47 protein-coding genes (2 of these 47 only partly in view) are annotated in these 57,671 nt (G+C 65.9%); 18 read left to right on the top strand and 29 right to left on the bottom strand.

The window, feature by feature from the left end:
- The 11 genes from ACNSTU_RS11175 to ACNSTU_RS11125 form a co-directional block, all read right to left on the bottom strand.
- Positions 1 to 268 carry the beginning of an XrtA/PEP-CTERM system amidotransferase gene (locus tag ACNSTU_RS11175; RefSeq protein ID WP_418212350.1) on the bottom strand. The gene continues 1,676 nt to the left of window position 1, outside the view, so only the first 268 of its 1,944 coding nucleotides appear in the window; it begins with the start codon at positions 266 to 268; its stop codon lies off the left edge, out of view.
- 6 nt (positions 269 to 274) lie between these two features.
- On the bottom strand, positions 275 to 1,456 hold the full coding sequence (locus tag ACNSTU_RS11170; protein ID WP_418212381.1) for a TIGR03088 family PEP-CTERM/XrtA system glycosyltransferase: 1,182 nt from the start codon (positions 1,454 to 1,456) through the stop codon (positions 275 to 277).
- A gap of 5 nt (positions 1,457 to 1,461) precedes the next feature.
- Positions 1,462 to 2,997, bottom strand: coding sequence for an exosortase A (gene xrtA / locus ACNSTU_RS11165; RefSeq protein ID WP_418212349.1), 1,536 nt, complete (start codon positions 2,995 to 2,997; stop codon positions 1,462 to 1,464).
- Complete coding sequence (locus ACNSTU_RS11160) at positions 2,987 to 4,240, bottom strand: TIGR03087 family PEP-CTERM/XrtA system glycosyltransferase (RefSeq protein WP_290637898.1); 1,254 nt, start codon at positions 4,238 to 4,240, stop codon at positions 2,987 to 2,989. Before ACNSTU_RS11160 ends, xrtA begins: the two co-directional genes overlap by 11 nt.
- 4 nt (positions 4,241 to 4,244) lie before the next feature.
- Complete coding sequence (locus tag ACNSTU_RS11155) at positions 4,245 to 5,282, bottom strand: FemAB family XrtA/PEP-CTERM system-associated protein (RefSeq protein WP_418212348.1); 1,038 nt, start codon at positions 5,280 to 5,282, stop codon at positions 4,245 to 4,247.
- Positions 5,279 to 6,163, bottom strand: a complete 885-nt coding sequence (locus tag ACNSTU_RS11150; RefSeq protein WP_418212380.1) for an XrtA system polysaccharide deacetylase — start codon at positions 6,161 to 6,163, stop codon at positions 5,279 to 5,281. Before ACNSTU_RS11150 ends, ACNSTU_RS11155 begins: the two co-directional genes overlap by 4 nt.
- A gap of 23 nt (positions 6,164 to 6,186) precedes the next feature.
- On the bottom strand, positions 6,187 to 7,200 hold the full coding sequence (locus ACNSTU_RS11145; protein ID WP_418212347.1) for an XrtA/PEP-CTERM system-associated ATPase: 1,014 nt from the start codon (positions 7,198 to 7,200) through the stop codon (positions 6,187 to 6,189).
- 36 nt (positions 7,201 to 7,236) lie between these two features.
- Complete coding sequence (locus ACNSTU_RS11140) at positions 7,237 to 8,682, bottom strand: TIGR03016 family PEP-CTERM system-associated outer membrane protein (RefSeq protein ID WP_418212379.1); 1,446 nt, start codon at positions 8,680 to 8,682, stop codon at positions 7,237 to 7,239.
- Positions 8,683 to 8,760: 78 nt separating this feature from the next.
- Entirely contained in the window at positions 8,761 to 9,702 is a 942-nt protein-coding gene (locus ACNSTU_RS11135; protein WP_418212346.1) for an XrtA-associated tyrosine autokinase, read from the bottom strand.
- Between the two features lie 14 nt (positions 9,703 to 9,716).
- Positions 9,717 to 11,258 carry an XrtA system polysaccharide chain length determinant gene (locus tag ACNSTU_RS11130; RefSeq protein ID WP_290634755.1) on the bottom strand — a complete coding sequence of 514 codons (1,542 nt, stop codon included), beginning with the start codon at positions 11,256 to 11,258 and terminating at the stop codon, positions 9,717 to 9,719.
- A 59-nt stretch (positions 11,259 to 11,317) separates the two neighbouring features.
- A complete protein-coding gene (locus ACNSTU_RS11125; protein WP_290634753.1) occupies positions 11,318 to 11,959 on the bottom strand; it encodes an XrtA/PEP-CTERM system exopolysaccharide export protein in 642 nt (213 codons plus the stop codon).
- A gap of 338 nt (positions 11,960 to 12,297) precedes the next feature.
- Between ACNSTU_RS11125 and ACNSTU_RS11120 the strand changes: the two genes are divergently transcribed.
- Entirely contained in the window at positions 12,298 to 13,068 is a 771-nt protein-coding gene (locus ACNSTU_RS11120; RefSeq protein ID WP_290634751.1) for a PEP-CTERM/exosortase system-associated acyltransferase, read from the top strand.
- A 22-nt stretch (positions 13,069 to 13,090) separates the two neighbouring features.
- Entirely contained in the window at positions 13,091 to 14,728 is a 1,638-nt protein-coding gene (locus tag ACNSTU_RS11115; protein ID WP_418212345.1) for an FAD-binding oxidoreductase, read from the top strand.
- Positions 14,729 to 14,789: 61 nt separating this feature from the next.
- Here the strand turns inward: ACNSTU_RS11115 and ACNSTU_RS11110 are convergent, their stop codons facing one another.
- The 5 genes from ACNSTU_RS11110 to ACNSTU_RS11090 all read right to left on the bottom strand — a co-directional run bounded on the left by ACNSTU_RS11110 (position 14,790) and on the right by ACNSTU_RS11090 (position 23,696).
- Positions 14,790 to 15,797, bottom strand: a complete 1,008-nt coding sequence (locus ACNSTU_RS11110; RefSeq protein WP_418212344.1) for an EDSAP-1 family PEP-CTERM protein — start codon at positions 15,795 to 15,797, stop codon at positions 14,790 to 14,792.
- Between the two features lie 180 nt (positions 15,798 to 15,977).
- Positions 15,978 to 18,758 (bottom strand): tetratricopeptide repeat protein, encoded by a 2,781-nt coding sequence (locus ACNSTU_RS11105; protein WP_418212343.1) that lies wholly within the window; start codon positions 18,756 to 18,758, stop codon positions 15,978 to 15,980.
- A gap of 47 nt (positions 18,759 to 18,805) precedes the next feature.
- On the bottom strand, positions 18,806 to 20,185 hold the full coding sequence (prsR, locus tag ACNSTU_RS11100) for a PEP-CTERM-box response regulator transcription factor (RefSeq protein WP_290632981.1): 1,380 nt from the start codon (positions 20,183 to 20,185) through the stop codon (positions 18,806 to 18,808).
- Positions 20,124 to 22,262: an XrtA/PEP-CTERM system histidine kinase PrsK gene (prsK, locus tag ACNSTU_RS11095; RefSeq protein ID WP_418212342.1), complete on the bottom strand. Its 2,139-nt coding sequence runs from the start codon at positions 22,260 to 22,262 to the stop codon at positions 20,124 to 20,126. Before prsK ends, prsR begins: the two co-directional genes overlap by 62 nt.
- 39 nt (positions 22,263 to 22,301) lie before the next feature.
- Complete coding sequence (locus ACNSTU_RS11090; RefSeq protein ID WP_418212378.1) at positions 22,302 to 23,696, bottom strand: TIGR03013 family XrtA/PEP-CTERM system glycosyltransferase; 1,395 nt, start codon at positions 23,694 to 23,696, stop codon at positions 22,302 to 22,304.
- A 338-nt stretch (positions 23,697 to 24,034) separates the two neighbouring features.
- Here ACNSTU_RS11090 and ACNSTU_RS11085 point away from each other — a divergent pair, with 338 nt between their 5' ends.
- Both ACNSTU_RS11085 and ACNSTU_RS11080 read left to right on the top strand, forming a co-directional pair.
- Complete coding sequence (locus ACNSTU_RS11085; protein WP_290633315.1) at positions 24,035 to 24,793, top strand: S1 family peptidase; 759 nt, start codon at positions 24,035 to 24,037, stop codon at positions 24,791 to 24,793.
- A 7-nt stretch (positions 24,794 to 24,800) separates the two neighbouring features.
- The gene (locus ACNSTU_RS11080; RefSeq protein ID WP_290633292.1) at positions 24,801 to 25,595 is read left to right on the top strand and encodes a metallophosphoesterase; all 795 of its coding nucleotides are present in this window, start codon (positions 24,801 to 24,803) and stop codon (positions 25,593 to 25,595) included.
- A gap of 13 nt (positions 25,596 to 25,608) precedes the next feature.
- Here the strand turns inward: ACNSTU_RS11080 and aspS are convergent, their stop codons facing one another.
- Both aspS and ACNSTU_RS11070 read right to left on the bottom strand, forming a co-directional pair.
- Entirely contained in the window at positions 25,609 to 27,393 is a 1,785-nt protein-coding gene (gene aspS / locus ACNSTU_RS11075; protein ID WP_290633294.1) for an aspartate--tRNA ligase, read from the bottom strand.
- 110 nt (positions 27,394 to 27,503) lie between these two features.
- Positions 27,504 to 27,824 (bottom strand): FmdB family zinc ribbon protein, encoded by a 321-nt coding sequence (locus ACNSTU_RS11070; RefSeq protein WP_290633296.1) that lies wholly within the window; start codon positions 27,822 to 27,824, stop codon positions 27,504 to 27,506.
- Positions 27,825 to 28,079: 255 nt separating this feature from the next.
- On the opposite strand from ACNSTU_RS11070, the gene ACNSTU_RS11065 reads away from it, so the two are divergent.
- The 4 genes from ACNSTU_RS11065 (at position 28,080) to ACNSTU_RS11050 (ending at position 31,976) form a co-directional block, all read left to right on the top strand.
- Positions 28,080 to 28,619, top strand: a complete 540-nt coding sequence (locus tag ACNSTU_RS11065) for a DUF1614 domain-containing protein (protein ID WP_290633298.1) — start codon at positions 28,080 to 28,082, stop codon at positions 28,617 to 28,619.
- Between the two features lie 78 nt (positions 28,620 to 28,697).
- Complete coding sequence (locus ACNSTU_RS11060) at positions 28,698 to 29,576, top strand: SDR family NAD(P)-dependent oxidoreductase (RefSeq protein WP_290633300.1); 879 nt, start codon at positions 28,698 to 28,700, stop codon at positions 29,574 to 29,576.
- Positions 29,577 to 29,581: 5 nt separating this feature from the next.
- A complete protein-coding gene (locus ACNSTU_RS11055; RefSeq protein ID WP_418212377.1) occupies positions 29,582 to 30,562 on the top strand; it encodes a lipid A deacylase LpxR family protein in 981 nt (326 codons plus the stop codon).
- Between the two features lie 67 nt (positions 30,563 to 30,629).
- Positions 30,630 to 31,976, top strand: a complete 1,347-nt coding sequence (locus ACNSTU_RS11050; protein ID WP_290637505.1) for a nicotinate phosphoribosyltransferase — start codon at positions 30,630 to 30,632, stop codon at positions 31,974 to 31,976.
- Here the strand turns inward: ACNSTU_RS11050 and ACNSTU_RS11045 are convergent.
- The 4 genes from ACNSTU_RS11045 to ACNSTU_RS11030 form a co-directional block, all read right to left on the bottom strand.
- On the bottom strand, positions 31,970 to 33,112 hold the full coding sequence (locus ACNSTU_RS11045) for an NAD(P)/FAD-dependent oxidoreductase (protein ID WP_290637511.1): 1,143 nt from the start codon (positions 33,110 to 33,112) through the stop codon (positions 31,970 to 31,972). The two genes, ACNSTU_RS11050 and ACNSTU_RS11045, sit on opposite strands and share 7 nt — an antisense overlap.
- Positions 33,113 to 33,117: 5 nt before the next feature.
- A complete protein-coding gene (locus ACNSTU_RS11040; RefSeq protein ID WP_290633307.1) occupies positions 33,118 to 33,654 on the bottom strand; it encodes a flavin reductase family protein in 537 nt (178 codons plus the stop codon).
- A 143-nt stretch (positions 33,655 to 33,797) separates the two neighbouring features.
- Positions 33,798 to 35,378: an OmpP1/FadL family transporter gene (locus ACNSTU_RS11035; RefSeq protein ID WP_290637503.1), complete on the bottom strand. Its 1,581-nt coding sequence runs from the start codon at positions 35,376 to 35,378 to the stop codon at positions 33,798 to 33,800.
- Positions 35,379 to 35,597: 219 nt separating this feature from the next.
- Positions 35,598 to 39,215, bottom strand: coding sequence for a hydantoinase B/oxoprolinase family protein (locus ACNSTU_RS11030; protein WP_418212341.1), 3,618 nt, complete (start codon positions 39,213 to 39,215; stop codon positions 35,598 to 35,600).
- Between the two features lie 278 nt (positions 39,216 to 39,493).
- Here ACNSTU_RS11030 and folE point away from each other — a divergent pair, with 278 nt between their 5' ends.
- Genes folE through ACNSTU_RS11015 form a run of 3 tightly spaced genes read left to right on the top strand, consistent with a single transcriptional unit; the run spans position 39,494 to position 40,941 of the window.
- Positions 39,494 to 40,051 (top strand): GTP cyclohydrolase I FolE, encoded by a 558-nt coding sequence (gene folE / locus ACNSTU_RS11025; protein ID WP_290633927.1) that lies wholly within the window; start codon positions 39,494 to 39,496, stop codon positions 40,049 to 40,051.
- Positions 40,052 to 40,088: 37 nt separating this feature from the next.
- Positions 40,089 to 40,493, top strand: a complete 405-nt coding sequence (folX, locus tag ACNSTU_RS11020; RefSeq protein ID WP_290633929.1) for a dihydroneopterin triphosphate 2'-epimerase — start codon at positions 40,089 to 40,091, stop codon at positions 40,491 to 40,493.
- Entirely contained in the window at positions 40,486 to 40,941 is a 456-nt protein-coding gene (locus ACNSTU_RS11015) for a DUF3429 domain-containing protein (protein ID WP_290633931.1), read from the top strand. Before folX ends, ACNSTU_RS11015 begins: the two co-directional genes overlap by 8 nt.
- A gap of 12 nt (positions 40,942 to 40,953) precedes the next feature.
- Here ACNSTU_RS11015 and ACNSTU_RS11010 read toward each other — a convergent pair whose 3' ends face one another.
- Together ACNSTU_RS11010 and ACNSTU_RS11005 are read right to left on the bottom strand one after the other, a co-directional pair.
- Entirely contained in the window at positions 40,954 to 41,469 is a 516-nt protein-coding gene (locus ACNSTU_RS11010) for a hypothetical protein (RefSeq protein WP_290633933.1), read from the bottom strand.
- Positions 41,466 to 42,032, bottom strand: a complete 567-nt coding sequence (locus ACNSTU_RS11005; RefSeq protein WP_290633935.1) for a GNAT family N-acetyltransferase — start codon at positions 42,030 to 42,032, stop codon at positions 41,466 to 41,468. Before ACNSTU_RS11005 ends, ACNSTU_RS11010 begins: the two co-directional genes overlap by 4 nt.
- Before the next feature lie 236 nt (positions 42,033 to 42,268).
- On the opposite strand from ACNSTU_RS11005, the gene phaP reads away from it, so the two are divergent.
- From phaP to ACNSTU_RS10985, 4 genes are all read left to right on the top strand, one after another.
- Positions 42,269 to 42,730 (top strand): TIGR01841 family phasin, encoded by a 462-nt coding sequence (phaP, locus tag ACNSTU_RS11000; RefSeq protein WP_290633937.1) that lies wholly within the window; start codon positions 42,269 to 42,271, stop codon positions 42,728 to 42,730.
- A gap of 173 nt (positions 42,731 to 42,903) precedes the next feature.
- A complete protein-coding gene (locus ACNSTU_RS10995; protein ID WP_290633939.1) occupies positions 42,904 to 44,652 on the top strand; it encodes a potassium/proton antiporter in 1,749 nt (582 codons plus the stop codon).
- A 104-nt stretch (positions 44,653 to 44,756) separates the two neighbouring features.
- Positions 44,757 to 45,314 carry a DUF2058 domain-containing protein gene (locus tag ACNSTU_RS10990; RefSeq protein WP_290633941.1) on the top strand — a complete coding sequence of 186 codons (558 nt, stop codon included), beginning with the start codon at positions 44,757 to 44,759 and terminating at the stop codon, positions 45,312 to 45,314.
- 8 nt (positions 45,315 to 45,322) lie between these two features.
- Positions 45,323 to 46,189 (top strand): ATP-binding protein, encoded by an 867-nt coding sequence (locus ACNSTU_RS10985; RefSeq protein ID WP_290637499.1) that lies wholly within the window; start codon positions 45,323 to 45,325, stop codon positions 46,187 to 46,189.
- Positions 46,190 to 46,253: 64 nt separating this feature from the next.
- On the opposite strand, the gene ACNSTU_RS10980 is transcribed toward ACNSTU_RS10985, so the two are convergent.
- The 4 genes from ACNSTU_RS10980 to dapA all read right to left on the bottom strand — a co-directional run bounded on the left by ACNSTU_RS10980 (position 46,254) and on the right by dapA (position 53,761).
- A complete protein-coding gene (locus tag ACNSTU_RS10980) occupies positions 46,254 to 47,798 on the bottom strand; it encodes an acyl-CoA synthetase (RefSeq protein WP_290633944.1) in 1,545 nt (514 codons plus the stop codon).
- Positions 47,799 to 47,841: 43 nt separating this feature from the next.
- Positions 47,842 to 51,741 (bottom strand): phosphoribosylformylglycinamidine synthase, encoded by a 3,900-nt coding sequence (gene purL, locus ACNSTU_RS10975; protein WP_290637495.1) that lies wholly within the window; start codon positions 51,739 to 51,741, stop codon positions 47,842 to 47,844.
- A gap of 70 nt (positions 51,742 to 51,811) precedes the next feature.
- Positions 51,812 to 52,882, bottom strand: coding sequence for an outer membrane protein assembly factor BamC (gene bamC / locus ACNSTU_RS10970; protein ID WP_290633948.1), 1,071 nt, complete (start codon positions 52,880 to 52,882; stop codon positions 51,812 to 51,814).
- 3 nt (positions 52,883 to 52,885) lie between these two features.
- Entirely contained in the window at positions 52,886 to 53,761 is an 876-nt protein-coding gene (dapA, locus tag ACNSTU_RS10965) for a 4-hydroxy-tetrahydrodipicolinate synthase (RefSeq protein ID WP_290633950.1), read from the bottom strand.
- A 258-nt stretch (positions 53,762 to 54,019) separates the two neighbouring features.
- Between dapA and ACNSTU_RS10960 the strand changes: the two genes are divergently transcribed.
- Positions 54,020 to 54,550, top strand: coding sequence for a glycine cleavage system protein R (locus ACNSTU_RS10960; protein WP_290633952.1), 531 nt, complete (start codon positions 54,020 to 54,022; stop codon positions 54,548 to 54,550).
- Positions 54,551 to 54,564: 14 nt separating this feature from the next.
- Positions 54,565 to 55,041: a peroxiredoxin gene (locus tag ACNSTU_RS10955; protein WP_290633954.1), complete on the top strand. Its 477-nt coding sequence runs from the start codon at positions 54,565 to 54,567 to the stop codon at positions 55,039 to 55,041.
- Positions 55,042 to 55,044: 3 nt separating this feature from the next.
- Here the strand turns inward: ACNSTU_RS10955 and ACNSTU_RS10950 are convergent, their stop codons facing one another.
- Positions 55,045 to 56,133, bottom strand: coding sequence for an AI-2E family transporter (locus ACNSTU_RS10950; protein ID WP_290633956.1), 1,089 nt, complete (start codon positions 56,131 to 56,133; stop codon positions 55,045 to 55,047).
- 248 nt (positions 56,134 to 56,381) lie between these two features.
- On the opposite strand from ACNSTU_RS10950, the gene ACNSTU_RS10945 reads away from it, so the two are divergent.
- Positions 56,382 to 57,671, top strand: the 5' portion of a protein-coding gene (locus tag ACNSTU_RS10945) for a M48 family metalloprotease (protein ID WP_290633958.1). 162 nt of this gene lie beyond the right edge of the window; 1,290 of the gene's 1,452 nt are visible here — the first part of the coding sequence; its start codon is at positions 56,382 to 56,384; its stop codon lies beyond the right edge, outside the window.

The following is a 57,671-nucleotide window of genomic DNA, read 5'->3' as shown; positions in this document are numbered from 1 at the left end:
CCGCAAGTTCGGCGGCCAGTTCCTGGAAGTTGTAGATCTCGCCGTTGTAGACCACCACGACGGTGTGATCTTCGTTGTACAGCGGCTGCTGCCCGGACGAGAGATCGATGATCGACAACCTGCGGTGCCCCAGCCCGATCCCGCGGCCCAGGTGCAATCCCCCTTCGTCGGGGCCGCGGTGGTGCTGGGTCTCGTTCATGCCGTGCAACACCGCCCGGCTGACCTCTGCACGGCCCCGCATGTCCATGATCCCCACAAGTCCGCACATTCCTGCCTATTCCTCTGCCAGGCCCGCACCGCGCTCGCGCAGGAGCCGTTCGTAGACATCGCCGTAGCGCCCGACCATGGCGTCCAGGCTGAATTCCCGCTGTACCCGCTGTCGTCCCTGCTCGCCCCAGGCCCGCATGCGTCCCTGGTCGGCAATCACCGAGGCGATACCGTCTGCCAGGGCGGTGGAGTCGGCCGCCGGCACCAGCACGCCGGTCTCGCCGTCAATCACCAGCTCTGGATTGCCACCCACGTCGGTTGCCACCACCGGCAGGCCGCTGGCCATGGCCTCCAGCACCGTGTTGCAGATGCCCTCGGCCAATGACGGCAGCACGAACACGTCCATGCTGCGCAGCAGCTCGGGCACATCGTCGCGATCCCCTGGCAACCAGGCCGTTTCCGCCAGCCCGGCCGCATCCAGTAACTGCTGTGCCTCCGACCGCAGGGGGCCATCGCCAACGATGATCAGGCGCAGGCGTTCGCGGCCGTCCGCATGGCGCTGCACCAGTTCGATGAAGGCGTGCACGAGGTTGAGGGGGTCCTTGACCGGCTGCATGCGGCCGACCGTGCCGATGACCAGCTGCTGCCCGCCCTGGAACGCGGGCACGGGCCGGCGCTCCTCCGCCGGCCGGAACCGCTGGGTGTCGACGCCGTTGTAGAGTTGCGTCACCCGACGCTGACCGATGCCAACAGGCCCGGTGAGGTAGCGTTCCAGATCGCGGGAGAGCGCAATGTAATGGTGCACCCAGGGGCTGAAGACGCGCCGGATCCACTGGTACTTCACGCTGCGTCCGTCGAGATCGGAGACGTCACGACCGTGCTCGCCATGGATGCGCACCGGCACGCCGGAGAGCCCCGCCACCACCTGACACTCCAGCGCCGCCAGGTTCCGGCTGTGGACGATGTCCGGGCGCAGTCGGCGGAGCAGTCGCCAGAGACGGACCTGCGTGCCAAGCCCCAGGCCCGGCGGCTTGCGCAGGGCGTACAGGGAAACATCCCCTCGGCGAATCCGGTGAGCGAACGCCGTGTAGTCATCCAGGCAGATCACCACGTGGCGGTAGTGATCGGTGGACAGGGTGTTGACCAGGTTCACCAGGCCGTTCTCCAGCCCGCCGGTACCGAGACGATAGACAATGTGGGCCACCAGCGGCCGCGGATCACGGCCGTCCCGTGCGCTGACCATGGGCATGGTGCTCACTGCCCCTCCAGCCGGGTCAGCCGCGCCTGCACTTCAGGCAGCATGGCCTCGGCAAACGACGCCATGGCGGTGTTAACGGCCTCGGGCGAATCGTCGTAAGGCGCGAAGATGACAATATTGGCGGCGAGGTCGCGCCCGCCCATGAGCCGGGAGAGCGCCTCCCTTCCCTTGACCACGTGCCGGCTGGTGGTGAGATGGCCGTCCACCCAATACCACTGCCAGACCAGCAGGCGCTGATCCGGTCCCGACAGAAGGGCCTGCCGGGAGCTGGCGTATCCGCGCCCACCACTGCGCTGGCGCCAGTCGTCACTGTTGCGCTCGATCAACGTGTTGGCCCAGGTCACCATCTTGCCGTGACGGTTCTGTTCCGCATACACGCCGACGTACACGCCGACAGCATCGCTCCCTGCAGCGTAGCTGCCCTGCCATTCATCCCGGGCGTGATGGTACAGGGGCACCCAGTCCGGCTCAGCGTCGGTCAAATGCCACTGGCCGACGCGCTCGGGCAGGGTGCCAAGGTCCGGCGCGCTCCAGCGGTCCTCACGATCCATCCAGGCCGCATAGGCCGGCGCCGCGACCAGCACCCCCATGGCCAGCGCCGTGGTGGCGGCGAGATGATTGCTGCCCCGGAAGCGGGGAGCGGGCTCCGGGCCGACGGCGTTGTGCTGCAGAGGGCGGGGGGTATCCTCGCGCCAGAATGACCCGACCCAGAACATCAGGAAGATGACGATGCCGAAGAACACCCAGCCATAGAGCAGGTGATCCACCCCCACTGCCAACTGCATGTCGCTGAGATGGCCGATCATCACGATCATGTAGGCACGCAGCCCGTTCGCCAGGATCGGCAGTGTGATGGCGAATGCGAGAAACAGCAGGCGGCGCCGCCATGAGCGATACATGAGGTAGGCGTACAGCGTCCCCAGCGCCACCGAAGCAATGAGGTAGCGGATGCCGCTGCATGCCTCGACGACCGACCAGTTACCCGTGGGCAGGGTGAAGTACATGCCATCGCGATACACCGGGATGCCGGTCAAACGCACCATGGCGACGGTGAAATCGGCCGTGTAGACCATCAGCGGCTGCACCAGGAACTCGCCGAAGGGCACGGCGAAGAGCAGATACCCCAGCGGGAACTTCATCTGCCAGGCAATCCTGGCGCCGAGGATCAGCCATACCAGCACGGGGATCATCAGCACGACGCTGAACTGCCGCACGGACCAGACATCCACCAGTTCACCGAGCATCCACAGGAACGCCAGGCCACCGAGGGCAACGGCCGCCACGGGCGCCGGCTGCGGTGTCAGCCGCGCAAGGGCGTGACGCTGTCGCCACAGAACGAACAGCACGATGGGGACGATCAGAAACCCATGGGTGTACGTTTCGGTATTGGACCAGGTGGTGACCATGCTTCGGAAGGTCGGATAGAACACCCCCAGCAACAGCACCACTGCACTGCCCAGTGCCAGCAAGGCACCCGGCCAGGGATCCCGCAGGGCCTGTGCCGCCGAGTACGCGTGGCGATCAACGGCCATGCCCGGCCTCCAGCGCGTCCGGGACAGCCCCGAGCTGCGGTGTGTCACTGCGACGGGGCGAAAGCATCGACTCCAGCCGACCGAGGCAGGCGTTCCAGGCGTAATCCTGCTCAACGCGGGCGCGGGCCCGCTGCCCGAGCGCCGCATCCGGACAATGCAGCTGCTCCTGCACACACCGGGCGAAAGTCTCGGCATCGTCGGCGCACAGCACCTCCTGCCCTTCCACGGCGTGAATGCCGGACAGGGCCGGGCCGGTGGCCACCACCGGCCGGGCCATGGCCATGGCTTCCAGCACCTTGTTCTGCACCCCGCGGGCAACCCGGAGCGGTGCAACCGCCACGGCGGCATGCCCGAGCCATGGACGCATGTCGGGCACGCCGCCCGTGACCGTCACGCCGGGCTCCTGCGCCAGCGCCCGAACCGCCCGTCCGGGCCCGCGACCCACAATGAAGAAACGCGCCGCCGGCTCGGCGGCACGAATCAGGGGAAACACGGAACGGGTGAACCAGATCACCGCGTCCTCGTTGGGCCAGTAATCCATGGCACCGGTGAACACCAGCACCTTGCCGTTCTCAGGATAGGGCGAGTGCCCGCTAAGCGCCGGATCGAAGTAGCCCGTATCGACACCGTTGTGCACGGCATGCACCCGCGCGGCGCTCTCCGGTGCCAGGGCCCGGAACAGGTCGGCCTCGGTGTCGGAGACAAACACGGCGGCACTGGCCTCGTGGGCGATGCGCCGCTCGAAGTCGAGCAGGCGACGCCCCTCCCGGGAATAGACCCAGCGCATCGGCAGGCGGCGGCTGCTCGCATACTGCCGCCACTTTTCGGAATCCACATCGACCAGGTCGACTACACGGGGCAGATCCGGATAGGACGCCACGTACTGCGCCATGGTGGATGAGAACACCACGGCCTGATCGATACCGTGGGTGTCGATGGTGGCGTCGACCCACTGGGCAAGGCCGCGGTCGCTATAGTAAGGCAACCCCAGCGGTGCCCCGGTGAGCAGCCCGGTAAGGGCACGCAGTTTTGCCCGGCGCGGTTGCAGCGGGGCGATGAAGGCACTGGCACAGACAGCCTCAACGTCGGACACGTAGCGCAGGTCTTCCGGATCATCCACGAACGTGCCCAGGTGCACGCGGTAGCGCTCGGCGAGATAGCGCAGCAGGTGGAAAGAGCGGATCTTGTCGCCCTTGTTCGGGGGCCAAGGTATGCGATGTGTCAGCAGCAGCAGGTCTTTCATCACGCTACCCCAGGTTCCTGACAATGCGGGGGCCCAGCACGTTCGCCACGGCCAGAGGCAACCGCTGCCACATGCGAATGGCCCGCTGGTACTTCGGGTTCAGAGGATTGTTGTCGGGCACCTTGTCGCCCTGATGGAGCTGGAACTCGTAGTACAGGGGCTGCGGCTCGAACCCCCAGTTCTTCTTGAAGCTGTACGAGCCGGTTCCCTTTTTGCTGCGGCCATAGTCGAACACGCGGTAGCCCGCCTCGCAGCCACGGCGCATGAGTTCCCAATAGAGGAAATCGTAGCCGGCCACGTCACGGGCCAGCGGCATGCCGGCGCCGTAGTACGGCATGACTTCGTCTCGGAAATAGAAGGTCATGACACTGGCCACGGGCTCGTCGTCCTGATGCACGGTCAGGATGCGGCAATCCTCGCCGAAGACATCCCGCAGCACCTGAAAATAGTGCTTGCTGAACACCGGGGTTCCCATGCGGTGGACGTTCTGCGCGTAGACACGGAAGAACCGGTCGACATCATCATCGAAACGGCTGGCGAGTCCCGCTTTCATGCCCTGCCGGACCATACGCCGCTGCTTGCGCGGAATGGCCTGCATGTTGGCCTCCACATCCGGCTCAATGGACTTGCGGAAGGTCACGTAGAGCGCCTTCGTGGGCCAGTCCGTGTGCCGCGGGGCGAGATTGCGGTACTCCAGATGATCCACTCCGAGTTCGGCGGCCCGTGCCTGGGCGGCCCGGTCCAGGGCCGATGCGGCCGCGTCCGTATCCGCAGCGATTCCGCCGTATACGCAGAACGGCAGCGAGACGAGCTGGTCACCGAAGAGCATGCTGCGCATCCGCGCCAGGGGAAGAACACCTTCTATACGGTCGCCGCGGGTGGCCATCATGAAATAGGTGCGATGGCCGAAGGCACGCTCGATGACCGTCTGCCAGCCGGCACGGTGGCAGAAGGTGGCCCCGGGGCAGGCATCCACGAAGGCATCCCAGCGCTGGTGGTCGGCGGGCTTGAGCTCGCTGATCTCGACGCCTGCAGAACTCATGACTGAACCGGCACCCCCGCTGTCTGTAAGTCGCTGGCCGCGGCACCGTCAGCGGTGCGGCCCAGGGCATGGCCGTAGACGACGCTCACCGGCCCCCAGCGGAAATCCCGCAGCAGGCGGCGCAGCCGCTCCTCGGTGCGGGCAAGGTTGACGTAATGGCGAAACCGCGTTTTCAGGCTGACGCCGGGGATGCGTGGCTGACCGGGATCGATCTCCCACGGGTGCAGGTAGAAGATTCCGGGGCGTCGGTCATGTCCGTTCATACGGCGCAACGCGCCCCGCGAGACGCTGTAAGGCAGCAACCGGAAGTAGCCGCCACCGGCCGCGGGCAGGTTACGGCCTGCCAGGCGCACAGTCGCCAGGGGTAGCTCCACCACGCCATCGTCGCCCAGGGGGCGGAACGGCTCACGCGGGGCGTCCGGCATACCGTAGTGGTCATGCTGCACCGGATACACGCTGGAGCTGTAGCGATGTCCGGTCTCCCGCAGGGTGTTCAGAGCATGGAGGTTACCGGAGCCGATGGAGAAGCTCGGCGCCCGGTAACCCTGAACGGACACGCCGCCCACGTCTTCAAGCACGCCCTTGGCGCGGGTGACGTCATCACGGAACTCGGCCGTGGTAAGTTCCGTGACGCGCTGATGCCAGTAGCCGTGACTGGCCAGTTCGTGCCCGCCGGCAACGATCCTGCGTACCAGCGCCGGATAGCGCTCGGCAACCCAGCCCAGCGTGAAGAACGTGGCACGGACATCGGCAGCATCAAGCATGGCCAGGAGCCGATCCGTATTGGCCTCGACGCGGCACGGCATGGTTCGCCACTGCCCACGCGACACATGGGGCTCCATGGCCGAGACCTGGAAGTAGTCTTCCACGTCGAAAGTCATCGCGTTGATGGGGGTCTCCCGTCTCACGCGGGTTTCCGGCGGTTGACCATGGTCAGGATCTGCCTGGAGAGCTTCGACGTGTACACCACATAGCGCTCCAGACGCGAGACGCGGGCGTCCAGCCGTTCCAGCCCCGCCGTCAGGCCCGGGTCTCCGGCGCCATTGATCGCATCGCCGCTGAAGCCCTCGGTGGCCGACTCCCCCACGTCCGCGAACGTCCGGGGCGCGTTGAAGTCCTGCTCCATCTCGCGCACGACTTCCGCCACTGCATCCTCGTCGAACTCCCGAAGCTCCTCGAGAAAGCCCATGAGCATCAATCGATCGCACAGCGTGTTGATCCGCCGCGGAATGCCGCGGGTCGCTTCGTGCAGCGCGTGGAATGCGTCAGCCGTAAACGCCGGGAAGTCCTTCCAGTCAACCCGCCGCAGCCGGTGCTCGATATACGCCCGGGTCTCTTCGGCGTCCATGGGCCCAAGATGATAGGTGGCCGTCACCCGCTGGCGCAGCTGGCGCATGCTGGGGCTCTGAAGGGTCTCCCGGAATTCCGGCTGCCCCAGCAGGAAGCTCTGCAGCAACGCCCCCCAGCGGGTCTGGAAGTTGGAGAGCATGCGCAGTTCCTCCACTGCCGACGGCGCCAGGTTCTGCGCCTCGTCGACTACCAGAAGGGCCCGTTTGCCCTCCCGCTGGCAGTCCAGCAGGTGTGCTTCCAGGTTGCGCAGCAGGGATGCCTTTGTGCCCTCATCCGGTAAACCGAACGCCGCACAGACGGCGCGCAGCATGTCGTCGGCATTCAGCTGGGTACTCACCAGCTGCACTGCGCGGAGCTTGTCACGGTCCAGGTGCTCGAACAGATTGCGCACCAGCGTGGTTTTGCCGGCACCCACCTCCCCCGTGATGACGATGAATCCCTCGCCCTGGTGAACGCCGTATTCCAGATAGGCCATGGCCCGAGAGTGACCACGGCTGCCGTAGAAGAACGCCGGGTCGGGGTTGAGCTGGAACGGTTTGCCGGTGAGGTTGTAGTAATGTTCGTACATCTCGGCTCCGGTCGGAGCGAGCAGCAGCGCTCGCGGCTAGAAGGTCATGTTCAGAGTGGCGATGATGGCGTTCTCGCGGTACCCGAAAACCTGCTCCGTGGACGACCGCTGTTGGTGGCGATAGGTCAATGAGCCGCGCATGTCGGACCGGAGCTGTCGGGTAACGCCCGTGCGGAAACTCCAGAGCCGCTCCCGGCGGGTTTCATCATCGATATCGTCGGCCTCCAGCCACGTGCGCGTCAGACTAGTGGTGGAGGTGGTCCTCGGGCCCAGGTCCCAGTCCATCCTGCCGGTGACGCCGGTGCGTCGCTCGTCGCGGCGCAGATCATCGATCTGTTCGCGCTCGGAGAGGTAATCCCGTTCGGAGCGGAACCCGAGCAGGCTCCAGGAACTCCGGCGCATGTCGTACCGCACGGAGACCTGCGCCCGCTCCGAGACAAACACATCCTCCGTCAGCGCGAGCGAGGCGTCTCCGAACTGCGCACACAGGAGAATGGCTTCTTCTTCGGTGAATCCGTCATCCACCAGGGCATCGACACAGAACGGGTCAGGAACCAGAATCTCGCCGCGGGTGGTTGAGATGCCTTCAGAGTAGGATGCCCGCCAAAGCGAGTTCCGACGGCGGTGCTGGAAATCCAGGGTGGCGGTGCTGCCGAAGAAGCGCTCGCCATACGTGGCTTCCATCGACGTCCGCTGGCTGGGGCTCCAGCGGCCGCCGGCGCTCCAGAAGGACCCGTCGACCTCCTCGCGCGCCGAGACGAAGTCGTTGCGCTCCTCACCCACCGTACCGAAGACACTGAGCCGGGGCGTGAGCTGGACTCCGGCGGTTCCGGAAACGGACGCCAGCACAACTTCATCATCTCCGGCGAAAGCGAGCTCCGTGTCATAACGAATCTCCTGGCGACTGAAGTTGCCGCTCCAGAAATACCGCCCGAACATGGGGCCACTGCTCACGTCCAGTGCATACGTATCCGACGAGCTATCCCGCAGATTGCCCTGGCCGTAACGGACCTGGTCGTAGGTGTAGCGGGCATCAACCAGGGCAAAGCGGCCGAGCCGCTGCCGCACGTACGGGCTGATCTGCCAGGTGGTGACATCCGTGCCATCCGGCCCTACTCCCTCATCAAAACCCAGGGGGTCCACCAGCGTCTGGGCACGCTGCCGACGGCTGGCGCGGGCGTCGAGAAACAGGAAGTCCTCCACCAGCTCGGCGTTGCCGCTCGTATTCAGCCGATGACTGGCCCGGTCACGCTGGTCTTCGTTGACATAGAAGCGGTTGTCCCAGGAGTAGTCCAGACGTCCCGTCACCCGGTTGCCGTCCGCCTCCACAAGCACACCCGGTGCGACGCTGTAGATGAGATCGTTGCTCTCCTGCCCCCTGGGCGACAGGCCAACGTTGTCCGTGACGGTCACGCGCTGGTCAAGCCGGGGGGTGATGGAGAACGGGCTCTCTTGCGTTTGCGCCGGGCACACTACCGTCATCAGCGCCACGAAACAGGCTCCTGGCACAAGGGGTCGAGCAGTCAAATTGTCTGTACGCCTTGTCGAGGTCCGCACCAATCAGGACCCGTAGTAGGCCCCGTAGTAGCCGTGGGCATACTTCATGCCCGGCAACGGGCGTGTTTTATTGAGCAATGGAACCACCACCTCGCAGCCGTCCAGTTGCTCGGCACCCCGGGCAACGGCATCCTGCGGCGTCTTGTCAGCTTCCACCACGTACACGATCTGCCCCATGTGGCGGGCAAGCGCACTCGCTTCGCTGGTGGCAAGCAGCGGCGGCGAATCGAACAGGATGATGCGGTCCGGGTACCTGCGCCCCATCTCGCCAATCAGCCGCGCCATGCCCTCGCTGGCAAGCATTTCCGTTGCCTTGGGATAGGTCTTGCCCGCGGGCATGATGGTCAGGTTCTCGATATCGGTGCGGATCAACGCATCCGGGAAATCGGTCTGGTCATCGGCCAGCAGGTCCAGCAGCCCCGGCCCCTGGCCGTCGACGCCGAGATAGTTCGGAATCATCGGGCGTGCCACATCCGCATCCACCAGCAGCACCGTGCGGCCGAGTTCCATGGCGATGCTCATGGCCAGGTTGATGGTGCAGAAGCTCTTGCCTTCCCGCGGCAGAGCGCTGGTAATCATGACCAGGTTGCGGTTATCCCCTGCTACCTCACTCTCGCCGAATGCGTTGGCCAGCAAGGGGCGCTTGATCAGGCGAAACTCCTCGGCCAGCTGGCTGCGGGTGGTTCCCTCGGGGCTGATCAGGCCCATTTCCGCCAGATGGGCGCGGGAAATCTTGACATGGCGTCGCGTGCCCTCTCGCACGGGCGGGCTCTCAGGGGTGGCACACTCCGCGACCTGATCCCGGTCAACCTCGTCCACGGCCCGCTCGATGTGGGAGCGCCTGCCCCCCCGCTCCGGTTCCACCGGATCGTACGCAGCGTCTGCTTTCGGCCTGGCCCCGGACTGGTTCCGGGACTTGCTGATCGCTTTCTCGATGATGCTCATGGGCCGTCCTTCCCTTAACGGAGGAAATACGATGCAAGTACGGCGGCATAGACGAGCACCAGTACGGCTCCGACCACCGAGAACCCAGCCATGGACAACCGCCCGCGCCTGAGGGTCTGGCGCGTATCGACGTAGGAGATCATGCCAAGCACCGGGCGGCCGGTGAGTTCTGCCAGCGCGGTGCGCGACGTTACCGTGCTGCGCAGCTGACCCAGCAGGAACGCGAGGCCGGTGCCAGCCCCCACACCCAGCAGCAGCACGGCGCTTGCCAGCAGCGGGCGGTTCGGGTCCGAAGGCCTGGACGGCTGCCTGGGCGGCTCGACCACGCGGAAGTCCACGGCCTCCGTCTGGGATTCCACGTCCCCGGACATGGAAGCCCGCTCACGGGTATTGAGCAGTTGCTCGTAGTTGTTGCGCACCACGTTCTTCTCGCGCTGCAGCGAGGCGTATTCGGACTCGATGCGGGGAATACGGTCCACCTGATCCTTCAGCTCCTGATACCGCTCCTCGAAGTCCTCGACCCGCACACGCAGCGACGCGACGCGGCTTTCCGCCTCGGACAGGCTGAAGGTCAGGTGCTGCTGAAACGGATTGAGGCTCTCCTGGAACGAGGCCGGGCTCTGTGCCGGCCGGGCGGCCGCCCGCGCCTCCTTCTCCTGCTCCAGTTCATTGATGATGCGCCGCACGGAGATGACGTCGGGATGCTGGTCGGTGTAGCGGCGGCGCAGCTCGTCGAGATTGTTGCGCAGATTGCTCAGGCGGTGATCCAGCTCCGGGTCTTCGAAATCCGTGTTCTGATCCTGCTCACCGAGCAGCACCGGCTCTTCACCCTCAAGCTGCCGCGCGAAGGTTTCCTTCCGGTTTTCCGCTTCACGCAGCTCCAGGCGGGCCTGCCTTAGCTGCCCCTCGATGGCCTCCAGCCGGCTGTAGTAATCGCGGCCACCCTGACCGGGCAACAGCTGGGCGTACTCGCGCTTGAAGTCCTCGACCTTGCGTTCGTGCTCAGCCAGCTTCTCGCGATAGCTTTCGACTTGGGCCTCGATAAACCGTTGAGACCCCAGAAGATCCTGACGCCCGACGCCAATACCGCCTTCCATGAACAGATTGACAACGGCCTGAACCACATCCTTGGCTTCTTCGGGGTCGGCGCTGGTGTAACGGATGGTATAGAGGTTGTCACCGCCGCCGCGGCTTACCAGTCGAATGTTGCGCCGCAGCTCTTCGACAACGTCATCCTGGTCCCGATCACTGCCAGAGCGCAGATCCAGCTCCACGTCCCGTGCCACCTGCTCCAGGTTCGAGGTGGTGAGCAGCGTCTGCGTCATCATGCGCACGCGCTGCTCGGTATTGGGCGTAACAGTGAGATTCCGCAGCAGGGGCTGGAGTATCGAGTCGGTATTGACGTGGATCTGCGCCGAGGCCTCGTAACGGTCAGGCAGCGTGTTGATCCACGCCCACCCGGCCACGGACACCACCCAGGCGACCAGTACGATGTACCAGCGCCGCCGCCAGATGCCGCGCAGCTGCTGGAGGACTTCCTGGAAGATCTTGTCCATGACGCACTACCTTTGAAATACCCAAACGCCCTGTCACACCTGCCGGCGGCCCGGACCGATCAGAAGAAACTCTCGGGAATGATCAGCACGTCGCCCGGCAGCATTTCCACGTTGGCGGAGATGTCACCGCCATTGACCAGGTCATCCAGACGCACCCGGTACTGCTCCTTTTCCCCGTCCACCGTGCGCACCAGCGTGGCGCGGTTCCCGGCAGCGAACTCCGTGAGTCCGCCCACCTGAATCATCACGTCCATGACGGTCATGTGTTCGCGGTACTGGAGTGCCTGGGGTTCCGCCGCCTGCCCGATAACCCGGATCTGTTGTTCGAACGGCCCCACGAAGCCGGTCACGACCACGGTGACGACCGGGTCGCGGATGTACGTGCCAAGCTCATTTTCGATGGCCCTGGCCAGGTCAGTCGGCGTCCTGTCGCTCGCCGGAAGGTCTTCGACCAGGGGCGTGGTGAGCTTGCCGTCCGGGCGTACGGGAACGGACATCGAGAGTTCGGGGTTCCCCCAGACGATCACGTTGACGGTATCGCCGGGGCCGACCAGGTAATCCCGGTCGACGGGGGCGTCGACCGTGGCGGGCGCATCCTGGAACTCCGGCGTGGCACACCCTGCGAGGACGATGACACCGGTCAGAAGAAGCGCTCCCGCGGAAGCGAAGCGCGCAGAGACCACATTCGAGAACAGCCGCATCCCTTGCCACCCCTTTTACTTATTGCTTATTCCGGAGTTCCGGCGACAACACCGCTCGATTAGCCCGGCACCATGGAACTCGGCCGCCTCACCACTCGACGTTTGACGCTGTTTCATGCCAGTCACTGCCGTTGGCTCTAGCGCTCCCCACCCCCTGAATACTATCACGGCATACGGATCGGTAAAGTAAAATTGTGACGTACGTCGCATAATCTAAAATGTTAGGGCGCCATGTCCTATTGACATATAGAATACGAAAAGATCAACACAAGGCGACCAGGCATCAGCGGGCGGCAACGCCGGCCGGGCATGGGAACAACGGAGTCCGCGGGCGCAGAATGAACGAAAACGACCTGGCACAGCGGTTCAATCGGTTCTTCCGGATCATTCCGGTCCAGTCGGAGGCGGTTCTTCACCGCATCTTCCGGCTGCGCTACCTGGTCTACTGCCGTGAGTACGGTTTCGAGCGCGAAGAGGACTGCCCGGGCGGCATGGAACGGGACGAGTATGACGACCGGGCTCTGCACGCCGCCGTCATACACCGGCACACCGGGGCCATTGCCGGCTGTGTCCGCCTGATTACGCCGCCGTCCACCGCAACCGAGCCGTTACCCATGGAGCGATACTGCGGTCACAGCCTTGAGCACGCGGCGATCCATCCCGACCGCTTCGGCAGCGAGACGATCTGCGAGACGTCACGACTCGCAGTCCGCGCCGTTTTCCGCAGGCGTCCCGGTGAAACCCAGAGCCCCGCCGGCCTCGGCCCCGAGTCCGGGCATGCCAGAGAAGAGAGCCGTAACTACCCGCTCATTTCCGTGGCGCTGTTTCTCTCCGCCGTCGCACTCTCGGCCGTGTCCGACCGGCCACACATGTTCGCGATGATGGAACCTCGCCTGGCGCGGTTGCTGGCCCGGTCCGGCCTGTATTTCACCCGGATCGGCGCGATGATCGATTATCATGGCCAGAGGGCCGCGTTCTACATGCACCACGAAACCGCCATGAAGGGCATGAAACCCGAATTCCATGCGCTCTATGACAGCGCCTTGGCACAACTGCAAGGCGGAGACGAAGGCACCACACCACCGCCCTCCCGACGCACCCGAGTCTGAGCCCCCGAATCACGGAGCCCACATGGATGATCAATCCAGCGGTTCAGCCGCGCCCCCGGAGTCTCTTGCCTGCGCGCTTCCGGCCTGGCGTAACAGCCTTGGCGAGGCGCACGTGCTCACGGAGCCCCACCAGCTCGCGCCATACCTGCACAGCACGTCAGACTGCGGCACCGTGCCACTGGCTGTGCTCCGCCCCGGGACCACCCCGGAGGTGCAGGAGGTGGCTCGCATCGCCGCCGCTCACGGCCTGCCCCTTTACCCGATCAGCCGCGGCCGCAACTGGGGCTATGGCGATGCCTGCGCGGTTCATGACGGTCAGGTGATCGTCGATCTCTCGCGCATGGACCGCATCCTGCACGTGGACGAGACCCTGGCGTATGCGGTCATCGAACCCGGCGTCACACAGGGGCAGCTCTCCAGCTATCTGCGCGATCACGGTATCCCGCTGATCATGGACTGCACCGGCGCGGGCCCGGACACCAGCCTGGTGGGCAACATCATGGAGCGGGGCTACGGGCACTCCGCCTACGGCAACCGCATGCAGACGATCTCCGGACTGGAGATCGTGCTGCCGAACGGCGAACTGCTGAAAACCGGCTTCGGGCACTACGACAACGCCCAGGCCACCCACCTGTTCCCCTACGGCGTCGGCCCCTATCTGGACGGGCTGTTCACGCAGTCGGGGCTGGGCATAACCACCCGCATGGGCCTGTGGCTCATGCCGGAGCCGGAACACACAGTGCACTTCATCTGCATGATCGACGCGGACGACGACCTTGCCGCAGCCGTGGACACCCTGCGCAAGCTCCGGCTGGACGGGACGCTGCGCAGCATCGTGCACGTAGGCAACGATCTGCGCCTGCTCTCGAGCGGCGGACCGTTTCCGCGCGACCGGACGGGCGGCGCCGGGCGGCTTCCCGCCGATCTGCGGCGGCAGATGCGCCGGGAGGCGGGGCTGGGCGCCTGGACCATCTCGGGTGCACTGACGGGATCGCGGCCGCAGGTGAATGCGGCCCGGCAAGCGCTACGCCGCGCGCTCCGGCGACCGGGCTGGCGGCTGCGCTTTCTCTCCGAAGGCAAACTGGACATGGGCTACAAGGTCGCGCGCGCCTTCAGGGGAACCGGCTGGGGTCAGCGCCTGCAGGCCACGGTGGAGACGGCCAGGGCACTGTTCGACATGAACAAGGGCATCCCCAGCCGGCGCTTTCTCGCCGGGGCGTACTGGAAGCGCCGTGGCGGGCTGCCGGAACACTTCCCGCAGCAGGCCAATCCGGCTGCCGACAACTGCGGCATGTACTGGGTCTCGCCGGTCATCCCCATGCGCGGCGAGGACGCTGTAAAGCTGCATGACACCATCGAACCGATCATGACGGAATACGACTTCGATCTGCTGCTCACACTGAACACCGTGACAGACCGCGCCCTCGGCGGCGTCATCACTGTCTCGTACGACAAGGAAGACCCGGGCGAGGTCCGTCGCGCCCGGGCCTGTCACGATGCGTTACTGGAAGCGGTCATGCGCGCCGGCTATCCGCCCTACCGGGTCGGCCCGCAGGCCATGACGTCCCTGAACCCGGGGGACGACAGCTACTGGGCGACCGTGCGGCGGATCAAGCAGGCGCTGGACCCCAAGGGGGTCATGGCCCCCGGCCGTTACTAGAACAAACGAAAAAATCGCCGGAGAAACACTCCGGCGATTCCTGGTCCGTTAGTCGTCCCTATCAGCTGCGACGGCGACGCAGACCGGCTGCCCCAACACCCAGCAGGCCAAGGCCAAACAGCGCCAGTGTACCCGGCTCCGGCACCTGGACACTCGCACTCGTAAAGGCGTTGTGCGAGATGTTCAAGCTGTAGTTCGTGCCGGACATGAGCTCGTTCGTCACAGCCCGGAAGTTGCCGGAGCATGTGGCGTCAGACGTACCCGGGTTGTTGGTGCGACCGAACTCGTCGTTCAGGTTGCATTCGTCTGTCAGGGCTTGACCGCCAGTGATCCCCCGAGCGCCACTACCATCCGGTGAGAAGGCGAAGATCGTCTGACCGGCATCCTCGTCCCGAATCGAGATCCGGAAGGTCTGATCCACGAACACAGAGCCTTCGGGCTCACCGAGCATGGCTTCCATCAGCTTCACGGCGGAGAACTGGAAGTCGAGAGCTTCACCACTGTTCTCCTCGTTCAGCATGAAGCGGAATTCGGTGTTCGTCCCGAGGTTCGCACTGGCCGTACCACCATCACTCCGCGACAGCTGGATTTCACTCACCGTATCCGCGGTCACTTCCGACGGGCCTTCCAGCCCGGTGATTAGCGCACCCTCCAGGCGGGCGTCACCTCGTGAAAAGTGTTGCCCGGAAGGCTGTTGTTCGAACGTATTCTGGGGAATACCTCCACAATCGGCTCCCTGGCAGGCCTGGGCCGGGTCAACCGGACCTGAGGTCGGCGAGATGGAATCACCATCCGACCCCGGAATACTGTTCAGGGAGGCACTCGTGCTGCCCGAGTTACCAACCGCCAGGTTATCGAAGTCGCTGACGTCCCACTGGGTGGTGCCATCCGACTTGAACACCTGGAAACCGAAAATCGACAGCTGGGAATAGGTCATCGCACTGGCGTGGGCGGCGCCGATACCGCCAACCCCCAGAGCCAGGGCGGTCACCATTGAAATACCGAGTCTTTTTGAGGCAAGCATATCCGTGATCTCCATTACCCATCGTGGTTGCGCGACGTCCTCCAAGGTGTGATGTCAGTCTGCGCTAGCAAGGAGAATGCATACACGATGCCAACCCTTAATTAACCGAATATATCAAGGTTTTACGATTACCCCACCGCACCTCGGTGACAATCATGTAAAGCCGGTCAACACCCGGGCCTTCTGATCCGTCGGCCACCGACACACTACTAGTCGTGCAGCTGTTCACTGGGCCAGCGACTCCAACAGCGTGTTCGCCCTGTCCACCCCATCGAAATCGGCATCAGCCAGGCCCCGAAGCAGTGGCTCCGCCTTCGCATCGTCACCCGCTTGCAGATAGAACTCGGCCAGCTCCAGCCGGTAGGTCGGCCGATCGTCGCGACCGACCACCTCCTCCATGAGTTCGAGCGCCCGCCGGTGATCGCCCGCCTGGTGCAGCGCAACCGCCAACGTGTGGTCGATATCCGCCATGCCCGGGGCGATACCGGCAGCCCGCTCCGCCAGCGTGACGGCTCGCTTCGGGTCGCTCTCGCGCAGCGCCCAGGCGAGATTGTTGAGCATCACGGGGTCGTCCGGGTCCTCCGCGAGCATGTCCTCGTACAGCTCGATTGCTCCGGGCGTGTCATCGACTTCCAGCCTTAGCGCGGCCAGGAGGTGACGCCCGGTCATGCTCATGCCGCCGTCAACCTCCCGGTACCAGTCCTCGAGCACCTCGTGCGCGTCATCCTGACGGCCTGCCTGCTGATAGCCCTGGGCAAGCGTCAGGGCGCCCTGCTCGGAGGGGTTGGTCTCCTGCGCTCGCTGCAGCCGTTGCAGGGCGTCGTCGGGGCGATCGTCGGCGAACGCGACCGTCGCGCCGTGCTGAAGCCGCTCGCTGCTCTCGCCGACTGTGCTGATGAGGTCCTGGTAGGCGGCCTCCGCGGCTGCTGCATCGTCAGCGTTCAACAGCACATGAATCAGCAGCACGCGGGGCTCGGCCTTGTCGGGCGCCCCCTCGATGGCAGCATGAAGACTGTCGATAGCGGCATCCGTATCGCCCATGCGGGCCTGGCTCCGGGCCAGGCCCGTCCGCAGCTCAGCATTGTCCGGGTGACGCTCCACCAGCCGGCTCCATGCCTCAATGGCCGCCTCGTGCTCCCCGAGAGCCTCGTGAGCATCAGCCTGCACGAGCAGGATCTGCTCATCGTCGCCGTGTTCCTCGAGAAGCGGCTCGATTGCCTCCAGCGCCGCCCGGGCATCACCATCCGCAACCAGCCGACGTGCGTGAATCATGCGCGGCTCGACGGCGTCCGGGTGCCGCTCCACAGCGTCGGCAACCAGTTCGTTCGACCGCTCGGTGTTGCCCGCCTCATGTTCCAGCCGGGCAAGCGTCAGGTGCATTTCCAGGTGATCCGGGTTGGCCTCATGCGCCTGGCGATACAGCCTGAGTGCATCGTCGCGGCGATCCGCCCGCAACAGCAACTGCCCCAGATTGCTGACCGCAGAGTAGTTGCCCGGCTCCACCTCCAGCGCCTGCGCCAGGGCGTCCACCCCTGACTGAAGTTCTCCCATCGCCAGATACGCCCCGGCCTTGAGATTGTAGAGCTGGGCGACGTCAGGATAGGACTCGATGAGGGTCTCCGCCTGGTCCCGCGCCTGCTCGTAGTCGCCACGCGAGAGCAAGTCCCTTATCGCTCTCACGTCCTCTTCGGACGGGCCGTTGCTGCCGGCTTCGTCCAGCCCGGCGACCAGACCTTCTCCGTTCACCACATCGTCCGTTGAGCCCGCGATGTCGTCTGCGGCACCCATGGCCGAGAACACCATCGCCACCATGGAGGGGTTGGTATCCCCTTCGGCGCTGAGCAACGTCCGCAGCGCCTGTGCATTGGCATCGTCGGGATAGCGCTGCAGATGGCCGTTGAGCGTCTGCCGGGCGGCGTCGGTATTGCCCTTGCGCCCTTCCAGCGCCGCCAGAGCGACACTGCCGATGCGGGCGTCCGGCATGAGCACCTGATACCGCTCGAGCTGGTACCGGGCCTGATCATAACGGCCGGCGTCACCATGAATGACACCAAGCATCAGTCGCGCCGGCGCCAGGCGCGAGTTTCGCGAAAGCGCGGCTTCCATCTCCGTCTGAGCGCTGCTGGTGTTCCCCTTGCGCAGTTCAACCAGACCGACCATGTAGCGCCCGTCGGCCAGGTCCGGGGCCAGCTCCACCAGTTGCCTGGCGTCCTTGGCGGCGGCGTCCAGGTCGCCGCGCTGGAGACGCATCATGGCGCGGCGGTAGAGATCCTGAGGCACGGGTGGGCTGGCCGACTCCACAGCCCGGTCGAGGGCGTAATCGGCGTCGCCGTCACGCCCCTCGGTGATGTCCAGCAGGGCGCGCGTGCGCCACGCGTCCACATGGTGTTCGTCAGCCGACAGCGTCCGCTCCACCCAGCGCCGCATGCGCTCCGGGTCGTTGTCAATCCGCGCCATCAGCACCTGGCCGAATCGGGCGCTGGCGGCGCCGGGATCGGCGGACAGCGCCTGCCGGAATTCCTTCCGGGCGCCCTCCGCATCTTCCATCATCAGGTAGGCGCGCCCGCGCACGGCATGGAGTTCCGCCCTGTCCGCCTGACTGAGGTCATCTCCCGGCTCAACGTCCAGGACTTCCGTATACGCGCTGCTGGCAAGCCGCGCCTGTGCCAGCGGAAGCGCCAGCTCCGCCCCGTCGTAACCAAGCTCCCGGGCTCGCTCCAGGTCACGTCTCGCGGCGGAGTAGTCCCCGAGGGTCAACTGCACCACTCCCAGGTAGAACCGCGCCTGTTCGTTCTCCGAGTTCTGCTGCAGGGCATTGCGCAGCTCGATCATGCTCTCGTTGTAACGCCCGTCCTGGTAGTAACTCACCCCGCGCGACACATATTCCTGCTCGTCGACACCGAACAGGCTGTCGCAACCGGCGAGCGCAACACCAAGCGCACTGGCCAGAATCAGACCACTAACCTGCGGGATACCCCGATGGCTTCTTTCCTTGGCGCGATTCATCTTCCACCTCTCTGTGAGCCGGGCACGATGCCAGGCCCCTCTCGCTGTCACTTGAGACCGAACTTGTTCAACAGGCTGTACAACGTGGGCCGGGACACGCCCAGCACATCCGCCGCCTGAGCGATGTTCCCGTTGGTGCGACTGAGGGCGCGCCTAACCGCCCGCGACTCGGCCGCGTCGCGAACGTCCCGGATCTTCAGGGAGTCATGTTCGGCCACCGGCGCGACGAGCCCGAGATCATCGGCGGTGACCTCGGGACCCTCAGCCATGATCACCGACTTGCGCACCACGTTCTCCAGCTCGCGGACGTTGCCCGGCCAGCTATGCGCCTCGATGGCGGCCAGCGCGTCGGCGCTGAAGCCACTGCGCCGTCTGCCGTGCTGGCGGCCGAAGTGATCAAGGAAGTGATGGGCAAGCAGCACCGCATCCCCGCTCCGCTGGCCCAGGGGCGGAATACGTATCGTCAGTTCACTGATGCGGTAGTAGAGGTCTTCCCGGAAGCGCTCTTCCCGCATCAGGGTGTCCAGGTCCTGGTGCGTTGCGCACACCACCCGGACGTCCACGGGCACCTCCCCGCGTGCCCCCAGACGCTCGATGACCCGTTCCTGCAGAAAACGGAGCAGCTTGGCCTGCAGCGACAGCGGCAGATCGCCGATCTCGTCGAGAAACAGCGTCCCGCCATCGGCGTACTCGATCTGGCCGATGGTCTGCTTTGCGGCACCGGTGAACGCACCCTTTTCGTACCCGAACAGCTCACTCTCCAGCAAATTCTCGGGGATCGCGGCGCAATTGATTGCGACGAAACGCCCCTTGTGGCGCGGGCTGAGCTGATGCACCGCGCGGGCCAGCACCTCTTTGCCGGTGCCGCTATCACCCAGCAACAGCACGGTGGCGTCCACCGGCGCCACCTTCTCCACGGTCTTGCACGCCTGCAGCATCTCCGGGTCAGCGGTGATGACGCCCTCGAGAGGCGTCCCGGCGCCCTGGCGCATCAAGCGCCGGTTCTCCTGCTCGAGTTCGTAGACGCGATGGGCACGTTCGGCGATTAGCTGCAACACGTCGCCATCCACCGGCTTCTGATAGAAGTCGTAGGCACCACGCGCAATGGCCTTGAGCGCATTGGTGCGATCATCACTGCCGGTGACGACGATCACCTTCGTCTCCGGACGCAGGCTTAGAATGTCCTCCAGCGCCTGGAGCCCTTCACTGGCGTTGGCCGGATCCGGGGGCAGGCCCAGATCCAGCGTGACAATCGCGGGGGAATGGCGATGCACCTGGGCGAGTGCCTGCTCCCGATCGTCGGCAGTGAGCACCTCGAACCCCTGAAAACACCAGCGCAGCTGGCTCTTCAGGCCCGGGTCATCCTCAATGATGAGCAACTTGCGAACGGCTTCTTCCAAGACCCTCTCCAGTCGTTTCGGATCCATCAGTCAGAACATTGGCCCGCGGCTCGGCGCCGGGAAGCTGCATCGAGAAGCAGGTGCCCCGTGCAGGCTGGCTCACCACGGTGAGATCACCACCCATGCGCCGCGCCACCTCGCGCGCCTCGAACACGCCGATGCCCATGCCGGCGTTTCCCTTGGTGGTCTGAAAGGGGCGGAAGAGGCGCTCCCGAACAAAGGCGCCATCCATGCCCGAGCCAGTATCCTCGATCGTGAGCACGGTCTCCCCCGGGCCACCCCGCACGTCCAGGGTGACAACCCCGTCATCAGGGGTAGCCTCCTGGGCGTTCTGCACCAGGTGCTCCACCGCGGTGACAAACGATTCGCGAGACCCGGTCAGAACCAGACCGTCGGGTTGCCCGGCGAGCACCGGGACGGGGTGAGCGCGACGGCAGCGATCAACCACTTCGTCCAGTGCATCGCGCAGGGGAAAGCGCTCAAGCTGACGAGATGCCTCGTCACCGCCGCGGCGCAGGTGGCCCAGGATGCGGTCCATGCGGGCCTTGGCGTTGGCCACTGTGCGCATGGCGTCCGCCACGAACTCGGGATTGTCCGCGTGGCGCTCCGCATTCCCCACCACCAGCCCCAGCTGCGCGGACACGTTCTTGAGATCATGAACCACGTAGGCCGATAACCGGTTGTAGGCCTCGAACTGGCGACTCTCCGTCAGCGCGTCAGTGGCATCCAGCAGGCCGATGTAGCTCGCCAACTGGCGCCCCGCCGTCTTCAGCAGGTCATGGTCTTCCCAGTTCAGCTGCCGGGGCGCGCGCGGCTCGCCCAGAATGACGAACCCCTGGAGGCGCTCGAGCTGCATCATCGGAACGATCAGCCAGGCACGCTGGACGTTGTGCAACCAGTGGGGAATGTCCAGGCCATGATAGAGCTCCGGGTTCGCACGGTACTCCTTGAGGTCTACCACCCATTCCGTGCGTTGAAGAAAATCGGCCAGCGGGCCGTCTTCAGGCTCCACAAGGGTGTCGGGCTCACCGAAGTTCCACGATTCGGTCAGCCGCAGACGCCCGTCCTCTCCCCGGCTGAACAGCAGCCCCTGGGGCGAATCCATGATCTCGGCCAGCGCGATGATGGCCCGTTGGCGCAGGGACTGCTCCACATCGTTGGTGGACAGCGTATCGATGAACCGCAGCCACTCGCTGCGGTAGTCGTAGCGATACCGCAGCAGGTGCTTGCTCAGCACGACCTTCAACCGCGCCCTGGCGGCGCCGGACAGCAGGAAGGCGATCAGCAGCAACAGCGCGCCGAACAGAAACGCAGCCTGGAGAACACTGCCCCAGGTGCCGCCGACATAGCGGATGTAGTAGCCGGCGCCGGCCATGAGCAGGAGATAGACGCCGGACCCCACCAGCACGACCGAGTGGAACAGCAGTTGGCGCGACACCGAGATGGGCTGCGAGACCGAGCGGCTGCGCACTGTCGACAGCGCCAGCAGCGGAACCACGAGCAGGTTGATGAAGCCGCGCGCGTCCCAGAGCGGAACCTGGAGGCCTCGGAACAGCGTGCCGTCGGCGTACAGATAAATGTCGTAGACGAACACCGCGGCAAGCCCGATGCACAGCGGTTTGATGGCCCAGCGCCGATCCGGATGGGTGTTGCGATAGAGCTGTTCCACTAACATTGCCGCCAGTACGGCCATGACCAGATAGGGCAACGGGTGGCGCAGCACGACCAGCCCCGCGAACACCTCCGGCAACGGCAGCACGTGGATCAGCGCGGCCAGGACCATCACCACCAGGGCGACGCCGAGCCCGACTCCCACGGCCTTGAGCAACGGCCGTGCGGCCGGCGCATTGACCAGGTAGGGCTGCCCGAGCATCACCAGCATCACCCCGATCCAGCCGGCGTAGCGAACCAGTTCGGCAAGGTACTGCAGCGCCGGCGGCGCGGCTCCGCCCTGAGCGTGTACCAGAGCCCAGATGCCGGACGCCAGCGCACCCAGGGCGACCCAGAGGCAAAGCGCCCGACTGCGCCACAGGACAACGGCTACCGCCGCCAACGCCAGAAAGGCGGCGGCCGCAAGCCAGTACCCGATGCTCCCTGCGTCCAACACAGACTCCTTTATCCCGCCAGCGAACCAGGCACAGCGTTACCGCGCGCCCTTTCCGAAGAGCACCACCTGCACCGTGTCCAGGAGAATCATGATGTCCAGAAACAGCGTGTGGTTCTTCACGTAGTAAAGGTCGTACTGAAGTTTCTGCCGGGCGTCCTCCACGGACGCACCGTAGGCGTAACGCACCTGCGCCCAGCCCGTGATCCCGGGTTTGATGCTGTGCCGGGCGTCGTAGTAGGGGATCTCCCTGGCGAGCCCTTCCACGAACTCCGGCCGCTCGGGCCGGGGACCGACAAAGCTCATGTCGCCACGCAGCACGTTGATGATCTGCGGCAACTCGTCGATGCGCAGCAGCCGGATAACGCGACCTACCGGGGTGATCCGGTCATCCGCCGCTGTGGCCCACCGGGCCTGGCCGTCCGACTCCGCGTCGTTGCGCATGCTGCGGAACTTGCAGATCCTGAACACCCGACCTCCCTCGCCTACGCGCTGCTGGTAGTAGAACACCGGCAGCCCCATGGTCAGCACAATGGCCATGGCCGTCAGCAGCATGACCGGCGCCGCCACAACGAGCAGGGCACTGCTGGCGACGATATCGAATGTCCGCTTGACCACGCGGCGCAGGGTATTGCGCCGAAAGCCCTCGCTGAAAATCAGCCAGCTACTGTTGAGCGAGTCCACCCGGATCTGGCCGGTTTCGCGCTCGAAGAAATCGGTCAGAGTGGTGACCCGCACCCCCCGAAGACGACACTCCAGCAGCTCGCCCACGGGTAATCCGCCATTGCGCCGGTCGCGCACGCCCACCACAATCTCGTTCACCCCCAGCCGCCGCACCAGGTCCCACAGGCGCTCGTCGCCTTCGCGCTCGATCCGCCGCGCCTCCCCGACCGCGGGCTGCCCTTCGTTGGCGGGCACAAAGCCAACGACATCCATACGCCTGGCGGTGGAGTGAGACCGAACCAGTTCATCCACACGTCCCGCGCGGCTTCCGGCCCCCAGAACCAGCACTCGCGGCCGCAGGGCGTTCGCACCACTCCAGCGGAATACGATCAGCCGCTCCACCGAGATCAGAACGAACGCGGCGGCGATACCTGCAAGTCCGGGAGCTCCCAGGATGGCAAGAGTGTCGTCGAAGTTGCTGGAAGCGAGGCTGACCACACCAAAACCCATGGCGGCTGCCACCAGCAGCCGCAGCAGGGTGGAGCCCCACCCTTCAATGGACGCCCGGCCGTAGACACCCAGCAGGACCATTGCCGTCAGCATGGCCGAGGCGAGCATCAGTGATTCGACCGCCAGGCGTTCCGTGTCCGCCGCCTGCCCGGGCCCTTTCCAGATCAACGCCACGCCATACACACAGACCGCAAGGATCAACGCCTCCAGAAGCACGACGAATAACGTGTTTCTGGGCACGTAATGGCTGAACAACCTGATCATGCCCGCGTCCTTCTTATTCTCGAATCGCCCGCCAGACCCGTATCCCCCTCGCCCCGACAGATGCAACCCACTGCCCCGCACAGGCAGATCCTCTCCGGGTTCCATCTCGTCCTGAACGAAAGGATAGTCGCAGTTAAAAAAAAGATCGACACTTTTGTGAACTAGTTCACAGCATAGCTCACGAATGACATGATGGCTCTATCAGACCGGCCCATGAGGGCGTCCATGGACCATGGCCTGCGCAGCCCCGGCAGCGCGGCAGTCACGGGAGAAACCGGGTGCGCACAACGACTACCGAACGGCAACCGCGCTTGAGCATCCTTGCGCTGTGCTCCATGATCGGCACGCTGGCTCTGGCATGGTCGCTCACCGTCACAGGCAACCCCATCACCGCACTGCCGGATACCATCGAGTCCGTGCGGCCATCTGTCGTGGGCATTGGCACGTATCAGCGGACACGAACCCCGTCGGTACACCTGGAGGCGACCGGGTTCGTCATCGCCGACGGCCGGCATGTGGTCACCAACGCCCACGCCATTCCGCAATCCGTGGACAACGACAGAGGCGAGCGTCTGAGCGTGTTCGTGGGCAGTGGCAGGGATGGCGAAGCCCGCCGGGCCGAGACCGTTGCGGTGGATGAATCCGTGGACCTTGCCATCCTGCGCTTCGACGGTGCCCCCCTACCGGCACTGACGCTGGGGGATTCAGAGGCGGTCCGGGAAGGCCAGCTGCTCGCCTTCACCGGGTATCCGATCGGCATGGTCCTGGGGCTCTATCCGGCAACCCACCGGGGTATCGTCGCGGCCATTACGCCACTGGCCGCCCCTGCGGCACGCAGCGGCGACCTGGACCCGGCAACGCTGCGCCAGTTGCGCAACCAGCCCCCAGGGGTGTTCCAGCTGGACGCGACCGCTTACCCGGGCAACAGTGGCAGTCCGCTTTACGAACCCGACTCGGGCAACGTCGTCGGGGTCATCAACCGCGTCTTTGTGCAGCAGTCGCGCGAGCGCGTGATCTCCGAGCCAAGCGGCATCACCTACGCGGTGCCCGTGGGCTTGCTGGACACGCTCCTGGAGGAGGCTGGCCTGAAGTGATACCAAGATGCTCCTGAAGGCTCTGGGGTGGCCACGGCGGCGAACCAGCGACGCACGCGTTCACCGCCTGCCCGCAAACGAGCATGGCCGCGACCTGGTGATCGGCGATCTGCACGGCCATCGCGCGACGCTGGAAGCGGCCCTTGAGGCGCTGCGGTTCGACCCGTCCCGGGACCGGGTCATCTCCGTGGGGGACCTGGTGGACCGGGGCCCGGACTCGCGCGGCTGCCTGCGCCTGCTGGAGACACCATGGTTTCACGCTGTCATGGGTAATCATGAGGATCTGCTGATCGGCGCAGTCAGACAATTGAGCACGGAGGGCGGGACCGACGCGCGCTTTGCCGTCCACCAGAATAATGGCGGCGAATGGCTGCTGGCGAACTGGCCAGCCGACGCGTCTCTGACCGCCCTGATCGAACGGGTCAGGCAGCTCCCCCACGTACTGGTCGTGGGGAATCAGGAGTACCGATATCACGTTGTCCATGCGGGGTTTTCGAAGGATGTCACAGACGCCGACATCGATGTCGGCGCCCCGGGCTGCTCCCGGACCCTGATATGGCAACGGGACCTGGGGCTCGCACTGCAGCGACTGCAAGCCGAGTGGGGCGGCCAGACGGCACCGACCGGCCTGTCGACCACTTACTGCGGCCACATGCCGGCGGCGGACTGCCACGGCCTACCGTTACGTGGCTTCGGCCACGTCAATCTCGATACCGGGGTGAGCCGGGGCCAGCCCCTGACAATCGCGGTTCGGAGCGCGGACGGTGGTGAGACCATCCACCAGCAACCCCTCCGTACCTAGAACCGGATGGTCGTCACCCCTGCGCGGCCACGGTCTTGCGCAAACGCAAGCCAAGCTCCTTCAGCTGCGCCTCGCCCACAGGCGCCGGCGCCTCGGTGAGCAGGCAGCTCGCCGTCTGCGTCTTCGGGAAGGCCATGACATCGCGAATGGAACCGGAGTCGGTCATGAGCATCACCAGGCGATCCAGCCCGAAGGCGATACCGCCGTGGGGCGGCGCGCCATACTCGAGGGCATCCAGCAGAAAGCCGAACTTCTCCCGGGCCTCTTCTTCGCCGATGCCCAGCAGGCCCAGCACGGCGCGCTGCATGTCGGGGCGGTGAATACGGATGGAGCCGCCACCGACCTCGGTTCCGTTGAGCACCATGTCGTAGGCGCGGGACTGGAGCTGCTCGGCGTCGGCGCTCTTGAGTTCGTCCACGCTCTCGACGGTGGGCGCGGTAAACGGATGATGCAGGGCGTAGAGGCGCTTGTCCTGTTCGTCGTACTCGAACATGGGGAAATCCACCACCCACATGGGCCGCCAGCCCGTCTCCACCAGACCGCGGTCATGGCCGAGTTTGACGCGCAGCGCCCCCAGAGCGTCGTTGACCACCTTGGCCTTGTCGGCGCCGAAGAAGATGAGATCGCCCGCCTGGGCGCCGGTGCGCTCCAGAATGCCGGCCACCGCCTCATCCGGCATGAACTTGATGATCGGCGACTGGAGGCCGTCCTTGCCCTGGCTCGGGTCGTTGACCTTGATGTAGGCAAGCCCCTTGGCGCCGTAACGGCCCACATAGTCGGTGTAGCCGTCGATCTCCTTGCGGGTGAGATCGCCGCCACCCGGCAGGCGCAGGGCGGCGACCCGGCCCTTGGGGTCGTTCGCCGGCGCGGAGAACACCTTGAACTCCACGTCGGTGAGCAGGTCCGCCACCTCCACCAGCTCCAGCGGGATACGCAGGTCCGGGCGGTCGATGCCGAAGCGATGCACGGCCTCGGCGTAAGTCATCCGCGGGAACGGCCGCGGCAACTCCTGCCCCAGTACGGAGCTGAACAACCCGGCAATCATGCCCTCCATCATGTCCATGATGGCGTCCTCATCCATGAACGAGGTCTCGATGTCGAGTTGGGTGAACTCCGGCTGGCGGTCCGCGCGCAGGTCCTCGTCGCGAAAGCAGCGGGTAATCTGGTAGTAGCGGTCCATGCCGGACATCATCAGCAGCTGCTTGAACAGCTGCGGCGACTGGGGCAGCGCATAGAACTCACCCGGGTGCACACGGCTCGGCACCAGGTAATCGCGCGCGCCCTCCGGGGTCGCCCGGGTCAGCATGGGGGTTTCGATATCGAGAAAGCCGTTGTCGTCCAGGTAACGGCGCAGCTCACTGGTGATCCGGGCACGGGTCCGCAGCTTCTCCAGCATCTCGGGCCGGCGCAGGTCCACGTAGCGGTGGCGCAGGCGGACATCCTCGCCCACGTCCTCGTCATCCAGCTGAAACGGTGGCGTTTTCGCGGTGTTGAGCACCTCCAGCTCGTGGCCGAGCACCTCCACCTGCCCACTGTTCAGGCTGCTGTTCTCGGTGCCTTCCGGGCGCCGCCGCACACGGCCGCGCACGCGCAGCACGTATTCGCCGCGGACACTCTCGGCCGTGGCGAAAGACGCCGCACGATCCGGATCAAACACCACCTGGACGAGACCGTCACGGTCCCGCAGGTCGATGAAAATCACACCGCCGTGGTCGCGGCGCCTGTGCACCCAGCCGCAGAGTTCCACGTCCGTGTCGAGAAGGTCTTCGGTTACCTGGCCGCAATAATGGCTGCGCATGACAACTATGCCCTGGATGTTCGTGGTGAGACGCGGGCCCTGAACCCGCCTGAGCAGGGCGGCAATGTTACGGTCTCACCCGGGGCGGCGCAAGCGACTGACCCGCGGTTTCAGGAGTTTGCGGCCGCCTTGGAGTCGGTGCTCCCGCTCTTGCTGCCTTCGGATCCGCCGGAGGACGAGCCACCACTGTCGCCACCGCCTCCGGAGCTGCCCCCCGACGTACTGTCACCGGCCACGTTGCGCTGGTTCGACGACTTGAAGTCCGTTTCGTACCAGCCCCCCCCCTTCAGGCGGAACCCCGCCGCGGAGATCTTCTTGCGCAGGCGCGGCTCGCCGCATTCGTCGCAGTCGGTGAGCGGCGCGTCGCTGAATTTCTGGATCGCTTCCTGCTCGTGCCCGCATCCATCACACAGGTACTCGTAAATCGGCATGGGTTGTGTCCTCCGGAAATCGACGCAATCTATATAAGGCCAGGCGCTTGTCAACACAAGTGTTGCGTCACGCCGCGGGGCTGGGCACGGCCCCGCGGGTGCGCGACAATCACCACGAGCCTGCAGCGGCAACCTCGGAGCATTGTCATCCCTCTGTTCATCGGCATCATTGCGCTGGTTTTCCTGTTCGCCCTGATCCAGATCGGTGCGGTCAGTATCGCCTTCGACAAGCTCGGGCTCACCGCCGGATCGGGGATGCTGCTGCTGTTCAGCTGTGTGGCCGGCAGCCTGATCAACATGCCGCTGTTCCAGATGCAGGCGGACACCGACGTGCGCCCGGACCGGCCGCCCGCCGCCATGCCCTGGCTGCAGCGCATGCAGCATCCGTTCAACGGCCGCACGGTGGTTGCCATCAACCTCGGCGGGGCGATCATCCCGGTGGCGTTCAGTCTTTATCTGCTGGCCACACAGCCGCTGCCTCTGGCACCGGTGGTCCTGGCCGTGGCGGGCCAGAGCGCCGTGTGCTACCTGTTCAGCCGCCCCATCCCCGGCTTGGGTATCGCCATGCCGGTACTGGTGGCACCGATCACCGCGGCCGTACTGGCAGTGATGCTGGGTGGTGACCTGTCTGCCCCGCTGGCCTATATCGCCGGGACGCTCGGCGTGCTGATCGGCGCCGACCTTCTGCGCGTGAACAACATCCGCGAGTTGGGCGTACCGGTGGCCTCCATTGGCGGTGCAGGCACCTTCGATGGCGTTTTCATCACCGGTATCGTCGCCGTGCTGCTGGCCTAGTGTCCTGCACCCCAAGTTGCGATAGGGTAGCCCTGCCGTGGCACGGTGCGGCCCCCATCTATTGTCAGGGACGAAATCATGCACCTCAGTCGTTCGGTTCTGATCTCCGGATGCTCCTCAGGAATCGGCTACGCCACTGCCGTCGCACTGCGTCAACGCGGTTGGCGGGTGTTCGCCGGCGCCCGCCGGGAGGACGACCTCCGCCGCCTGCGGGACGATGGGCTTGAAGCGGTGCAGCTCGATGTGGATGAGCCGGCGAGCATCACCGCCGCCGTGGAAACCACGCTCGCCAGCACCGGTGGCCACCTGGATGCCCTGTTCAACAACGCCGGATTCGGCCAGCCCGGGGCGGTCGAGGATCTGACTCGCGATGCCCTGCGGGCGCAGTTCGAGACCAATCTCTTCGGTGCCCAGGAGCTCACCAATCAGGTGCTTCCGGTCATGCGGCGCCAGGGCCACGGGCGCATTGTCTACAACAGCTCCGTGCTCGGGTTCGCGGCCCTGCCCTACCGGGGCGCCTACGTCGCCTCGAAGTTCGCCATGGAGGGACTGGTGGACACGCTGCGCATGGAACTCCGCGGCACCGGCATCCACGTGGCGCTGGTGGAGCCGGGCCCGATCATGAGCCGGTTCCGTGCCAATGCCTATGCGCGCTATCTCGCCAACATCGACGCCGAGCGCAGCGCACACGCCCGCGCCTATCGCGCCATGGAGCACCGGCTGACGGCGCCCGACCGCGTGGGCGGCTTCACCCTGGATGCCGACGCCGTGACGCGGAAAGTCCGGCATGCCCTGGAGAGCCGCCGGCCACGCCCGCGCTACTACGTCACCGTGCCCACCTGGCTGTTCGGCATCCTGCGCCGCGGGTTGTCCACGCGCCTCATGGACACGGTGCTGCTCACGTCCACCCGCGGTGAGCGGCAACCGCCCGACGAAGCCGACGGCGCCGCGCGATGAAGCGCATGTTCACGCGTTGCGTAACCGGCCTCCTTCTGGTGTGGCCGCTCCTCGCCAGCGGCGATCTGCCCGAGCGGGGTACGCTGACCCTGGAATATGAAAACGACCTGTTCGCCGGCGAGGACCGCTACTACACCAGTGGCGTAAGGGCCACCTGGCTGTCGCCGGACAGCCGTATCCCGGGCTGGGTCCGCACCGGTGCCGACCTGGTGCCGTTCTTCTCGCCCCGGGGCGAGCTGAAGCTCAGTTACTCCCTGGGCCAGAACATGTACACGCCGGAAGACATCGAGGATCCTGACCCCCCGCCTGGTGACCGCCCTTACGCCGGCTGGCTCAATGTCGGCGTGGGCCTCGCCAGCGAGACCCCGCGACGGGTGGACCGTCTGCAACTCAACGCAGGTGTCATCGGGCCGGCATCGCTGGCGGACAAGGTGCAGAGGGAGATCCACCGGTTCACCGGATCACCGCAACCGGAGGGCTGGGACACCCAGCTCGACAACGAGCCCACGCTGATGCTCAGCTACGAGCGGCAGTGGCGCTCCTGGGCCGTCTTCGGGGTCGACGGCTGGCAGGCTGACCTGACGCCCCATGTGGGTGGCGCCGTTGGCAACGTATTCACCCAGGTGAACATTGGAGCCACCGCGCGCATCGGCCGCAATCTGCCCATGGACTGGGGGCCGCCGCGGATCCAACCGAGCCTCCCCGGATCAAAAGTGTTTCGCCCCCAGGCGGACTTCGGCTGGTACCTGTTCGCCGGCGTCGACGGCCGCGCCGTCGCCCGGGACGTCTTTCTCGACGGCAACACCTTCCGCGACTCCCGCAGGGCGGATAAACGGCCTTTCGTGGGCGAGGCCCAGGTCGGTGGCGCCATGAACATCTCGCGTCGCTGGCGGATCACCTACACTCACGTTTTCCCCACACGGGAGTTCCGGGGCCAGGAAGGCACCCAGGACTTCGGCGCTATCGCCGTATCCGGTCATTTCTAGCAGAATGGGGAGAGGTAACGCCGCCGTTCCCGGACGGACGCGCCGCGCGACGATAACGGAGGCGCAGTTGACCGACCTGACCCTGAGCGACGACGAGCTGGGGCTGTTCACCGACCTGTACGAACTCACCATGCTGCAGGCCTACTGGGCCGAGGGCATGCACGGATCGGCCGTGTTCAGCCTGTTCTTCCGCAACCCCCCCGCATACCGCAACTTCGTGCTGGCCTGCGGCCAGGAACACGCCGCCCGGCTGGCAACGCGAGTGCATTTCCCGCGCCGACAGCTCGACCGGCTCGAGACGGTCGGCCTGTTCCGAGAACCGTTCCTGAGGTGGCTGGAAGGATTTCGCTTCAGCGGCGAAATCCTCGCCATGCCGGAAGGCACCCCGGTGTTCCCGCACGAACCGATACTGGAGGTGCACGCGCCGGTGGCCGAGGCACAGGTGCTGGAGACGGTGCTCATGAACCTGATCACCACCGAGACCGTGCTCGCCTCCAAGGCCGCACGGATCACCCTGGCGGCCGATGGCCGCCCGGTGATGGACTTCGGCATGCGCCGCATGCATGGCACCGACGCCGCGTTGCGCGGGGTCCGCGCCTACAGCGTTGGCGGCATCCGCGCCACCAGCAACGTACTCGGCAGCCTCCGCTACGGCCTTCCCCCCAGCGGCACCATGGCGCACTCGTTCATCCAGGCCCATCACGATGAACTGGAGGCATTCCGCACCTATGGCCAGCTCTATCCCGGGACGACGCTGCTGGTGGACACCTACGACACTCTGGCGGCGGTCAGGAAGGTCATTCGCCTGGTCCGCGAGGAAGGGCTGCAGATCGGCGCGATCCGGCTGGATTCCGGCGACCTGGGCGCACTGGCGCGCCACGCCCGCGACCTGCTCGACGCCGCCGGGCTGGAGCACATCCAGATCGTCGCCAGTGGCGGGCTCGACGAATGGACGATCCGTGATCTGCTGGTCGGCGGCGCCCCCATCGACCGGTTCGGCGTCGGTACGGAAATGGGCACATCCGTGGATGCCCCATCCCTGGATCTGGCCTACAAGCTCACGGAGTACGATGGCGAGCCCCGCCTGAAGAACGCGCCCGGCAAACAACTGCACCCCGGCCCCAAACAGGTATGGCGGTTCAGTGACGGAAACGGGCGCTACAGTCACGACGAGATCACCTGCCGCGGCGAGCACCGGGATGGCACCCCCCTGCTCACGCCCATTATTCGTGACGGGGCCCCATTGGCAGAACCACCAGGCATCACGTCGGGCCGGGATCGGGCCTGGGCGGCTATTGCCCGCTTTCCGGAGCTCATGCGCGAGCTGGAGCCTGCCCCCACGCCGTATCCGGTGCAGTTCAGCGAGGCCCTGCAACGGTTACGCAGGGACACGATTGCGAAACTCGGTTACTGACCATCCAGCAGCGGTGCCATCTCGCGGGTGACCGCCATGCGCTCCTTGATACGGCTGCCGGTAAGATAGAAACCGCGCAGCGTACCGTCGGCGTCGCGGAACTCACCGCGCAGGTCCCGCCCGTCACCATCGGCGTGCCACTCCCCGGTGGCGTCTTCCGGTGGCGGCCACGCAACGACCTGGCAGCAGCTCGTCTTCACCATCACGGGCATGACCGGATAGTTCACGGCGGTGGCGTCACCGGCGAGCGTGGCACCGATGGCCTTCGCCGCGTTGTTGAGCGGTGCCACGTAAGGCAGCACGTACCCTTCCACCTCTGCACAGTCACCAAGGGCGTGGATGGCGGGGTCGGACGTGGTCAGGTAGCGATCCACGCTGATGCCCTGCCCGACACGGAGACCGGCCTCCTCTGCCAGCGCCGTGCGCGGCTTCAGGCCGATGGCCGCCAGGACCACGTCGGCAGCGAGCTCACGATCGCCGGAGAGCCGCGCCACGACGCCGCCGTCGGCGCCATTGACCGCATCCAGGGTGACGCCGGTGTGGACCCGCACGCCCAGCCCTTCCAGGGCCGCCTGCAGAGCCCGCGCCGGGCGCTCCGGCAGCAGCCGGGGCAGCGGCGCGTCCTCCGGGAACACCAGATCCACGCCGTAACCGGCTTCGGCCAGATCGTTGGCGAACTCGCAGCCGATCAGACCGCCGCCCATGATCAGCACCCGACTGGCACCGGCCACGGCCTCACGGAACACCTCGTACTGGTCGAGATCGTTGACCTGCAGGACGCGGTTGGCGGCATCGCCATCGAGGCGTGGCGCGATCGGGTCGGCACCGGTGGCGAGCACCAGCCGGTCGTAGCCAATGGTTTCGCCGCCGGCCAGCTGCACGCTCTGCCCACGGCGATCGACGGCCACCACCCGGGTGCCCGCAATCACCCGCGCATCCAGTTCCGCGGCCATGTCCTCCGGGCTCGCCTGGACCAGATCGGCCGGCGTCTGCTCCTTGCGCAGACCGGTGGACAGCATCGGTTTGGAGTAGGAGCGGCCGGAATCCGCCGACACGATTGTCAGCGGCGTTTGCGTATCGAGCTTCCGGAACGCCTTCGCGGTGTTGTAGCCGGCCAGGCCCGTGCCCACGATCACGATACTCAAGAGCCGTGCTCCTCGGGGGGTTGGGCCACGTGGTAGTCACCGCCCAGGTAGACCAGGGGCTCTCCGCCGGTGTTGTCGAAACGCGCCACCCGCCCGAGCAGGATCACGTGGTCACCACCGGGGTGGTGACTGTAACGGCGACAATGCAGGTGGGCGACGCTGCCGCGCAGCAAAGGAACGCCACCCTCGCCCTCGAACCACTCGATGCCGGAGAATTTCTCCTCCGCGGGGGAGGCGAAGCGGTTGGAAATCCATTGCTGGTCGGCCGCCAGCACGCTGACACCGAAATGCCCGGCATCCCGGAATACCGGCAGATTGGGTGATTCATTGGCCAGGCACCAGAGAATCAGCGGCGGGTCCAGTGAAACGGATGTAAAGGAATTCACGGTCAGACCCACCGGCGCACCGTCGCTCCGGCGCGCCGTGACGACGGCCACACCGGTGGGGTAGCGCCCCAGGGTCCGTTTGAGTGCCCGCTGATCAGCGTTTTCCTGCATGACGTCGCTGCTCCGGGCGATTGCTTCCGCAGCCATAAGATGCGCCTCGGGAACCCTGCCGCCGCCCCCTGCTTGGGGGAACGGCAGCAGAATTTATACATGAGTGATACATCGAATGGTATCGGGACAGCGTCGGCGGAGCAAACGGGCCGCTGCGTCGGCCCGGTGACGCATGCAGCTCAGAAGGCGTAGTTCACCTGCACGGCGGTGCTGTGCAGATGCCCGTCGTAATCGCCTTCGATGCGGTGCTCGGAGCCTGCGGGGTTCTCGCGGTTGTTGGTCTCCGCCTCTTCCATGTGGGTATAGGTGTAGGCCAGATCGATCCCCAGATTGCGGGTGGGCTGCCAGCTCATGCCCACGGCACCGATGATGCGATCGCTGTCCGGGCCGCGGGGGGTGCGCCGTTCCACACCCGGCACCGGACTCTCGTCGTAGGCCACCCCGGCTCGGAAAGCCCACGCCTCCGTCGGGGTGAAGATGACCCCCAGCCCGTAGCGCCAGGTGTCTTCCCAGTCGAACGGCTGCACCAGGTCACGGCGGCGGACGTCGTCGCCACTGCCAGTGTAGTCCTCGCCGCCGCGGTCGCTCTCGTCTTCGTAGGTGAAGCGCAGCTCCTCGACATTGCTCCAACGCGTGAAGGTCGCGCCACCGGTGACTGCCCAGCGCTCGGTCAGTTCGTGGTAGAAGCTCAGGGTGGCGATTTCGGGCATGTCGACGATCAGCTGGATGTCGCCACCGGCCGCGCCCAGGGGGCCCACCGCGCGGGCGGCACCCTCGGGGGCGGCATCGGAGTCGCAGTCGCCCAGCGTCGGGTTCGATATCGAACAGCCGATGAGCGATGCCAAGCTACTGTCAATGGGAATCCCGGCGATATCATCCTCCAGACCCTGCTGATAATCCGAATCCCGGGTCTCCGGACGATCAGCTTCCCCCTCAGCAACCTGACGGGTGCGGCTGTGATAACTCAACCCGATCCGGGTGTGATCGGTGGGCTCCCAGAGCAAGCCGAAGTTGAAGCCATAGGCGATGCCGTCCACCTGCATGTCATTGCTCACGTCGTGCTGGTGCGCCAGGGCATCCACCACGGTTTGGTCACCGCCATCGGCGTCCACCGGCTCGTCTTCGAGCTGTTCGATGACCTGCTCGGCCACCAGGTACCCGACATCGATGTCGTTCCGGAAGGTGCCCTCGAAGTACTGCACGATGGCGCCGAAGCCCACGGACAGCGTGTCGGTGGCGCGCCACGAGAAGGCGGGATTCAGGTTGACGGCCATGATGTCCGTCTCGGTGGCGTTGTAACGGCCGGCCCAGTCTTCGGGGTAGTCGGTGTTGGAGCCGAACGGAGCGTATACCCCGAGCCCCCAGGCGGCGTCATCACTGATGCGCTGGCTGTAGTAGACGTGCGGGACGACGGACTCCCCGTCGATGGTGCCGGTGCCCTCCCCGGGGACCTGGCCGCCGACGTCCTCGATGAGCTCACGGTGCACGTCGGTGTCGTAGTCGAATTCCGACTGGATCCGTGTCAGGCCGGCGGAGACGTTCTGCCCCTCCAGCCGGACCAGGCCGGCGGGGTTGTTGGCCACGGCCGAGGGATCCTGCAGCAGGGCGGCCGAACCGCCGAAGGCGACGCCCATCTCCTTGATTCCCTTCTGCGGGACTTCAAACCCCGCCGCCCAGGCCCCGGACGAACTGGCGCCCAGCAGCACCAGGCCCATCCCGGCGCGACCGAGCCGGGCACGAGCGCATTTGTCCCTATTCATGAGACGTTCTCCTCCATGTGTCGTTATTCGGGTTCGGCTTCAGCCGCCCCTCCGGCTCTCTGGCCGGCGTTCTCTTGATGTGACGGGGTTCACACTAATAAAGGGAAGGCGGGGTCGCTTGAACAAAACGGAAGAGACCAGAACGATTGTCCAACCCGGATACGCGGACTGGCAACCCTCACGCAGAGGCGCATCGCGTGCCCGGGCCGGAATCAGGAGTCAGTCGGTGGCGCCGTAACCACCGCCGCCGGGCGTGCGGATCACGAATACATCGCCGGGGTTCATGTCGGCGCGGTCCGTGCCGGTCAGCGGGAGGCGCTCGCCGGTGTAGCGCTCCACGAACTGCTCACCCACCCCGGCATCGCCACCACCACGGATGCCTGCCGGCGCCACCAGGCGGCTGTTGGCCAGCACGGCCACGGTCATGGGCTCCAGAAAGCGCAGCCGGCGCTCCACGCCCTCGCCGCCGTGCCACTGCCCGGCGCCCGCGGAACCGTTGCGCACCGAGAAGCCATCCAGGCGGACGGGGAAGCGGGTCTCCAGCACCTCGGGGTCGGTGAGGCGGCTGTTGGTCATGTGGACGTGCACGGCGCTGGCACCGTGGTAGCCGTCGCCGGCCCCGGCGCCGCCGCACAGGGTTTCGTAGTGCTGATGCTCGGCGTTGCCGAAGGTGACGTTGTTCATGGTGCCCTGGCTGTTGGCGAGCACACCCAGGGCAGCGTAGAGGGCGTCCGTGACCACCTGGCTCACTTCCACATTGCCCGCCACCACGGCGGCCGGATGCTTCGGATTGAGCATGGTGCCCTCAGGGACCACCAGCTCGATGGGCTCCAGGCAGCCGTCGTTCAGCGGAATGCTGTCCTGCACCAGCGTCCGCAGCACGTACAGCACCGCCGCCCGAGTCACGGCCCTGGGCGCGTTGAAGTTGCTGTCCTGCTGCGCACTGGAGCCAGCGAAATCCACGGTGGCGCAGCGCTGTTCCCGGTTCACGCGGATGGCGACGCGAACGGTCGCGCCGTTGTCCATCGGTTTCTCCCACTCACCGTCGGCGAGCACGTCCAGTACGCGGCGGACCTGTTCGGCGGCATTGTCCTGCACGTGCCCCATGTACGCCTGGACCACATCTAGCCCGTACTGCTCCACCATGCGCCGCAGCTCGCCCACGCCGCGGTTGTTGGCGGCGATCTGGGCGCGCAGGTCGCTGAGGTTCTGGTCCACGTTGCGTGACGGCCAGGGCCCGCTGCCGAACAGCGCCCGCAGTGCGGCCTCCCGGAACGTGCCCCCAGACACCACCTGGACATTGCTGATCAGCACACCCTCTTCATCGATGTGTCGGCTGTGGGGCGGCATGGACCCCGGCGTCAGCCCGCCCACATCCGCATGGTGGGCGCGGCTTGCGACGTAGAAGATGATTGCCTCGCCGGCCTCATCGAATACCGGGGTGATCACCGTGATGTCCGGGAGGTGAGTGCCGCCCTGATAGGGGTCGTTGAGCATGTAGACATCGCCGGGCTGCATGGTGCCCGCCCGGGCGGCGATGATGGCGCGCACGCTCTCGCCCATGGAGCCGAGATGCACGGGCACGTGCGGCGCATTGGCCACCAGCCCGCCGATGGCGTCGAACACGGCGCAGGAGAAGTCGAGTCGTTCCTTGATGTTGGCGGACTGGGCGGTGTTCTCCAGGGTCACGCCCATCTGCTCGGCCACGTTCATGAACAGATTGTTGAACACCTCCAGCATGACGGGATCCACGCCGGTGCCCACCGCGGCACCCCCGGCCCCGCGGGCGCGTTCCAGCAGCAGGTGGCCGTGGGCGTTCACGGTGAGGGTCCACCCCGGCTCCACCACCACGGTGGACACCGGGTCGCGGATGATGGCCGGCCCCGACACGGCGTCGTCCGGGTCCAGGGCCTCGCGGTCATGGACGGGGACGGTCTCGGCGCGACCCTCCACCCACATGGCGACGTGATCCAGCGGTTCAGGCGACGTGCCGTCGGCGCGCGGGGGCAGCACCGGCTCCTCGCTCAAGGCACCGCTGGCGCCAATGACTTCCACCACGGCAGCGGCCACGATGACGGCCTTCTCCGGCATGGTGAAGCCGAACTGGGTCAGGTGCGCCGCCTCGAAGGCCCTGCGCACCTCCGCGGCATCGCCGTGATCCACCAGCAGCGCGGTGTCGGTGCCGGCGTAGCGGAGCTGCAGCTTGTAGACCGTGGTGATGACATCGACCGGGGCGCCCTGGGCGACGAGCTCGTCCCGCCCCTCGCTGTCGGCGGCGCTCAGCCGCGGACCCAGCGCTTCAAGGGTATCGGCGCCCAACGGCGCATCCACGGACAGCTCCCGCATGGTGGTGAGGTCGGCCAGCCCCATGCCGTAGGCGGACAGCACGCCGGCAAAAGGGTGAACCAGCACCCGCGACATGCCCAGTGCCTCGGCCACCCGGCAGGCGTGCTGGCCGCCGGCGCCGCCGAAGCAGTTGAGGGTATATCCGGTCACGTCGTGACCGCGCTGCACGGAGATCTGCTTGATGGCGTTGGCCATGTTCTCCACGGCGATGCGCAGATACCCCTCCGCCACCTCCTCGGCGCTGCGGCTGTCACCCGTCTCCCGGCGGATCCGTTCAGTGAGCTCCCGGAAGGCGTCGCGCACGGCGTCCACATCCAGCGGTTCATCACCGCCGGGGCCGAACACCCTGGGGAAGAAGGCGGGCTGGAGGCGGCCGAGCATGACGTTGCAGTCGGTCACCGTAAGCGGCCCGCCGCGGCGGTAGCACGCCGGCCCCGGGTCGGCACCGGCGGACGCCGGCCCGACACGGAAACGGCTGCCGTCGAACCCGAGGCAGGAGCCGCCACCCGCGGCCACAGTGTGAATGCGCATCATGGGCACGCGCATGCGCACGCCGCCGATCACGGTCTCGAAGCTGCGCTCGAATTCGCCGTCGTAGTGGGCCACGTCGGTGGAGGTGCCACCCATGTCGAAGCCGATCACTTGCCCGCAGCCCGCCATGTGGGCCGTGCGCACGCAGCCGACGATGCCGCCGGCCGGGCCGGAGAGAATGGCGTCCTTGCCCTCGAACCAGCGTGCGTCCGTGAGCCCGCCGTCGCTTTTCATGAACAGCAGCCGGGTATCACCCAGCTCCGAGGCCACCTGCTCGGCGTAGCGCCGCAGAATCGGTGAGAGGTAGGCGTCCACCACGGTGGTATCGCCCCGCCCCACGAGTTTCATCAGCGGACTGACCCTGTGGGAGATGCTCACCTGCCCGAAACCCACCTCCCGGGCGATGGCGGCGACCCGCTCCTCGTGTTCGCTGAAACGGTAGCCGTGCATGAACACGATGGCACAGGCGGTGCAGCCGGCATCCAGGGCCTGCTGCAGATCCGCCCGCACCCGGCCCTCGTCCGGGTTTGCCAGCACGGTGCCATCGGCCCCGACCCGCTCGTCCACCTCCACGACCCGGCTGTAGAGCTGCTCCGGCAGCTCGATATGCAGGGCGAGGATATCCGGGCGGGTCTGGTAGCCGATGCGCAGGGCGTCGGCGAAACCCCGGGTGGTCACCAACACGGTGGGCTCGCCCTTGCGTTCCAGCAGCGCGTTGGTGGCGACCGTCGTCCCCATCTTGACCGCGTCGAGCTGTGCCGCGGGGATAGGATCATCGGTGTCCAGACCAAGCAGCTCGCGGATGCCCTGGAGGGCGGCGTCCCGATAGCGCTCGGGATTCTCCGAAAGCAGCTTGTGGGTCAGCATGCTGCCGTCGGGCTTCCGCGCGATCACGTCGGTGAACGTGCCGCCGCGATCGACCCAGAACTGCCAGCGATCACTGGTCGGTTCGGTGCTCATGAAAGTCCTCCCGCCCCAAGAGTCGTTACAGCAATAGTGCCGGACACGCATCGGGAGGATACCGAACGGGCTGGCGAACACATACCGGGTTGCACCCCTCGACCGCCGCGCCCTTACCCGCACGGATAGCCAAGCTGAATAGCGCAGCCACGTTCTATATACTGCGCCGAGGCAGCCCGGTGGGGCGGACGAGCAATCATCGGACCGCCCATTTACAATTAGTGTACAAATGATGTACAACTCAGTATCGCTGCGCGACAGACCGATTGAGGACGACCATGAGCATTGACGACATGACCGCATCGTTCGAACAGATCATCCGTTCGGTCGGTGAAGACGTAACACGGAACGGTCTGGAGAAAACGCCGGAGCGCGCGGCGCAGGCGTTCGCCTTCCTCACCGAGGGCTACAACCAGAATCTCCAGGAGCTGGTCAACGGCGCCATCTTTCCGTCTGATAACGACGAGATGGTCATCGTGCGCGATGTGGAGTTCTACTCGCTGTGTGAGCACCACCTGCTGCCGTTCATCGGCCGTGCGAACGTGGCCTACATCCCCAACGGCAAAGTGATCGGTCTGTCCAAAATCGCACGAATCATCGATATGTATGCACGACGGTTCCAGATTCAGGAGAACATGACCAAGGAGATCGCGGACGCGGTCATGAGCGTCACAGACGCCAAGGGGGTCGCCGTGCATATTACCGCCAACCACCTGTGCATGATGATGCGCGGCGTCGGCAAACAGAACTCCAGCATGAGCACGTCGGTGATGCTGGGGACGTTCCGCGAATCGCAACCGACCCGGAACGAGTTCCTGCAGCTCATCCGCGGGTGAGGCAGCGGCTTTAGCCGGTCAAGGCAGGGGAGCACCCATGAGTGTGGCCGAACAGACTCTCGCCCCGGGCAAGGCCCGGGTGAACAGCTCGAGGATCCGCGTCAAGAACCTGCGGCTGAGGACTTTCGTCGGACTGAACGAAGAAGAGCAGCAGAAGCGACAGGACGTGGTGGTGAACATCACCATCGATTACGACGCCATGCGCGCCGCCACGTCGGACTCCCCCGACCACGCCCTGAATTACCGCACCATCACCAAACAGGTGATCGAGCTGGTGGAGGAGAACCGCTTTCTGCTGCTGGAGAAGCTGGTGCACGACATCATCCAGCTGGTCATGGAGCACCCGGCAGCCGACACCGTTCAGGTGGAAGTGGACAAGCCCCACGCCCTGCGCTTTGCCGACTCCGTGTCGCTGACCATGTCAGCCGTGCGCGATGACTGACTCGGCGGACGCCGCCGGACGCGGACTCGACCAGCGGTCGCGCAATACGGCCATTGCCCTGGGTCTGGCCGGCGCACTGCCCTTCGTCGCCCTCGCCATCGCGGTCTGGCTGATCCCCGAAACGCAGTCGGCGTGGGCGCTGGGTGCGGTGATCGCTTACGGGGCGGTCATTCTCTCCTTTCTCGGCGGCATCCACTGGGGCTTGGCGCTCCACGCCGGGCCGCCGCGAGGGTTCGTGATCAGCGTGATTCCGTCACTGCTGGCGTGGGCCGCTCTGCTGCTTCCCGCAACCCTGGCACTCAGCCTGTTGACCGTTTGCCTGGTTGCCCAGCTCGTGCTGGACCTGCGCATCCGGCTCGCGCCCTGGTTTCGCGTCTTGCGCGCGGTCCTCACGGCGGCGGCCGCAGCGAGCCTGCTGCTGGCCTCCATGGCGCCCGTTACTCCCTGAGGCGGAAGGGCATCAGCCGATCGCCCCACCGAACGCGAGCAGCCCGATCAGGAACCACACGCTGGCCAGAGCGAACGGGAAACCCCGCAGAATAATCATGGTCAGCGAGAATCGCTGCAGTTTGGAGCGGGTCGTGGCAAAACGGCGCAGATGCACCATCGGGGCTCCACCGAACGGCCGCAGGCGCCGCTCGATGAGACGCAGCGCCAGTTTGCGGTTCTGCAGATAGATGGTTCCCGCCCAAATGGCTATACCGAACGCGATGCAGACCATCACGCCCAGCACCGCCAGCGCTTTCACCACCACCGGCGATGCCACATCCAGCGCCGCGCCGTTGCCCGTATCCAGCGTAAACCCGAGCACGGCTCCCAGACCCACATTGATGTAAAGCAGGTTGTTGAGCTTCTGCCAGTTGAGAAGGTCTTCGTGACGGTAGAGCTCCGCGGCAATCGCTTCCTGATTCACCAGCACGTGCGCCTGCACCGGCACGTCATCCTCATGCCCGGCGGGCAGGTCCTGCGGCCTCATGATTGCGGCGGCCCGGCGAGGTCGCGCCCCCAGATGCCACGCGGTCGCCCGTCGTGCCCCACCGTCTCGAACGCCTTGTGAAAGCCCACGCGCTCGTGGAAACGCACCGACGGCCCGTTGGGCGGATCGAGCACGATGGCCGCGAACTGCGGCCTCCCGGCAGCAAGCTGTCGGACCACGTTGTACAACTCGCGCCCCCAGCCGCCGGACGCCGCCTCCGGTGCCACACAGATCTGGCTGATCAGCGTGAACGGCTGCGGGTGCTGCTCCAGCAGCCAGTGATTGACCTGGTGGCTCGGGGTAGCCTCCGGAATGCGCTCGCTGCTCATCGCCAGCACGAAGGCAATGACGCGTCCATCCTCTTCACCCACATAGAAGTGATCCGCCACGTCCGCAAAATGCCGGTAGCTGTCCGCGTCGTAACCGGAGACGAGGAACCCGGCGGGGCTGTCGGCCTTCCCCTGCCCGCCGTCGCCGAGCAGGTATGCCGCCTGGAGTTCGGCAAGACGGGGGGCGTCATCCGGCAGCGCCGGACGGATCGATGCGGTATCACTGTTGCTCATGACTGCTCCCGTAGCGGTGGACGTGGTCGAGCGACGGCAAGTATACCGAAGGCGTCGGCGACAGCGAGAGGGAGCGTTTCACCATTCCTGTCACAAGCGGTGACGCCACCATAAACAGGACGCATAACCTTATGACGAAAAAATAAAAACTAGACGTTGCAGCGCACCAATCCGTGAACTACGCTGCAGTGCAGAAAGAGTGGGACGCTCTTTCATCACAGAGGAGGTCACCTTGTATGTATACCGAGATGTTCGAGAAAACCAACACACAGTTTGAGCAGATGCTGAACCCCGTGCGCAAGGCGCAGAGCACCATGCTCGACCACGTTGCCCGCATCACCGATTTCCAGATGGAAGCGGTGAAACACTATTCCGAGCTGGGCATCGACAACCTGCGCGCACTGAAAGACGTCAACGACCCGCAGAGTCTGCAGGCGTACGTGACGAAGCAGACCGAGGTCGCCAAGTCCCTCGGCGAGAAAGTGACGGCGGACATGAACGAGTTCGTCAAGATCAACCGCGGCTTTGCCGAGCAGCTGCAGAAGCTGGCTCAGGACGGCGTCACTGCGGCATCCGAGCAGGCCAAGCAGCAGACCAAACAGGCTGTCAGCGCTGTTGAGAACGCCTCAGCCAGCGCCGGCAAGGACGCGGGCACCGGCTCGAGTTCCAGCAGCTCCAGCGCCAAGAAGAATGCCTGAGTCGGTCTCCGGATAACCGGCCGTAAAACGCCCGCACCCGCGGGCGTTTTTTTGTCCACGGACAGCCTGCCCCCGCGTTCGCTATAATGCGCAGCGTTTCTATCGCGTAACCGCCCTACCGGTCACCCTTGCCAGCTGACCGTGTGGGCAGCTTGCGCCATGCGGGGGCACGTTTGGAACTGACCAACCAAATCATCCTGATCGGCGGGCTGCTGTTCGTGGCGAGCATTCTTGCCAGCGTCATCTCCAGCCGTATCGGCGCTCCCCTGCTGCTGGTCTTCCTGGTCATTGGTATGCTGGTGGGCGAAGAGGGCCCCGGAGGGGTTGCCTTTGATGACTTCCAGGCGGCCCACCTGATCGGCAGCCTGGCACTGGCGGTCATTCTCTTTGACGGCGGCCTGCGCACCCGGGTCGCCAGCTTCCGTGTCGGCCTCCGCCCGGCCGTGGTACTGGCTACGGTTGGGGTCGTGCTCACCGTGACCATTACCGGGCTCCTCACGGCGTGGATTTTCGACCTGCCACTCATGGTGGGGCTGTTGATCGGTGCCATTGTCGGCTCCACCGACGCGGCCGCCGTGTTCTACCTGCTCCACGCCCACGGTCTAGAGCTGAAGGAGCGCATCGGCGCCACCCTGGAGATCGAATCCGGCAGCAACGATCCCATGGCGATTTTTCTCACTGTTGCACTCATCGAGATCATCCTCGGGCAACAGGAGAGCGTCGGCCTTGGGCTGGTGCTGGAGTTCGCCCAGCAGATGGGCCTCGGCGGTATCATTGGTGTACTCGGAGGGGTCGCCCTAGGGTGGGCGGTCAACCGTGTTCCACTGACACCCGGGCTATACCCCTTGCTCGCTCTCTCGGGAGCCCTGCTGATTTTCGGCATGGCGGCGTTCATTGGCGGCAGCGGGTTTCTGGCGGTCTACCTGGCGGGCATCATCGTGGGCAACCGGCGTCTGCAGAGCGCGCAGAACATCCGGCGGTTTCACGACGGCATGGCATGGCTCGCGCAGATCGTCATGTTCCTGATGCTGGGTCTGCTGATCATGCCGTCGGACCTGCTGGAGGTGGCACCCCAGGCCCTGGTGGTTGCCGGCCTGCTGCTGTTCGTGGCGCGGCCGCTGGCCGTGGCGCTGTCCCTGCTGCCGTTCCGGTTCCCCTTGAAGGAGCAGGCGTTCATCGGCTGGGTGGGGCTGCGCGGCGCGGTGCCGATCCTGCTGGGGCTGTTCCCGTTGCTGGCCGGCGTCGATGATGCCGGCACCTATTTCAACATCGCGTTCTTCGTGGTGCTGCTGTCACTGGTCCTGCAAGGGTGGACCGTGGCCCCCGTCGCCCGCTGGCTCGAGTTGGACGTACCGCCCCGCTCCCGGGTCGTGCATCGGCTGGAATTGGACCTGCCCGGCCAGGTTGAGTATGAGATGGTGGGGTACCACCTGGAGGCCGACAGCCCAGCACTGTACAAAGTGGTGCAACGGCTGCGGCTGCCGCGCAGCAGCCAGATCGTCTCGCTGATCCGGGGCGGGCGACTCATCCGGCACTTCCAGGACGAGATCCTGCGGGAAGGGGATTACCTGTACGTGCTCACCACGCCACAGTCCCTGCCCGACCTGGACCGTGTGTTCGTCGCCTCACACGGCCCTGCACGCCTTGAGGAGCACGCGTTCTTCGGTGATTTCGTCCTCAACGGCGACACACCGCTGGCGGCGCTCTCCAGCGCCTACGGCCTGAAGATCCCGAACCAGGCCCGTGAGAACGAGACCGTGGGCGAGTACCTGCTGCGGCTTTTCAAACAGCGTGCGGTGGTGGGCGACCGGGTCAAGCTCAACAACATGGAGTTCGTAGTCCGCGCCATGGACGGCGGCCGCATCACCCAGGTGGGGCTCAAGATCGGCCGCACGACCGGTGAGCGGCCTCAGGGAAAATGATACGGCCCCGTGGCGGGACAACCCGGGGCATGCGTACACTTGCATGACAGTCTGCGTCTGCGGACGCCCCAGAAGCCACCGACCAGCGCCGATGGACTGAGACAATGAGCAACTCACTACGCGATCAACTGATGAAAACCGGGCTGGTGGACGAGAAGCAGGCCCGACAGGCGGACAAGGAAAAGCGCGCCCAGCGCAAGAAGAGCAAGGGCGGGCGCAAGGGGCAGTCACCGGACCCCGACGCGGCCGCGCGCCAGACGCAGGTCCAGCAGGCGCGCGCCGAGAAGGCCGAGCGCGACCGCGCACTGAACCAGCAGCGGGAACAGCAGAAGAAGCAGAAGTCTGCGGCTGCCCAGATCGAGGATCTGCTCCGGGAGCACGCCCTCTCTACCCGGGACGGCAGCGTTCCGTTTCATTTCACCCGGGACGGCAAGGTACGCAAGCTGGAGGTCACAGCCGAGCAACAGAAACGGCTGAGCCGAGGCGAGCTGGCGATCGTCGAGCGCAAGGGGCGTTTCCACGTGGTGCCGTCCGACGTGGTGCCGCGGCTGCATGAACGCGACGCGACCATGTTCGTTGCCATGGTCACCGCCGAAGACCTCAGCAGCGAGGACGACGACCTCTACCGGGAGTTCCCCATTCCGGACGATCTGGACTGGTAACCAACGCGATGGATCAGCTCGAAGCCTTTCTGCAACGCGCCGAACAACTTCTGGAGCGCGTGGAGCCCCTGCTGCCGCCCGCCAGCGCCGCGCCGGACTGGGCGGCCAGCACTGCGTTCCGTTGGCGGCGGCGGCTTGGAGCGGGCTTTCTGGAGGCGGTGCCGGACCCGCATGCGGTGGCCCTGGAGGCGCTGCACAACGTGGGGCGGCAGAAGGCGCTGCTGGATCGCAACACCCGCCAGTTCGTCCGCGGACTGCCCGCGAACAACGCGCTGCTTTGGGGGGCTCGCGGCACGGGCAAGTCGTCCCTGGTGAAGGCATTGCTGCACGCGCACGCCGGCGCCGGGCTGCGCCTGATCGAGATGGACAAGAGCGAGCTTGTGGACCTGTCCGACGTGGCCAGGCTGGTGCGCGGGCGCGGGGAGCGCTTCGTGGTGTTCTGCGACGACCTCTCCTTCGAGGGCGACGACCCCGGCTACAAGGCGCTCAAGGCCATGCTGGACGGATCGGTGAGCGCCGCCCCCGAGAACCTCCTCATCTACGCCACTTCCAACCGCCGCCACCTGGTGCCCGAGTACATGGCGGAGAACGAGGAGGCGCGCAACGTCGACGGCGAGATCCATCACGGCGAGGCAGTGGAAGAGAAGATTTCCCTGTCGGAGCGATTCGGGCTGTGGGTGTCCTTCCACCCGTTCAGCCAGGAGGCGTACCTGGAGATCGTGCAGGGCTGGCTGCAGCGCTTCGGTATCGACGACGGGCTGGACGCGGTGCGCGAGGATGCGCTGCGCTTTGCCCTGGAGCGGGGCTCGCGCAGCGGTCGCGTGGCGTGGCAGTTCGCCCGGGACTGGGCCGGGCGACGGGGGCTGGGGGAGTGACCCAAAGTCGGTTTGGTGGACCTGAAGGTCCACCCTACGCGACGGTCGGCGGCCAGGGCGGGTATTACTCGTCCTCGAAGCGCTCCTGGAGGGTGCGTTTGTCGATCTTGCCGGCGCCGGTGGTAGGCAGGGCGTCGACAAACTCGATTCGGCGCGGGACCTTGTAGCGCGCCAGACGCTCCTTGAGCCAGGGCCGCAGGGTGCGCGCCTGCAGGGTCGCCCCGGCCACGGGCACGATCACCGCACAGCCCACTTCCCCCCAGGTCCGGTCGGACACGCCGAAGACGGCGGCATCAGCGACCTCGGGATGGGCGTGAAGCACGTTTTCGATCTCCGCCGGGTAGACGTTCTCGCCACCGGAGATGAACATGTCCTTGAGCCGGCCGACAATGGTGTAGGCGCCGTCGGCGTCGAAGCGCGCCAGATCGCCGGTATGGAGCCAGCCATCCGGGTCGATGGCCTCCGCAGTGGCATCGGGCCGGTTCCAGTACCCCGGCGTGCGGTGCGGGCCGCGGATGAGCAACTCCCCAGTAACACCCGGCCGGGTGACCGTTGCGCCCGTCTGGCTGTCCTGCAGCTTGACCTCCACATGGAACAGCGGATATCCCACCGCTCCGGGTTTCTCCCGCACCTGCTCCGGCGGCAGCCAGAAGGTGTTGGGACCCGCCTCAGTCAGCCCGTACCCCGTCTTGAAATCGACGCCACGATCCCAGAACCGCTCAAACACCGGCATGGGGCACGGCGCACCACCGCTGATCACCAGCTTCAGCGGCGAGAAGTCGGCCGTTTCCCAGCGAGGGTGCTCCTGCAGCAGGGAGAACATTGTCGGCACACCGAAGAACAGGCTGACGTCGCCACCCTCGATCAGGTCGAAGACCTGATTGGCGTCGAACCCGGAACAGACCACGCTGCAGCCGCCGGCATGGACCAGCGGTGCGGTGAATACGTTCAGCGCCCCCGTGTGGAACAGCGGCGCGTTGAGAATGGCGGTATCATCGGCGCCGATCCCCCAGCTCGCCTGGGTATTGATCGCATTCCAGGCGATGTTGCCGTGGGTGAGTATGGCGCCCTTGGGCAACCCCGTGGTCCCGCCGGTGTAGCAGATGACCCAGGGATCATCATGGGTGAGCGGCGGCAGCGCCGGGGTGTCGGCGGGCTCCGAATCGCGCTGGGTGATACACGGGTCACCTGTCACCTTGTCGCCGTCAAGTGCGACCCAGTGCCTGATGGATTCCACCCCGGGGGTGTCGCGCAGGCGGGTGACGGCGTCAACGAAATCGGCGCCGTAGAAGAGCACGGTGGGCGCCGCATCCTGGATGAGCTGAGCCAGCTCCGCTTCCGCCAGCCGCCAGTTGAGGTTCTGCAGAATGGCGCCCGTCTTGCTGCAGGCGAACCAGACGTCCAGATACGCCACCGAGTTGCCCGCAAGCACGGCGACCCGATCCCCCTTTGCGACACCGAGCCGATTGCCAAGGTAGTGGGCGGTGCGGTTGGCGGCTGCATTCCACTCGGCATAGCTGATCCGTTTCCCGCTGGCGGCATCCACCAGGGCGGTCGCCTCCGGGCTCAACCGGGCACGGCGATCCAGCCAGTCCACGGCGTAAGGCATGGCAGTCTCCCTCTCATTGTCTTGTTGTCGGTCCGCGGCGCAGCTACTGGATCCAGCGGCGCGCGTTGCGGAACATGCGCATCCAGGGGCCGTATTCGCCCCACTCCTGAGGATGCCAGCTGTTCTGTACCGTGCGGAAGACCCGCTCGGGGTGAGGCATCATGATGGTCACGCGACCATCCAGTGTGGTGAGGCCGGTGATGCCATCCGGTGAACCGTTGGGATTGGCGGGGTAATGCGCTGCGGGCTGCCCCCGGCCATCCACGTACCGCAGACTCACCAGCCCGGCCGATGCGAGCTTGCGCGGGCCGCTCTCCTCGGGGCACTCCAGTCGCCCTTCGCCGTGCGCCACCGCGATGGGCATGCGCGAGCCCTCCATCCCCCGGAGAAACAGCGACGGCGACTCCACCACCTCGACCTGCGACAGCCGTGCTTCGAACTGTTCCGAACGGTTACGCACGAACCGTGGCCACAGCTCGGCTCCGGGAATCAGTTCCCGCAGCGTCGACAGCATCTGGCAACCGTTGCACACACCCAGGGCGAACGCATCCTCGCGCTGGAAGAAACGGCCGAACTGGTCTCGCAGCAGGTCATTGAAGAGAATCGTCCTGGCCCAGCCACCGCCGGCGCCGAGCACGTCGCCGTAAGAGAACCCGCCGCAGGCCACCAGTCCCTGGAAAGCGGAGAGATCGGCACGCCGTTCGAGGAGGTCGGTCATGTGCACGTCCACCGCCTCGAACCCCGCCAGGCGGAACGCCGCGGCCATCTCCACGTGCCCGTTGACACCCTGCTCCCGCAGTATGGCGACACGGGGCGCGCCACCGGTACCGACCATCGGCGCGGCGACATCGTCGGCGGGGTCGAAGCTGAGGGCGGCATGGAGCCCCATGTCGTCAGTATTCAGGAGGCTGTCGTATTCCTCGTCAGCGCAGTCCGGGTTGTCACGCAACTGCTGGATCTGCCAGCTGGTCTCCTGCCAGATGCGCTGTAGCTCGACACGCGACCGGTCGAGCACGGCGGCATCCCCGTCCCGCACCACCAGGCGGTCGTCGTCATTGGGCGCGCCGATCACATGGACGCAGCCCGCCAGTCCGGCCTCGGCGAACCGCTCCATCACCGTGTCCACCGCGTCGCGGCCCACCTGCACCACGGCGCCGGGTTCCTCGGCGAACAGTGCCGACACCGGCGCAGTTCCGACGGATGCAAGATCGACAGTGACGCCGATATGGGCTGCAAACACCATCTCCGCGAGGGTCGCAAACAACCCACCGTCGCTACGGTCGTGGTACGCGAGCAACAGGCCTTCCCGGTTCAGCGCCTGCACGGTGTTGAAAAACGCTCGCAGGTCCTCCGGCCGATCCAGGTCCGCCGGTGCATCGCCAAGGCGGCTGTACACCTGCGCCAGCGCCGACGCACCCAGGCGGTTGCGCCCGCGGCCAAGGTCCACCAGCAGCAGCCGCGTGTCGCCGGCATTGCCGCGCAGCTCCGGCGTCAGCGTGCGGCGGGCATCATCCACGGTGGCAAAGGCGGACACCACCAGCGACAGCGGCGACGTCACGGCGCGGGTCTCGCCCTGATCGTCCCAGACCGTTTTCATGGACAGTGAGTCCTTGCCAACCGGGATCGCGATGCCCAGCGCCGGGCACAGCTCCATGCCCACGGCACGGACCGTGTCGTACAGGCGGGCGTCCTCGCCGGGGTGGCCGGCCGGAGCCATCCAGTTGGCGGACAGGTTGACGCGGTCGAGCGCCCCCACATCCGCGGCGGCGAGATTGGTCAGCGCCTCCGTCACCGCCATGCGGCCGGATGCCGGCGCGTCCAGCAAGGCTGCCGGAGAGCGCTCGCCCATGGCCATGGCTTCCCCGGTGTGGCCGGTGTAGTCATCCAGGGTGACCGCCACGTCCGCAACCGGCGTCTGCCACCGCCCCACCATCTGGTCCCGGGCGACAAGCCCGGTGACGGTGCGATCGCCAATGGTAATCAGGAAGTGCTTGGCCGCCACGCCGGGCAGTCGCAGGACACGCTCCGCGGCATCGTCGATGGCGACGTGCTCCAGCCCGAGGGGCTGCCGCGGCGGCTCGGCGCGGGTGACATCCCGCTGCATCTTCGGCGGTTTGCCGAACAGCAGATCCATGGGGATGTGGACGGCATCGTTACCCAGGGTACGGTCGGTGAGCAGCAGCTGCCGGTCGGCGGTGGCGGTCCCGATGATGGCGAAGGGGCAGCGTTCCCGTTCACAGATCCGGCGGAACGCCGCTTCGGCCTCGGCACCGATGGCGAGCACGTAGCGCTCCTGCGCCTCGTTGCTCCAGATCTCCATGGGCGACATGCCGGGATCATCGCTGGGAACGTCCCGCAGCTCCAGGTGACCGCCCCGTTCGCTGTCATCGAGGATCTCCGGCACGGCGTTGGACAACCCGCCCGCGCCCACATCGTGGATGGACAGCACGGGGCTGTCGTCACCCAGCGCCCAGCATGCGTCGATGACCTGCTGGGCCCGGCGCTGCATCTCCGGATTGCTGCGCTGAACCGACGCGAAATCCAGTTCCTCGTCGCTGGCTCCGCTGCTCACGGACGAGGCGGCGCCGCCACCCAGCCCGATCAGCATGGCAGGGCCGCCGAGCACCACGACCCGGGCATCGGCTGCCACATCCTTCTTGTGGACATGCGGGTCGCGGATCGCCCCCATGCCGCCGGCGATCATGATCGGTTTGTGGTAGCCACGGATCTCGTCGCCATCGGCGCCGGGCACGCGCTGCTCGAAGGTGCGGAAGTAGCCGCCCAGGTTCGGACGCCCGAATTCGTTGTTGTACGACGCCGCACCCACCGGGCCTTCGATCATGATGTCCAGCGGTGAGGCCATGCGTCCGGGGCGACCGTTGTCTTCGGTTTCCCAGGGCCGGACGGCATCCGGGACGCGCAGGTTGGAGACGGTGAACCCGGTCAGCCCGGCCTTCGGCCGAGCCCCGAGGCCGGTCGCGCCCTCGTCACGGATTTCGCCGCCGGCGCCGGTGGCGGCCCCCGGGTGCGGCGCAATCGCCGTGGGATGGTTGTGGGTCTCGACCTTCATCACCAGGTGCACCGGCTCCTGGTGCGGACGGTAGACGTGATCCGCGGGATCCGCAAAGAACCGCTGGACCTCGGGCCCCTGGGCCACGGCGGCGTTATCGCTGTACGCGGACAGCACCCCCTCGGGGCGGCGTTCGTGGGTGTTGCGGATCATGTCGAACAGCGAGCGCTGCTGGGGCTCGCCGTCGATGATCCAGTCGGCGCGGAAGATCTTGTGTCGGCAGTGCTCGGAGTTCGCCTGGGCGAACATCATCAGTTCCACGTCGGTCGGGTTGCGACCGAGGTCGACGTACTGCTCCACCAGGTAGTCGATTTCGTCATCCGCGAGGGCGAAGCCCATGGCGCTGTTCGCCTCCGCCAGCGCATCGCGGCCACCGCCCAGAATGTCCACCGAACGCAGCGGGCCGGGAGGCTGCTGCCGGAACAGCGCGCGCGCCTCGTCCGGATCGGCGAGCACGACCTCGACCATGCGATCGTGCAGCAGCGGCTGTAGACGCTCACGCTCATCGCTGCTGAACACGCCGTCACGGCGGTGCAAGCGATACGCCACGCCCCGCTCGATGCGACGCACCGCTGCCAGCCCGCAATTGTGGGCAATGTCCGTCGCCTTGGTGGACCAAGGCGAGATAGTCCCGGGCCTCGGGACAACCAGGAAGAAGGCGTCCCCTCCGTCGCGCGTCACCGGCTCCCGCCCCTCCAGCAGCAGGGACTGCAGCGTCCCGTGCTCGTCCGGCGTCAGATCCCGGTCGAGCAGGACGAAATGATCGAAATCCGCCGAGAGGCCGTCGACGGCGGGGACCTGCTCCTGCAGGGCGGCCAGCAACTTGGCGAGACGAAACGGGGAGAGAGCGGGAGTTCCTGTCAGACGCAGCATGTCGTTCCGTTACACAAGGCGGTGGGGCGCTGCCCCCGGCCGGACCACCGTGTGGGCCGGGGGCCACTCATCAGCGCAACTGATCGTCGATCAGCAGCAGCAGCCGTTCGGACAGGCGTTCGGAGACCCGATCGCCCTCCTCGCTCCTGACCGAGACAGCCGTCCCGTCATCGGCGCTGCCGATCACGATGGCGTAGGTGCCGCGCTCCAGCTCCGGCTCGCGTTCACGCCAGAATGCCAGGCGGGAGAAGAAGCCGGGGCCGTCGTCGTCCTGGTCGGCAGCGGGGTCGTAACGCACCAGGAAGCGACCCTGGGCACGATTGCGGTCTTCCACGGTAAAGGCGGCGCGATCCAGTGCCAGACCCACCCTCTGGAACGTCTGCAGGTAACCCTCGCGGACGATGAGCACCGGATCGCCGGCCTCATCGGTATCCATCCGGGTCAGCCGCTGTTCGCGCTGAGCCACCTGCTCGGCCGCGAATGCTTCGTCGGCGCCGAGGTGGAGCATGAAGGCGCGCAGCACTTCGCCCTCCAGGCCACGTTCGCCCGTGCGCGGCACCCAGCCGTCGTCGACGGCGGCAACGCGCCGATGCGCCACGAAAACCTCGGACATGCCCTGCTCTTCAGCCGCTTCCACGCGGATCAGGTACTGATCCACCAGCGGGGCACTTTCCGGGTCGCGCTCCAGGGGCAGGAAAACCCCGCCACTGGGACCCATGGGGCGCGCCATCCAGCCGGTCTCGATAACGCCCAGTTCCTGTTCGCTGCGCGCCACTGGCACACCTTCCTCTTCAAGCCAGCGGTTGAGGCCCTCCCAGACCTGCTCCGGCGAGGCCTGCACCTGCAGCCAACGCTCCGCGCCCTGCTGACGGATGCGCGTCCCCAACGGCTCCGGCGCGACACCGCGCGAGGCCCGCTCCTGCTCCTCGCGCTGCTCTGCAGTCATGGCCGCCTCGCCCCGGTCACGGCGGCTCTCGGGCACCTGCCCGATACGCTCACCGGAAAGATCCGGCGGCATAACCAGCCGTTCCTGACGGTCGGGCTCGTCGTCGCCCCTCCCCGCACAGGCGGCCAGAGCCAGCGCAAGAGTCGCCACCAGTGCGGGACGAACGACGGCGGCAAAACGGGCAGGCAGCAACATGGATTAGACAACCTCCGCCAGTTTCATGGCCTGGCGCACCGTCTCGTGGTGGGATTCCGAAAGCGGCGTCATGGGCAGCCGCAGGGTTGGACCCATGAGCCCCATCTCGCTGACGGCCCACTTCACCGGAATGGGGCTGGTCTCGACGAACAGCGCCTTGTGCAGGGCGGCAAGCTGGGCATCCAGCGCTTCGGCCCGCTCCAGGTCGCCTTCCAGCGCGGCCATGCACATGTCGTGCATGAGCTTCGGTGCCACGTTGGCGCTCACGGAGATGCAGCCCTTGCCACCCGCGAGAATGATCTCCCGGGCGTTGCCGTCATCACCGCTGTAGACGTCCAGGCGGTCACCGCACCGCTCAAGGATCTCCCGCGGGCGCTGGATGGTCCCGTGGGCTTCCTTGACGGCGACGATATTGGGGATGTCCGCAAGCCGCTCCACGGTTTCCGGCAGCATGTCGCAGGCGGTGCGCCCGGGCACGTTGTAGAGAATCTGCGGGATCGGCACCGCCTCGGCGACGGCGCGAAAGTGCTGGTAAAGCCCTTCCTGGGTGGGCTTGTTGTAATAGGGTGTGATCAGCAGCGCTGCATCACAGCCCGCATCCATGGCGCAACGCGTGAGCTTGATCGCCTCCCAGGTGGAGTTCGCGCCACTGCCGCCGATGACGGCGATACGCCTGCGCGCCGCCTCGACGGTCAGCCGCATGACATAGCAGTGCTCGTCATAGTCCAGCGTTGCGGCTTCGCCAGTGGTACCAACAGCAACAATGGCATCGGTACCGTTGTCCACGTGGAAATCCACCAGCCGCTTGAGGCCTTCCTCGTCGACGGAGCCATCCTCGTGCATCGGTGTCACCATCGCGACCATGCTGCCACGGAACATTGCTTTCGCCCCCCGGAAAAATGGACATTGCATACTACGTCCGCCCGCCCGGACAGACAAGTGACGCCCGGCGGCGAAGCGCTTCACGAACCCTGTCGCGAAGACGCGAACCACGCGGCTCCGCGACCCCGCCATGATACACTTTCGCGGGCGCTGGCGGAGCAATGCCACAAGGCGGTGCGCTACACTCCTGAACGCGAGACAACACGGTAGCAGCACAGGTTCCGCATATCGGACTCACACCACCGAGGGGGATGGATGGACAGCTTTCTGGTCATAACGGCGCTGGGCGAAGACCGGCCCGGCATCATTAACAGGCTGGCGGCCGCAGTTTCGGAGGCGGGTTGCAATGTGGTGGACAGCCGCATGACTGTCCTGGGCGGGGAATTCGCCATCATCCAGATGGTCGGCGGCCGGTGGGATTCCCTGGCGAAGCTCGAGACGGCGCTTCCGGGCATCGGTGAGGAGCTGGACCTGCACATCCACTGGAAGCGCACCCAGGACCGCACCCGAGCCGCTGATCTGCTGCCCTATGCCGTCGAAGTGGTCGCCATGGACCACCCCGGCATCGTGCACCAGCTAGCGCAGTTCTTTTCCGCGCGCGGGATCAACATCCGCGACCTCACCACGTCGCGCTATCCGGCGGCCCACACGGGAACGCCCATGTTTGCGGTGAACATGCTGCTGGAGATCCCGGGAAGCACCCAGATCGCCGTCATGCGGGAGGAATTCCTCGATTTCTGCGATCAGATGAACCTGGACGCCGTGTTCGAGCCAGTTAAACACTGACAGGAGGACACAGCATGAGCAGCGTGACCGTCGGCAAACCCGTCGCCGACTTCAGCCGCCCCGCGACCGGCGGCGAGACTGTGCGGTTGAGTGATTATCTCGGCCACCACCTGGTGCTCTACTTCTACCCCAAGGCGAGCACACCGGGCTGCACCAACGAAGGGCTTGCGTTTACGGAGCTCCACGCGGCGTTCCGAGAGGCGGGCGCGGAGATCCTTGGCGCGTCCCGAGACGGCGTAAAGGCCCAGGAGAACTTCCGCAACAAGCAGGGCTTCACCTTCCCGCTCCTCTCGGACAAGGACGAGCAGCTCTGCGAGCAGTTCGGGGTGCTCAAGGAGAAGACCATGTACGGACGCACGTCCGTGGGCATCGAGCGCAGCACATTCCTGATCGACCGCGACGGCGTTCTGCGGCGTGAATGGCGGGGCGTCAAGGTGCCTGGCCACGCACAGGAGGTCTTGGACGCGGTACACGCCCTTGAGAAGGGGTAACAATCAGGCCGGCGGCAGCCGCCCCTCCTCGGAGTGGTCGGGCGGCTCGACGGTCGGCCAGGCTTTCAGCACCGCCTGAATCACCGTCGCCAGAGGGATGGCGAAGAAGATCCCCCAGAAGCCCCAGACCCCGCCGAAGAACAGAATCGCCACGATGATCGCCACGGGGTGGAGGTTGACCACCTCGGAGAAGAGCACGGGCACCAGCACGTTGCCGTCCAGGGCCTGGATGATGCCGTAGGCAACCATGACCCACGCGAACTCCGGACCGAAACCAAACTGGAAGTAGGCGATCAGACCCACTGGCACGGTCACCACGGCGGCGCCAATGTAGGGGATGATGACGGACAGCCCTACCATCAGCGACAGCAGCATGGCGAAACTGAGACCGAACAGCGAGAACGTGACGTAGGTCACCACCCAAACGATCAGGATCTCGACGAACTTGCCGCGGACGTAATTGCCGATCTGCGCGTCCACGTCCCGCCACACGGTCACCAGCAGATCCCGGTCCCGGGGCATGTAGCGCGCCACCCACTGGACCAGCGCCTCCTTGTCCTTGAGGAAGAAGAACACCAGGAACGGCAGCAGCACCAGATAAACCAGCAGCGTAATCACCACCACCACGGACTGGAATGAGAACCGGGTCAGCACGGCCTGCCCCCAGTCCAGCGCCTCCCGGCGAATGACGAAGATGAGATCGGAGATCTGCTGCTGTGAGAACAGCTGCGGATACTGCTGCGGCAGCTGCATCAACAGGGACTGACTGGTGCTGAGAATCTTCGGCAGCTCGTCCACCAGCTGGGTGATCTGGGTCACCAGCACCGGCAGCAGCGCGAAGAAGACGAGCAGCAGGCCCGCAAAGAAGACCACGAAAACAAGCGTTACCGAGAGCAGTCGTGGCACGCCGAACTGCTCCAGCTTGCGCACGACCCCCTCCAGCAGATAGGCCAGGATCAGGCTGGCAATCACAGGTGCAAGCATGCTGCCAAAGAAGACAATGGCAGCGAGCCCGGCCAGCAGTACGGCGGCCAGGCCAAGCACCTGCGGATTGTCGAAGTGGCGGCGAAACCACTGCCGGATCAACTCCATCTACGCCTCCCGGGGCGCCGCCCGGAACCTGCCCCTCGCGGAGCGTGATCCTTCCCGGTGCGGGTTCATTTTGACGCGGTAGGCGACGTTTCGGGGCGGGCCGGAAACGCGCTGGTTACCGCCTGTGTCGGCATCATAGCGTGTCCCGCCGCTGGTGCGAAGTTGGTGAACGGGTTTGGCCCGCCAGGGTCCAAGAGTCACAATACGTGGAGAGTCCCGGTCATCACCGCTTCCCGGAGCAGCCGAGCGTGCCCTTGCACCGAGTCCTGACGTTCCTGCTGGCCGTTCTGCTGGCCTTTGCCACCGCCATGGCCGTGGCGGACGACCCACTGCGCCTGCCCGACCTGGGCAGCCCCGCGAGCCAGACGCTGTCGGTGGCCGAGGAGCAGCGCATGGGCCAGCAGCTGATCCGGCAGGTGCGATTGCGCGTCCCCATGACCGACGATCCGGAGCTCCGGGAGTACATTCAGGACCTGGGACAGCGCCTCGTCTCCCACGCCAACACCCCGGACATGGCCTACGAGTTCTTCGTGGTGGACAGCCCCGCCATCAACGCCTTTGCCATGCCCGGGGGGTATATCGGCATCAATCGCGGTCTGATCGAGCGGACGCAGTCGGAGAGCGAACTGGCGGCGGTCATGGCCCACGAAATCGCGCACGTCAGCCAGCGGCACATCGCGCGCCGGCTGGACGACAGCCGCGGCGGCGGCCTGCAGACGCTCGGCATCATCCTCGCGGCCATTCTCATGGGGACGCAGGATGCCGACCTCGGCAGCGCGGCGGCCATCGGCGGCATGGCCGGATCCATCCAGGAGCAGCTGAACTACAGCCGCGCACACGAGCGCGAGGCCGACAACATCGGCATTCGCATTCTTGCGGATGCGGGCCTGGACCCGGAAGGCATGCCCCGGTTTTTCGAACGTCTGGCCGAGGCTACCCGGCATCAGCAGCGCCCGCCCGAGTTTCTGAGCACCCACCCGGTCACCGAATCCCGCATCGCGGAGTCGCGCTCGCGGGCACGCAGTTACAGTAACGGGTCACCGGACGAGAGCCCCACATACGGCCTGATCCGGGCCCGGCTTCTGGTGCAGCGGGCCAACGAACCCCGGGACGCCATTCGCCACTTCGAGGCCGAGCTGGACAACGGCGCCGAGAGCGATAACGGCCGTTTCGCCACACGGTTCGGCCTGGCGCTCGCGAAGATCGAGGACGATCAGCTCGACGAAGCGAGGGAGGCGCTGGAGACGCTGATGGCTGAGGACAGCGAGCGCACCGCCTACCTGGTGGCGCTGGCGCGGATTCATTCGGAACAGGGCAATCTGGAATCGGCCCTGGAGAGCCTGGAGCTCGGGCTCGATCTCTTCCCGGGCAGCTACACCCTGAGTCTGCACACCGCCCGCACGCTGCTGCGGCTGGACCGCCCGATGGACGCCCGGCAACTGGTTCGGAGACAGATTCAGCGCCAGGGGGGCGATGCCCACCTGCACCGGCTCCACGCCGAAGCCGCCAGCGCCGCGGGGCTGGACCATGAAGCCATG

The sequence above is a fragment of the Aquisalimonas sp. APHAB1-3 genome, assembly GCF_048323695.1.
GTDB lineage: Bacteria > Pseudomonadota > Gammaproteobacteria > Nitrococcales > Aquisalimonadaceae > Aquisalimonas.
Note: the sequence above shows the minus strand (reverse complement) of the source record. Positions and strands in the feature narration are given on the sequence as shown.

What these genes read in the sequence shown, in the direction of transcription:
- ACNSTU_RS11170 (WP_418212381.1), bottom strand. Translation starts at nt 1,456, where the DNA reads ATGCCCATGGTCAGCGCACGGGACGGCCGTGATCCGCGGCCGCTGGTG.
- xrtA (WP_418212349.1), bottom strand. Translation starts at nt 2,997, where the DNA reads ATGGCCGTTGATCGCCACGCGTACTCGGCGGCACAGGCCCTGCGGGAT.
- ACNSTU_RS11160 (WP_290637898.1), bottom strand. Translation starts at nt 4,240, where the DNA reads ATGAAAGACCTGCTGCTGCTGACACATCGCATACCTTGGCCCCCGAAC.
- ACNSTU_RS11155 (WP_418212348.1), bottom strand. Translation starts at nt 5,282, where the DNA reads ATGAGTTCTGCAGGCGTCGAGATCAGCGAGCTCAAGCCCGCCGACCAC.
- ACNSTU_RS11150 (WP_418212380.1), bottom strand. Translation starts at nt 6,163, where the DNA reads ATGACTTTCGACGTGGAAGACTACTTCCAGGTCTCGGCCATGGAGCCC.
- ACNSTU_RS11145 (WP_418212347.1), bottom strand. Translation starts at nt 7,200, where the DNA reads ATGTACGAACATTACTACAACCTCACCGGCAAACCGTTCCAGCTCAAC.
- ACNSTU_RS11140 (WP_418212379.1), bottom strand. Translation starts at nt 8,682, where the DNA reads ATGACGGTAGTGTGCCCGGCGCAAACGCAAGAGAGCCCGTTCTCCATC.
- ACNSTU_RS11135 (WP_418212346.1), bottom strand. Translation starts at nt 9,702, where the DNA reads ATGAGCATCATCGAGAAAGCGATCAGCAAGTCCCGGAACCAGTCCGGG.
- ACNSTU_RS11130 (WP_290634755.1), bottom strand. Translation starts at nt 11,258, where the DNA reads ATGGACAAGATCTTCCAGGAAGTCCTCCAGCAGCTGCGCGGCATCTGG.
- ACNSTU_RS11125 (WP_290634753.1), bottom strand. Translation starts at nt 11,959, where the DNA reads ATGCGGCTGTTCTCGAATGTGGTCTCTGCGCGCTTCGCTTCCGCGGGA.
- ACNSTU_RS11120 (WP_290634751.1), top strand. Translation starts at nt 12,298, where the DNA reads ATGAACGAAAACGACCTGGCACAGCGGTTCAATCGGTTCTTCCGGATC.
- ACNSTU_RS11115 (WP_418212345.1), top strand. Translation starts at nt 13,091, where the DNA reads ATGGATGATCAATCCAGCGGTTCAGCCGCGCCCCCGGAGTCTCTTGCC.
- ACNSTU_RS11105 (WP_418212343.1), bottom strand. Translation starts at nt 18,758, where the DNA reads ATGAATCGCGCCAAGGAAAGAAGCCATCGGGGTATCCCGCAGGTTAGT.
- prsR (WP_290632981.1), bottom strand. Translation starts at nt 20,185, where the DNA reads ATGGATCCGAAACGACTGGAGAGGGTCTTGGAAGAAGCCGTTCGCAAG.
- ACNSTU_RS11085 (WP_290633315.1), top strand. Translation starts at nt 24,035, where the DNA reads ATGATCGGCACGCTGGCTCTGGCATGGTCGCTCACCGTCACAGGCAAC.
- ACNSTU_RS11080 (WP_290633292.1), top strand. Translation starts at nt 24,801, where the DNA reads ATGCTCCTGAAGGCTCTGGGGTGGCCACGGCGGCGAACCAGCGACGCA.
- aspS (WP_290633294.1), bottom strand. Translation starts at nt 27,393, where the DNA reads ATGCGCAGCCATTATTGCGGCCAGGTAACCGAAGACCTTCTCGACACG.
- ACNSTU_RS11070 (WP_290633296.1), bottom strand. Translation starts at nt 27,824, where the DNA reads ATGCCGATTTACGAGTACCTGTGTGATGGATGCGGGCACGAGCAGGAA.
- ACNSTU_RS11065 (WP_290633298.1), top strand. Translation starts at nt 28,080, where the DNA reads ATGCTGCTGCTGTTCAGCTGTGTGGCCGGCAGCCTGATCAACATGCCG.
- ACNSTU_RS11060 (WP_290633300.1), top strand. Translation starts at nt 28,698, where the DNA reads ATGCACCTCAGTCGTTCGGTTCTGATCTCCGGATGCTCCTCAGGAATC.
- ACNSTU_RS11055 (WP_418212377.1), top strand. Translation starts at nt 29,582, where the DNA reads ATGTTCACGCGTTGCGTAACCGGCCTCCTTCTGGTGTGGCCGCTCCTC.
- ACNSTU_RS11040 (WP_290633307.1), bottom strand. Translation starts at nt 33,654, where the DNA reads ATGGCTGCGGAAGCAATCGCCCGGAGCAGCGACGTCATGCAGGAAAAC.
- ACNSTU_RS11035 (WP_290637503.1), bottom strand. Translation starts at nt 35,378, where the DNA reads ATGAATAGGGACAAATGCGCTCGTGCCCGGCTCGGTCGCGCCGGGATG.
- ACNSTU_RS11030 (WP_418212341.1), bottom strand. Translation starts at nt 39,215, where the DNA reads ATGAGCACCGAACCGACCAGTGATCGCTGGCAGTTCTGGGTCGATCGC.
- folE (WP_290633927.1), top strand. Translation starts at nt 39,494, where the DNA reads ATGAGCATTGACGACATGACCGCATCGTTCGAACAGATCATCCGTTCG.
- folX (WP_290633929.1), top strand. Translation starts at nt 40,089, where the DNA reads ATGAGTGTGGCCGAACAGACTCTCGCCCCGGGCAAGGCCCGGGTGAAC.
- ACNSTU_RS11015 (WP_290633931.1), top strand. Translation starts at nt 40,486, where the DNA reads ATGACTGACTCGGCGGACGCCGCCGGACGCGGACTCGACCAGCGGTCG.
- ACNSTU_RS11010 (WP_290633933.1), bottom strand. Translation starts at nt 41,469, where the DNA reads ATGAGGCCGCAGGACCTGCCCGCCGGGCATGAGGATGACGTGCCGGTG.
- ACNSTU_RS11005 (WP_290633935.1), bottom strand. Translation starts at nt 42,032, where the DNA reads ATGAGCAACAGTGATACCGCATCGATCCGTCCGGCGCTGCCGGATGAC.
- phaP (WP_290633937.1), top strand. Translation starts at nt 42,269, where the DNA reads ATGTATACCGAGATGTTCGAGAAAACCAACACACAGTTTGAGCAGATG.
- ACNSTU_RS10990 (WP_290633941.1), top strand. Translation starts at nt 44,757, where the DNA reads ATGAGCAACTCACTACGCGATCAACTGATGAAAACCGGGCTGGTGGAC.
- ACNSTU_RS10985 (WP_290637499.1), top strand. Translation starts at nt 45,323, where the DNA reads ATGGATCAGCTCGAAGCCTTTCTGCAACGCGCCGAACAACTTCTGGAG.
- ACNSTU_RS10980 (WP_290633944.1), bottom strand. Translation starts at nt 47,798, where the DNA reads ATGCCTTACGCCGTGGACTGGCTGGATCGCCGTGCCCGGTTGAGCCCG.
- purL (WP_290637495.1), bottom strand. Translation starts at nt 51,741, where the DNA reads ATGCTGCGTCTGACAGGAACTCCCGCTCTCTCCCCGTTTCGTCTCGCC.
- bamC (WP_290633948.1), bottom strand. Translation starts at nt 52,882, where the DNA reads ATGTTGCTGCCTGCCCGTTTTGCCGCCGTCGTTCGTCCCGCACTGGTG.
- dapA (WP_290633950.1), bottom strand. Translation starts at nt 53,761, where the DNA reads ATGTTCCGTGGCAGCATGGTCGCGATGGTGACACCGATGCACGAGGAT.
- ACNSTU_RS10960 (WP_290633952.1), top strand. Translation starts at nt 54,020, where the DNA reads ATGGACAGCTTTCTGGTCATAACGGCGCTGGGCGAAGACCGGCCCGGC.
- ACNSTU_RS10955 (WP_290633954.1), top strand. Translation starts at nt 54,565, where the DNA reads ATGAGCAGCGTGACCGTCGGCAAACCCGTCGCCGACTTCAGCCGCCCC.
- ACNSTU_RS10950 (WP_290633956.1), bottom strand. Translation starts at nt 56,133, where the DNA reads ATGGAGTTGATCCGGCAGTGGTTTCGCCGCCACTTCGACAATCCGCAG.